Origin of the sequence: Rugamonas rubra, from assembly GCF_900114705.1 — a bacterium.
GTDB lineage: Bacteria > Pseudomonadota > Gammaproteobacteria > Burkholderiales > Burkholderiaceae_D > Rugamonas > Rugamonas rubra.
Map to the genome: position 1 here is coordinate 1 of NZ_FOTW01000032.1, position 57,671 is coordinate 57,671.

43 protein-coding genes, 1 pseudogene and 1 riboswitch (1 of these 45 running past the window's edge) are annotated in these 57,671 nt (G+C 65.8%); of the genes and pseudogenes, 15 read left to right on the forward strand and 29 right to left on the reverse strand.

Annotated features, from left to right (window positions below):
- A partial coding sequence (locus BM252_RS26295) for an IS4 family transposase (protein WP_281249395.1) occupies positions 1 to 335 on the forward strand: 335 nt, incomplete at its 5' end.
- A 162-nt stretch (positions 336 to 497) separates the two neighbouring features.
- On the opposite strand, the gene BM252_RS30540 is transcribed toward BM252_RS26295, so the two are convergent.
- From BM252_RS30540 to BM252_RS26315, 6 genes and pseudogenes are all read right to left on the reverse strand, one after another.
- Entirely contained in the window at positions 498 to 1,265 is a 768-nt protein-coding gene (locus BM252_RS30540) for a hypothetical protein (protein ID WP_139236758.1), read from the reverse strand.
- Positions 1,266 to 1,361: 96 nt separating this feature from the next.
- The gene (locus BM252_RS30545; protein ID WP_139236759.1) at positions 1,362 to 4,376 is read right to left on the reverse strand and encodes an ATP-binding protein; all 3,015 of its coding nucleotides are present in this window, start codon (positions 4,374 to 4,376) and stop codon (positions 1,362 to 1,364) included.
- On the reverse strand, positions 4,376 to 6,190 hold the full coding sequence (locus tag BM252_RS26300; RefSeq protein WP_093390633.1) for a trypsin-like serine peptidase: 1,815 nt from the start codon (positions 6,188 to 6,190) through the stop codon (positions 4,376 to 4,378). Before BM252_RS26300 ends, BM252_RS30545 begins: the two co-directional genes overlap by 1 nt.
- Entirely contained in the window at positions 6,181 to 7,347 is a 1,167-nt protein-coding gene (locus BM252_RS26305; protein ID WP_093390634.1) for a trypsin-like serine peptidase, read from the reverse strand. Before BM252_RS26305 ends, BM252_RS26300 begins: the two co-directional genes overlap by 10 nt.
- Positions 7,348 to 7,718: 371 nt before the next feature.
- A pseudogene (locus BM252_RS26310) lies at positions 7,719 to 9,068 on the reverse strand (IS4 family transposase).
- 31 nt (positions 9,069 to 9,099) lie between these two features.
- Complete coding sequence (locus BM252_RS26315; protein WP_093390635.1) at positions 9,100 to 10,224, reverse strand: DUF6861 domain-containing protein; 1,125 nt, start codon at positions 10,222 to 10,224, stop codon at positions 9,100 to 9,102.
- A gap of 250 nt (positions 10,225 to 10,474) precedes the next feature.
- Here BM252_RS26315 and BM252_RS26320 point away from each other — a divergent pair, with 250 nt between their 5' ends.
- The 4 genes from BM252_RS26320 (at position 10,475) to BM252_RS26335 (ending at position 15,046) form a co-directional block, all read left to right on the forward strand.
- The gene (locus tag BM252_RS26320; protein ID WP_093390636.1) at positions 10,475 to 10,828 is read left to right on the forward strand and encodes a Spx/MgsR family RNA polymerase-binding regulatory protein; all 354 of its coding nucleotides are present in this window, start codon (positions 10,475 to 10,477) and stop codon (positions 10,826 to 10,828) included.
- Positions 10,829 to 10,864: 36 nt separating this feature from the next.
- Positions 10,865 to 11,998, forward strand: a complete 1,134-nt coding sequence (dapE, locus tag BM252_RS26325; RefSeq protein WP_093390637.1) for a succinyl-diaminopimelate desuccinylase — start codon at positions 10,865 to 10,867, stop codon at positions 11,996 to 11,998.
- 75 nt (positions 11,999 to 12,073) lie between these two features.
- Positions 12,074 to 12,961 (forward strand): 50S ribosomal protein L3 N(5)-glutamine methyltransferase, encoded by an 888-nt coding sequence (prmB, locus tag BM252_RS26330; protein ID WP_093390638.1) that lies wholly within the window; start codon positions 12,074 to 12,076, stop codon positions 12,959 to 12,961.
- A gap of 78 nt (positions 12,962 to 13,039) precedes the next feature.
- Complete coding sequence (locus BM252_RS26335; protein WP_093390639.1) at positions 13,040 to 15,046, forward strand: ATP-binding cassette domain-containing protein; 2,007 nt, start codon at positions 13,040 to 13,042, stop codon at positions 15,044 to 15,046.
- 3 nt (positions 15,047 to 15,049) lie between these two features.
- Here BM252_RS26335 and BM252_RS26340 read toward each other — a convergent pair whose 3' ends face one another.
- Entirely contained in the window at positions 15,050 to 15,577 is a 528-nt protein-coding gene (locus BM252_RS26340) for a chemotaxis protein CheW (protein WP_093390640.1), read from the reverse strand.
- A 174-nt stretch (positions 15,578 to 15,751) separates the two neighbouring features.
- On the opposite strand from BM252_RS26340, the gene BM252_RS26345 reads away from it, so the two are divergent.
- Both BM252_RS26345 and arfB read left to right on the forward strand, forming a co-directional pair.
- Positions 15,752 to 16,855, forward strand: a complete 1,104-nt coding sequence (locus BM252_RS26345) for a CaiB/BaiF CoA transferase family protein (RefSeq protein ID WP_093390641.1) — start codon at positions 15,752 to 15,754, stop codon at positions 16,853 to 16,855.
- A gap of 88 nt (positions 16,856 to 16,943) precedes the next feature.
- Positions 16,944 to 17,339 carry an alternative ribosome rescue aminoacyl-tRNA hydrolase ArfB gene (arfB, locus tag BM252_RS26350; protein ID WP_093390642.1) on the forward strand — a complete coding sequence of 132 codons (396 nt, stop codon included), beginning with the start codon at positions 16,944 to 16,946 and terminating at the stop codon, positions 17,337 to 17,339.
- On the opposite strand, the gene BM252_RS26355 is transcribed toward arfB, so the two are convergent.
- The 3 genes from BM252_RS26355 to BM252_RS26365 form a co-directional block, all read right to left on the reverse strand.
- Positions 17,329 to 19,236, reverse strand: a complete 1,908-nt coding sequence (locus tag BM252_RS26355) for a flagellar assembly protein A (protein ID WP_245774462.1) — start codon at positions 19,234 to 19,236, stop codon at positions 17,329 to 17,331. The two genes, arfB and BM252_RS26355, sit on opposite strands and share 11 nt — an antisense overlap.
- Positions 19,237 to 19,461: 225 nt before the next feature.
- Entirely contained in the window at positions 19,462 to 21,372 is a 1,911-nt protein-coding gene (locus tag BM252_RS26360) for a flagellar assembly protein A (RefSeq protein WP_245774463.1), read from the reverse strand.
- A 203-nt stretch (positions 21,373 to 21,575) separates the two neighbouring features.
- Entirely contained in the window at positions 21,576 to 21,890 is a 315-nt protein-coding gene (locus tag BM252_RS26365; protein WP_245774464.1) for a hypothetical protein, read from the reverse strand.
- A 325-nt stretch (positions 21,891 to 22,215) separates the two neighbouring features.
- Here BM252_RS26365 and ompR point away from each other — a divergent pair, with 325 nt between their 5' ends.
- The 3 genes from ompR to BM252_RS31255 are packed head-to-tail and all read left to right on the forward strand — an operon-like array spanning position 22,216 to position 25,251.
- Positions 22,216 to 22,917 (forward strand): osmolarity response regulator transcription factor OmpR, encoded by a 702-nt coding sequence (gene ompR / locus BM252_RS26370; protein WP_279765193.1) that lies wholly within the window; start codon positions 22,216 to 22,218, stop codon positions 22,915 to 22,917.
- Between the two features lie 7 nt (positions 22,918 to 22,924).
- Entirely contained in the window at positions 22,925 to 24,283 is a 1,359-nt protein-coding gene (locus tag BM252_RS26375; RefSeq protein ID WP_093390644.1) for a sensor histidine kinase, read from the forward strand.
- A gap of 41 nt (positions 24,284 to 24,324) precedes the next feature.
- The gene (locus BM252_RS31255; RefSeq protein WP_174900695.1) at positions 24,325 to 25,251 is read left to right on the forward strand and encodes a hypothetical protein; all 927 of its coding nucleotides are present in this window, start codon (positions 24,325 to 24,327) and stop codon (positions 25,249 to 25,251) included.
- On the opposite strand, the gene BM252_RS26385 is transcribed toward BM252_RS31255, so the two are convergent.
- A complete protein-coding gene (locus BM252_RS26385; protein ID WP_139236762.1) occupies positions 25,232 to 25,795 on the reverse strand; it encodes an Imm26 family immunity protein in 564 nt (187 codons plus the stop codon). The genes BM252_RS31255 and BM252_RS26385 overlap by 20 nt on opposite strands.
- 79 nt (positions 25,796 to 25,874) lie before the next feature.
- The gene (locus tag BM252_RS26390) at positions 25,875 to 26,174 is read right to left on the reverse strand and encodes a ferritin family protein (RefSeq protein ID WP_093390680.1); all 300 of its coding nucleotides are present in this window, start codon (positions 26,172 to 26,174) and stop codon (positions 25,875 to 25,877) included.
- Positions 26,175 to 26,361: 187 nt separating this feature from the next.
- A riboswitch (TPP riboswitch) is annotated at positions 26,362 to 26,459 on the forward strand.
- Positions 26,460 to 26,538: 79 nt separating this feature from the next.
- Between BM252_RS26390 and BM252_RS26395 the strand changes: the two genes are divergently transcribed.
- The gene (locus BM252_RS26395; RefSeq protein WP_093390646.1) at positions 26,539 to 28,656 is read left to right on the forward strand and encodes a TonB-dependent siderophore receptor; all 2,118 of its coding nucleotides are present in this window, start codon (positions 26,539 to 26,541) and stop codon (positions 28,654 to 28,656) included.
- A gap of 213 nt (positions 28,657 to 28,869) precedes the next feature.
- Here BM252_RS26395 and BM252_RS26400 read toward each other — a convergent pair whose 3' ends face one another.
- From BM252_RS26400 to BM252_RS26445, 9 genes are all read right to left on the reverse strand, one after another.
- Entirely contained in the window at positions 28,870 to 29,403 is a 534-nt protein-coding gene (locus tag BM252_RS26400; RefSeq protein ID WP_093390647.1) for an AAA family ATPase, read from the reverse strand.
- Positions 29,400 to 30,047: a nicotinamide riboside transporter PnuC gene (pnuC, locus tag BM252_RS26405; protein WP_093390648.1), complete on the reverse strand. Its 648-nt coding sequence runs from the start codon at positions 30,045 to 30,047 to the stop codon at positions 29,400 to 29,402. The genes BM252_RS26400 and pnuC overlap by 4 nt, the downstream gene beginning before the upstream one ends.
- Positions 30,048 to 30,214: 167 nt before the next feature.
- Positions 30,215 to 32,350, reverse strand: a complete 2,136-nt coding sequence (locus BM252_RS26410) for a S46 family peptidase (RefSeq protein WP_093390649.1) — start codon at positions 32,348 to 32,350, stop codon at positions 30,215 to 30,217.
- Between the two features lie 83 nt (positions 32,351 to 32,433).
- Complete coding sequence (locus BM252_RS26415; protein ID WP_093390650.1) at positions 32,434 to 34,179, reverse strand: sensor histidine kinase; 1,746 nt, start codon at positions 34,177 to 34,179, stop codon at positions 32,434 to 32,436.
- Entirely contained in the window at positions 34,176 to 36,842 is a 2,667-nt protein-coding gene (locus BM252_RS26420; protein WP_245774465.1) for a chemotaxis protein CheB, read from the reverse strand. Before BM252_RS26420 ends, BM252_RS26415 begins: the two co-directional genes overlap by 4 nt.
- A 121-nt stretch (positions 36,843 to 36,963) precedes the next feature.
- Positions 36,964 to 38,418 (reverse strand): efflux transporter outer membrane subunit, encoded by a 1,455-nt coding sequence (locus tag BM252_RS26430; RefSeq protein WP_093390653.1) that lies wholly within the window; start codon positions 38,416 to 38,418, stop codon positions 36,964 to 36,966.
- Complete coding sequence (locus BM252_RS26435; protein ID WP_093390654.1) at positions 38,415 to 41,645, reverse strand: efflux RND transporter permease subunit; 3,231 nt, start codon at positions 41,643 to 41,645, stop codon at positions 38,415 to 38,417. Before BM252_RS26435 ends, BM252_RS26430 begins: the two co-directional genes overlap by 4 nt.
- Positions 41,642 to 44,758 (reverse strand): efflux RND transporter permease subunit, encoded by a 3,117-nt coding sequence (locus BM252_RS26440; RefSeq protein ID WP_093390655.1) that lies wholly within the window; start codon positions 44,756 to 44,758, stop codon positions 41,642 to 41,644. The genes BM252_RS26435 and BM252_RS26440 overlap by 4 nt, the downstream gene beginning before the upstream one ends.
- Entirely contained in the window at positions 44,755 to 46,065 is a 1,311-nt protein-coding gene (locus tag BM252_RS26445) for an efflux RND transporter periplasmic adaptor subunit (RefSeq protein WP_093390656.1), read from the reverse strand. The genes BM252_RS26440 and BM252_RS26445 overlap by 4 nt, the downstream gene beginning before the upstream one ends.
- A gap of 523 nt (positions 46,066 to 46,588) precedes the next feature.
- Here BM252_RS26445 and BM252_RS26450 point away from each other — a divergent pair.
- From BM252_RS26450 to BM252_RS26460, 3 genes are all read left to right on the forward strand, one after another.
- On the forward strand, positions 46,589 to 47,053 hold the full coding sequence (locus tag BM252_RS26450) for a Spy/CpxP family protein refolding chaperone (RefSeq protein WP_093390657.1): 465 nt from the start codon (positions 46,589 to 46,591) through the stop codon (positions 47,051 to 47,053).
- Between the two features lie 78 nt (positions 47,054 to 47,131).
- A complete protein-coding gene (locus tag BM252_RS26455; RefSeq protein ID WP_093390658.1) occupies positions 47,132 to 47,848 on the forward strand; it encodes a response regulator in 717 nt (238 codons plus the stop codon).
- The gene (locus BM252_RS26460; protein ID WP_093390659.1) at positions 47,848 to 49,098 is read left to right on the forward strand and encodes an ATP-binding protein; all 1,251 of its coding nucleotides are present in this window, start codon (positions 47,848 to 47,850) and stop codon (positions 49,096 to 49,098) included. The genes BM252_RS26455 and BM252_RS26460 overlap by 1 nt, the downstream gene beginning before the upstream one ends.
- A gap of 133 nt (positions 49,099 to 49,231) precedes the next feature.
- On the opposite strand, the gene sppA is transcribed toward BM252_RS26460, so the two are convergent.
- From sppA to BM252_RS26475, 3 genes are all read right to left on the reverse strand, one after another.
- The gene (gene sppA / locus BM252_RS26465) at positions 49,232 to 51,091 is read right to left on the reverse strand and encodes a signal peptide peptidase SppA (protein WP_093390660.1); all 1,860 of its coding nucleotides are present in this window, start codon (positions 51,089 to 51,091) and stop codon (positions 49,232 to 49,234) included.
- A 93-nt stretch (positions 51,092 to 51,184) separates the two neighbouring features.
- On the reverse strand, positions 51,185 to 52,654 hold the full coding sequence (locus tag BM252_RS26470) for a sodium:solute symporter (RefSeq protein WP_093390661.1): 1,470 nt from the start codon (positions 52,652 to 52,654) through the stop codon (positions 51,185 to 51,187).
- 205 nt (positions 52,655 to 52,859) lie between these two features.
- Complete coding sequence (locus BM252_RS26475) at positions 52,860 to 54,071, reverse strand: MFS transporter (protein ID WP_093390662.1); 1,212 nt, start codon at positions 54,069 to 54,071, stop codon at positions 52,860 to 52,862.
- 137 nt (positions 54,072 to 54,208) lie between these two features.
- Here BM252_RS26475 and BM252_RS26480 point away from each other — a divergent pair, with 137 nt between their 5' ends.
- Positions 54,209 to 54,445, forward strand: a complete 237-nt coding sequence (locus BM252_RS26480; RefSeq protein ID WP_093390663.1) for a DUF3820 family protein — start codon at positions 54,209 to 54,211, stop codon at positions 54,443 to 54,445.
- Between the two features lie 42 nt (positions 54,446 to 54,487).
- Here BM252_RS26480 and BM252_RS26485 read toward each other — a convergent pair whose 3' ends face one another.
- From BM252_RS26485 to BM252_RS26505, 5 genes are all read right to left on the reverse strand, one after another.
- Positions 54,488 to 55,210, reverse strand: coding sequence for a substrate-binding periplasmic protein (locus tag BM252_RS26485; RefSeq protein WP_093390664.1), 723 nt, complete (start codon positions 55,208 to 55,210; stop codon positions 54,488 to 54,490).
- A 125-nt stretch (positions 55,211 to 55,335) separates the two neighbouring features.
- Positions 55,336 to 55,677 (reverse strand): hypothetical protein, encoded by a 342-nt coding sequence (locus BM252_RS26490; protein WP_093390665.1) that lies wholly within the window; start codon positions 55,675 to 55,677, stop codon positions 55,336 to 55,338.
- 81 nt (positions 55,678 to 55,758) lie between these two features.
- A complete protein-coding gene (locus BM252_RS26495; RefSeq protein WP_093390666.1) occupies positions 55,759 to 56,175 on the reverse strand; it encodes a PPC domain-containing DNA-binding protein in 417 nt (138 codons plus the stop codon).
- A gap of 217 nt (positions 56,176 to 56,392) precedes the next feature.
- The gene (locus BM252_RS26500; RefSeq protein WP_093390667.1) at positions 56,393 to 57,436 is read right to left on the reverse strand and encodes a winged helix DNA-binding domain-containing protein; all 1,044 of its coding nucleotides are present in this window, start codon (positions 57,434 to 57,436) and stop codon (positions 56,393 to 56,395) included.
- A gap of 156 nt (positions 57,437 to 57,592) precedes the next feature.
- Positions 57,593 to 57,671, reverse strand: partial view of a putative bifunctional diguanylate cyclase/phosphodiesterase gene (locus BM252_RS26505; protein WP_093390668.1) — the final stretch only. Its footprint extends 2,081 nt past the window's final position; the window shows 79 of its 2,160 coding nt (coding positions 2,082-2,160); its start codon lies beyond the right edge, outside the window; its stop codon occupies positions 57,593 to 57,595.

The following is a 57,671-nucleotide window of genomic DNA, read 5'->3' on the forward strand; positions in this document are numbered from 1 at the left end:
CGGCCATCGACCGCATCGAACGGGCCCTGGCCTTGTTCATGGTGGTGGCTTGGCGTGTCACGTATTTGATGCGCATGGGCAGAACGTGCCCGGATCTCGATGCCGCGCTGTTCTTCGATCCCGACGAAATTCGCGGCGCCCATTTGCTGACTAAAAAGAAAATGCCGGCCACGCCGCCAACGTTGAACGAAATCGTGCGCCTCATTGCCCAAGTCGGTGGGTTCTTGGGCCGTAAAAGTGACGGTGAACCCGGTGCCAAGACACTGTGGCGGGGCTTGGAACAAGTTCATGCGGCAGCCGAAACCTTACGTGCACTGCGCGACGGGCTTGGCTGATTTATGTATAACGATATGAGGCTAGGTTTCTAGAGGTGGCCTGAAGTCAATTTCCACACGAAACGGCATAGAACCATCAAAGTTAGTCAGAATTCTTCTAGGCGCGACCACTCAATTACTTTTAAGCTCAGCGTCTTTGTTCTTTGATTTCATAGGAGGCCTTCAATTCATAATCAATGGCAGAACGTGTTGAATTTGATTCCCCCTAACCCAGCGCTCTCGTGGATGCCAGCTTATCTCGACACCGACCAGCCTCGCATCCTCAGGGCTCCATAATCCATCTTTGTTCGCTGATGCAATCCACACCCCACCACCACTGAGACCCTCTGCTGCGGGTAGAAGCGCGAGCTTTCCATCTGCGGTAAAAATATTGCCATCCTTGGGATACTCAATCGCGATATCGTTGGCCACGAGGAAGTTAACTGGGAGTTTTTCCAATGAGACTGTGAGATACGCCATTGGATGCGCTTTAACTTCATTATTCTCTAATGCCTGATCGTCTAGAAGTTCTCGTGGCGTTCCATATACGATGAACATATCGTTAGCTAATATAGATATGTCATGGCGAAAACGTTCCGCCGGCAAAAATGATTTATGAAGTCTTAGCTCCGTCAAGCCTGCGTTGCTAACATGAAGGAATGCCACATCTAAAGGATCGTCTTCGTCTCCACCGTTAATAAAAGTTGCTGTGATGTATGAATTAAGCCGTGAAGGTATATGGCTATAGATAACTGCAATATCCTTATAGGCGACGCCTTTAACTACGTGAGCTGCGGTCACAATCCCAAAAATTCCATCGCGTTCAATACATGTCCCGGAGCCAATTTCTATTGGAGTACCGTTCGAACATATTACGAGAGTAACGCTGTACCTTGCAATATGATGACGAAGCGCTTCGGAACGTTGAGTAAATTCCACTAAATCATCCATTACGAAAATTCTCCAGTTGAAAATTGCTTGCCCCTTGTCGGATCGAGCGATAAATAGAAGCGTAGACAGCTATCATCGTAAATAAGTCTCTAAACATCAGTAATTGGTGCTAAAACGACGATCAACGATAGAAACCAATCGTTCTATTTGTGTAATTTTTTCATTTTTTGAATTCACTCTACAATAACGGATCAGACTTTCAAGCATCCCATGCTGGTCTACGCATTCGACAAATGTCGCTATCCAACCAACTCGATCTTTCTTAATTGATTTGAGAAGACGATCCGCTTGCAATTCAATTGGCCACAACGCACGTTTTGCTATAGGTAGAGTTTTCACAAACTCAGAAAGTAAAGTAGGATCAACAGTTTCCAGAACTGGGCAAACTGCAGGATAAAGATCCGTCAAGAGGCCTGAGTTAAATATTTTCTTCCTTTCGCTGGTATCCGTTTGAATTGGCATTACGATGATCTGTGAGACAATTTCTCGAATAAAACCTAAGTCGAAATCCCCTTTGTTAAATAAATTTTCCGTTCTCGCCAAAATAGGGAGACGACGCAGAATTCTGGCCCGCTGAATATTTTCAGTGGATTGTAGATATATGATAAATTCTGGCGCCAAAAATCTCATTAACCCGGCGCGTATGTATTTATGCTCGGCAAAGAAATCTTCTCGCGCTGCTAAATTTAGTTGCACGTAACGATAATCGTCGATGTGCTCAATCTCGATAAGACTTCTTTGTCGGGGGGCAGATCTTTCAGTGTTTATGACGCCAGGCATCAATAAACTCAAAATGGTTTCGATACCTTGTCTGAAGGTAAGTGACCCCTTACCATCCAAATTAAACTGCTCAGAAAAATGAGAGTCTTTCTTTGGTGAATCGAGTTGACGCTTGATGTAGTTAGCTAAAGCCGACGGCTTCCCTGCTACAAGCACCGATAGCGCTGCTTGCCATAATGATGATTCGGTTAAATTACGTCCTTCCGTGACACGAACACCTCGCGTCCGCTCTTTGAAAGTTCTTTCAAATACTGCCATTGCAGCGTTGGCTGCCGCTTCGAAATTTGCGTTCGCAAAAAAATCCAGAATAACGTTATATTCAATCTCGTGCTGATAAGTTAGTCCATTCAACACTGTCACAGGTAGAATTTCTGATAATGGAATATCTCTCGATTCTCTAGACAAGCGTCCTTTTGTTTTACGTTCGTAGTTCGAACGAAGGTCTTCATCCAACAGTTGCAGCTCGTGAGATTGCAGTCGATATTGTGCTTGTGCTTTTAAGCGTGCTGCAGCGACAAGAGGAGCGGAGCTAATATCCGTTCCAATGGACTGCAACAGTGCTCTGGCTTGGGTTAAGTCTAGATCTTCAAGCGTACCAAGCATAAGATGGTGATAACGGGCCTCTAGTTCTCGCTGAGCAGATGTAAATTCTTGGCCCTCTTCGTGTTCATAATATTTGATGGCTCTAAGGTGAATCGCGCTAGCAACCGGATAATCGTGTTCAACTAATATCTTTAGCATCAATTGTCGTAGATCTTTACGATGCAATAGTGCTCCTGTTTGGAGATCACGCTTCACGAGCCAAACTTGACTAGACAAGACGTTGAACATTTCCTCTGACTGTTGCAAAGTTATGTCAGATAGGCCGCATGGTTCGGCAAGCACCTTCATGATGAGTTCAGGAGTAACTCGTCGCAATATCAATCCCGGAAAAGCAAGTTTCTTTACTTTATCATTGGTGCGCATGCGCCCAAGTATTCGACGATAAATTAATCCCTGCGCTATTGTTTCGTTGATATTTCGGGAGAAAGAGTCCGAAGTGAGATCAGTTATGGCGAAGTGAGGATCAGTATTAATCCAATTAGCTATCAATTTCAGGACCAGTGGATTACCGCCAAATCGCGTTACTAAGAGATCGTAGGGCACGGGCTCGACGTTAGACTGACGGACGAGTCTTTGCAACAAACGTTTGGCATCGCGATGAGGTAGATTACCTATTGTCATCGAATGGATAGTTTGAGGCCATCTATTAATTTGTCGAACTGGTAGAACACGACCAGCCATGATTACGCGTACATCAGCCAGTTCAAATTCATGCATCAAGCTCCACAGCCACTGTTCTAATCGATTTGCGACCTCCGGGGTTTGTACTGCAACCTCTTCTAAGGTATCGAGAATAAGAATCAATGGGCCCTCTAATGAAGTCCCCCGCGTGTGGCGGTGCCACACTGAGCTAATTCCTTTCGACGCGACTGAAGAGCTGTGAAATTCGAGTTGCCCACCAGGTGTATGGCCGATTAATGTTTCTGCTACTTCCTGCCTAAAATTGTTCATGGCATTCGACCATTTAACATCCGTCAAGCCGATTTGTCTGCTTAACTCCAATGTCAGTGCGCTCGGGCTAGCGGTTGATAACTCTACACGATCAAAGTCTAGCCAAACTAACGGACTACCGTGCCAATCGTCTCCTCGTATTTGTGACACAAATTCTGCCAGCAGTGCCGATTTTCCGCTCCCACCAGGGCCTGTGATTTCTAGGCTGTTAAGTCCTGGGCCTGGCTGACGATGGACATCCGCAAAAATTTTCATCCGTCGTAGTTGCCACCAGCGGCCTAGTACTTTTTCCGAACGAGCCAATTTCAAGGAGGTTGTTGCGTCTTGACGCTCGAGATGTTGGTTTAGCAGACGAGGAGAAAAGGCTATTTTCTCTGAGTTGACGTATAGCGCAGCTTTACGCAGAAGCTGTAATGTCTCTACGGATAGTCGCCGAAATTCGACTTCACGGTTCAAGATAACGATCGCAAGCCACCGACCGAGCTTATCTTTGGAAAGCTCTTCTGCTTCTATAGCTAGTTCATAAAGGCGGTCAGGCTTTAACGATCGTAATGCTCGTACGCGTGCGTCAGGCCTTAGTGACCATTGCAGACCCTCACTGGTTTCTATTTCTACGCAAAATTCGGCTAGCCGTCGGAGTGCAGGAGGCCAATGTACATCATTAGGAGAAACGCTAAGTAGGTCTACTGGATTGAACGTATCTCTGAAGATTGCACTCTCCAGTGCATCATCGACTATGCTCGTGACGACGTCGTCTAAATTGGTCTGGATGACCATTAAGACCCTCCTGTAGTTATGAGGTGTGAAATGCGGCGGCAGTACTCGAGCGCGAGCGTTGACACACATTGGTCGACATTCTTTGGATGCAGAATTTGCGCGGCAGATTTCGTATCTATGTCCCCCTCAAATTTAGCTGCTACTATGTGGCGTTTAATCGTATTCTCCACATCTAGCACAGTTGGTTTTGATAGCCGTTCAAATTCGGTATCTTGGGGCAGGCCAGATAGCAAAACTCTTCCAAGGAATATAAAACGTAAACTTGGGATTGAGTCAAGTTGACTGAGTAATAAATTCAAAAGATGTGCCGAGGCTGTTTCAGGTAAAAACTCATCTAGATCGTCGATGACCACCCACATAATCCTTGCTCCCGCGGCCCTAACAAGTGCATCGATTAAGTGCGGCAATAACGCATCTTTCAACCATGCGGCACTTGCCGTGTGGTAATCAGTAGCGGATGGTAGCCCCCCCATTTCTTCAGGCTTGGTTCCACACCCTTGTATTAGAAATATCGCAGCCGCTGTTGCTTCCTGAGGAAAGTCGCGTGCGGATAGACGCACGACGGTGTGCTCAGATGCCGTCAATTGTGCCTCCAGAATTTCTAAACTAAAGCTACGCCCTGTTTGCAGCTCACCTTGTACCGCAATGACGCGGCAACGGCCAGCCACAGCAGAAAGCACAAGTTCTTGAAATTTCTCTCGTCCGAATACAGGATGCTTAGAGGTTGGCAGCAGAGCTAAAGGCTCGACTCCGTCGATTACAGTAGTATCAAAGCCTGCAACCGCGCCTGCTGTCGCGATAAAAGAGGTCGGTATCGCGCCATTAATTGTCTTTTGACGCAGATCGCTCCATCCCCCGGATTGGTGCAAAGCCACAGCTTCACCTAAATCATCCAAGACTAGGCCTCCTGAGGAGCCGTGGGTTGAATTCGCAGCGTGTAGGAGCCGAGCTTTTACAGCTTTGGGCCAGTACTCTATGGCGATGCCCGTAGTTAATTTGAGCTTGGCCGCACCAGGATACTGATATAGGTTGACCTGGCACGGCAGTTGTGCAGAGCGGTTTCTATCTAATGGGTAGAAGCCGCGTTCAATACCGACTGGATGAGACAAGAATATCATCGCAAAATCCAAGTGTGAGTCGAAGCCTTCAGTGGTCGCCTCCGGATCAAATTCCCAAGCTTGTCTTTGCTCCAACTCATGGGCCGGACTAGCTCCTACAAGCCAGTCGTCGTGTACTCCAACTCTTATCCCATTCTCATTTCCAACGAAGTCAAATAATACTTCCAAGCGCTTGGCAGTACGGGCCTGTGCTTTTGTTGGATCAGTTGGCTCTACCAATTCTTTTATTACATGCCAAGCAGTTAATACGACCTGAGGGCCTATTAGAAATCCGGTGCCAGTTGCATGGCTTGGATTGACACGTATCAGACAGATACGCGGTATTGCGCGCCTAAAACTGGGCAGCAGACCTGCGTCAAGGAAACCCGCCTGGGGGCTAACTAGCGCCTCTAATTGGGCTCCGGCAGGGGTTCTAGGAGAAAAAGTGTTTGCATGTAATGCATTTGTCCGTGCAAGCAATCGTACGAGTTCAGGAAGCCAGCCTGCTTCGTTTGCAGCTTGCAATGCATATAGATATTTTTGACTCGTATCACTAGGCGGAATATTAAGGGCATTGATGACCATAAGTTGGTCGCTGCCGTGGGTCTGGGCTAGTCGATCATAGATTTCTGTAAATTGCACATGACTCATAATAATCATGGCTGCGATGAGCGGATAGTTAGGGGTTCTGTTCTGAACTTCTGCCTTTACATCCATAACACACCCTGCGCTTTAAGAAACTCTACAGACTGCTCTATGCGAGGCATAGCATGTGCAAAGTTGGCTTTTCGCCAAAGTCCAGAGTAGTGAAGTCCTATTGCCCGAACATCGCCTTCTAACGCCAAAACACTTGAGCCCGATGAACCGTTTAAAGAGGTGGCGTCGTGACGGAATGTCCAAAAATCTTCATCACCTTTGGCACCGCTCGCTGCCGCAGTTATGAGGCCTGGCGACACATAACGTCTTCCATATTTTGGAAATAGTTGATTGAGAACTGCAATAATCTCATGGTCGTACTCGTTCCCAAGTTTAGGCAACTGCGGTCTGCCAGGATAGCCGACTAACATCACAGGACGATTCTTCGCGCCTGCGCTGGGGTTGGACAGAAGACCAATAGGGGCTGGAAATGGTTTGGACTTGTCAGTAGCTTCCACTCGCAATAAGGCAGCGTCTAAAAGCAGATGGTGAGATCCGTCAAGGATTGGATCGTCGCCTGCCGCCACTACTTCCGTCACCCTAAATCGCTCTAACCCATCTGACTCGTCAGGACAGTCTGAAAAATCTATTGTGATGTCAGTCTCATGCAGATCCCAATGATCTGGGCGCGTATCCTGGGGTATGGGCGTCGCGATTAATTGCAACACGTGTCGGTTAGTAAGGACTAGATTGGGACCAACGACAAAGCCAGTTCCTTTGTGCTTACCAGCCCTGTCAATGCGGCCCACACCACGAATTCGCTTGGCTAAGGTTCCGTCCAACACGTAGGGCGAAATTCGACCGGCCCATTCGTTCAACAACGGATTGTCCAAGTCAATATTGCCATTCATCGTCGCTATAGCGGGTCTCCCAGTGACGCATATAAGCGCCTCCAGTCCAACGCGCCCCGCTATGGATATTTTTGTGCTCGTGGTCATACTAAACAAAGCTTCTTCAGCACCGCCGAGCAATGTTTTTCGAAGCGATGAGCTTATGGTTAACTGCTCATTAAGCACGCTTTGCAAACGCTCCAGCTGTAAGTTTGTGCCCTCTTGTCGTAAGTAATCTCTGAGTTGGTCAGAGCTTACACTTCCCTCGCTAGCTTCCAATCTCGTCCCGCGTAAACTAATCGCTCGGATAATTTCGTCGTTGTTCACACTTTCATACGAGTCAGTCATGGTTTACGGTTTCTTCACAAAAATACAAAAAATTAAAAAATAGCAACTACGGTAGCATAAAAAAACCGTTTGTATTGTCACGCATTGTCACTTGAAGTGATACCAAGTGAAAAATGCTGGTTTGTCGAGGATTCCTGACGTGGCCAGTCAGAATTCTATTAAATTTCAGATGCAAATAGGAAATTTAAATTCCTTAGATGACAAGTTTCGTGCGATCATGTCCCTCGTCGCAGCATGCCCCTGTTCAGAGCTAGGAGTCTGCGCGGCAGAAGAAAATGAAACTGACGCGAAAAATTTTGACCTCTCAGATCGCCTCAGGATCGACGATCTCGACATTGAGAGGGGGTAAAGCCCATATCGTTATACATAAATCAGCCAAGCCCGTCGCGCAGTGCACGTACGGTTTCGGCTGTCGCATGAACTTGTTCCAAGCCCCGCCACAGAGTCTTGGCTCCGGGCTCGCCATCACTTTTACGGCCCAGGAAACCACCGATTTGGGCAATGAGGCGCACGACATCGTTCAGCGTTGGCGGCGTGGCCGGCATTTTCTTTTTGGTCAGCAAATGGGCACCGCGAATTTCGTCGGGATCGAAGAACAGTGCGGCATCGAGATTCGGGCACGTTCTGCCCATGCGCATCAAATAGGTGACGCGCCAAGCCACCACCATGAACAAGGCAAGGGCCCGCTCGATGCGGTCGATGGCCGCCAACTGCAATCCCTCGACCTTACAACCATTTTTGATCACATGGAAATAGATTTCGATCTCCCAGCGGGCCCGGTACCACTCGATGAGTTCGACGGCTTGCTCGACGCCCGACACCGGGCGGTTGGTCAGCAGGCGCCATTCGACGGCATCGTTGCCGGCCGGTGCGCCCACTTCGCGGGCCACGACGCAGGTCACTTCAAGCAGGCCGCCCTGGCCGTCGGCGATCCGGGCCTGTCTGGACCAGAGTTGCTGGCGCACGGGGCGCGCCTTTTGTTCATCGCGCGCCGGCATGGTAAAGGTGATTTCGCCCAGCATCGTGCCGCTGCAGGTGTGCCCCCACAGCTTCTCACCATTGGCCACGCTGCGGTTGTGCGTGGCGCGCACCAGCCAGTCGGCGGGCGTCTCCAGGTCGCGCGCGCGGCGCATCAACGCCACCACGTCGGCCTCCCGGTCGGCCACGTACACCAGCCGCGTGCCGGGCAGCGTCGCGGCCAACTCGGCGACGCGCTCATAGCCCTCGATCCAGCGCACACTCTCTTTTTGCCCGTGGCGCACGCCGTCCTTATCGCGCCCCTCGCGCGCCCACATCCACGCATCGAGCACACCGAGCGGTTAGCGCCCAGGCGTCACGGCGAAGGTCGGGTGCTAGTACATGCCGCGCCGCGCCTCATAGTTCAGCGGGCCCAACCCCGCCGTTTCCTGGCCGTTGAAATCGAGTTCGGTCGTGTCTTGAATGCACAGCACGACCGGATGAGGTCGCATGCGGGCCTGGGTCCGCTCCCAATGCGGCGCCAGGATGCCCTGCCAGGATACCTCGGCGTTACCGAGAAAGCGGTAGGCCGCGCAGGTTTCACTCCAGCTGTCGCAGGCCTCGGGAATGCTGGCTGTCGGTTTCGCCGTAAATCGTTCCATCAATGTTCTCGCTCGTTTGTCGAGGCGAGCATCGCCCAGGTTCAGTCCCGCAAACTCATGATCCGTCCAGCGACTCGATACCTTGGCCAATGCGTCACCCAAAGTCAGAGAGTAAACGCGATCTCGCCTGAGTTTACAAGCCCCTCAGGTAAGGCATTGAATGATAACGACTTTTTGGTACGAGTGCGGGGCCACTATCGACTTGTGTATAACGATATGGGCTAAGACCGGCACGCATATCACGACCGAATTGGACAAATTCGTCAGCGCTTGCGAAGCCATGTGGCACTGCGCTATTTGCCTCAAGCAAAGCCTTGCGTTCGGCTTCGCCAACGGTTCGGGCACCATCACGTGGGGCGGTTCCTGTTGTCGTTTGATTACCCGTGCGGGGGCCGGATGCGGACGTCCCGACTTCCGCGCCGCCACCGATGGCGCCACCACCATTGCCCCGTGCACGCTCATTCAGCAATGGATGATTGAGCAGTTTACCTTCATACTGCTCCAGCCAACCCGCCATTTTCGGCCCCAGCCGCGCGCTTTGCCGCACCTCCGCCAGCAGCGCCGACAGCTGGCCCTTGCCTCTGCTCAGATAGGCCACCACGCCAGCCAACAGGGCCAGGATAAGAATCTCGTGGCCGCGCGCAAAGGCACGCGCTGCCAGATAGGTGCTGTCGGCCAAGCGATCGACGCCGTAATGGGGCGCGTCCAGTGAATAGGCGCCCAGGTCGGGCATCCCGCCCCACGCTTCGAAGAAACCCTGCCGGTAGGCGCGTGTGGCGCGCGGCAGGCTGTCGAGCATGAACACCACCACCGATTTCAGGCCGAAAAATCCCAGCAGCAGATTGCCCGCCTGCGTCCCCAGCGCGGCACCCGCAGCGGCGCCCGGCAAGGCACCGGCGCCGAACGCAAACACACCCAGGCCGCCACCAATGACGCCGCCAATCACCGCGCCACCGCCGACGTACAAGGCGACATCGTGGCAGATTTCCCGCAAGATCGGCCAGACATCGGCCAGGCCGATGCCGCCCAACTTGGCCTGCAGTTCGCGCAGCGCGATAGATTGGGATTCGGCAACGGCTTCGCGCACGCGACGCACGCGGGCGCCAATGTACAGATACCCGTCTAGACCAAGTCGGTGTTCGAATGGACCGTGTGGACAATCCGCTAGGCGGCGCCGGGCAATGGCCTCGTCCAGCAGCGTATCCTGCTGCCGCAAGCATTCGTAATACTCGAAACGATCAAATCGATTGCCGCTCATGATGGACAGGCCGTGGGTTCATGTCCGCAAAGCATGCGCTCCCATCAATAGCAGGCGTTGACGCAACGCAAATGATTGCATGGGACACATAGTCTTGATCGACCGGCGCCAGAAACGACGCCGAACCGCGCCGCGAGCAGCCGGGGCGGCCGCCATGCTATCCTATAGGGTTGGGCGGCCGGCGCATGGCGCCGCCCCGCCGCGCACTCCCCGGACGTTCCCGAATAACCACGCAAGCCTTTGATTTGACATGACAATTACCCTCTACGGCATTCCCAACTGCGACACCGTCAAAAAAGCCCGCGTCTGGCTGGCGGAGCAGCAGCAGGACTTCACGTTCCACGACTTCAAAAAACAGGGCCTGACGGGCGACATCGTCGCCGGTTGGCTGGGCCACCTGAGCCGCGACGTGCTGGTCAACCGCAAGGGCACCACCTGGCGCGCCCTGCCCGACGAGCGCAAGGCCGCCATCGTCGACGACGCCGCCGCCATCGCGCTGATGCTCGAATTCCCCTCGGTGATCAAGCGCCCGGTGCTCGACAAGGACGGCGCCTTCGCCGTCAGCTTCTCCGACGCCCAGTACCGCCAGCTGTTCGCCCTGTAATCCCCCGCCGATTTCTTTGATCCGACTAAGCCGCATATGACTCCTTCCCGCACCCTCGCGCTGACCGAAAAACTCATCGCCCTGTCCTCCGTGACGCCCGACGACAAGGGCTGCCAGCAGCACCTGATCGACCTGCTGGCGCCGCTCGGCTTCGCCTGCGAGGTGATCGAGTCGAACGGCGTGACCAATCTGTGGGCGCGCAAGGGCACCACCGCGCCGCTGCTGGTGTTCGCCGGCCACACCGACGTGGTGCCGACCGGCCCGGTCGAGCAGTGGCGCTCCGAACCCTTCAACCCAACCCACCGCGACGGCAAGCTGTACGGCCGTGGCGCGGCCGACATGAAGACCTCGATCGCCGCCATGGTGGTGGCCTGCGAGGAGTTCACCGCCGCCCACCCGGACCACGCCGGCTCGATCGGTTTCCTCATCACCAGCGACGAGGAAGGCCCGGCCACCGACGGCACCGTCATCGTCTGCAACCTGCTCAAGGAGCGCGGCGAGCAAATCGACTATTGCATCGTCGGCGAGCCGACCTCGGACGAGACGCTGGGCGACATGATCAAGAACGGCCGCCGTGGTTCGCTGTCGGGCCGCCTGACGGTGCTCGGCGTGCAGGGTCACATCGCCTACCCGCAGCTGGCCAGGAACCCGATCCACCTGGCCGCGCCGGCGCTGGCCGAGCTGGTCGCCGAGCAGTGGGACGCCGGCAACGAGTACTACCTGCCGACCTCGTGGCAAATGTCCAACATCAACGGCGGCACCGGCGCCAACAACGTCATCCCCGGCGAGATGGTCATCGACTTCAACTTCCGCTTCTCCACCGCCAGCACGCACGAGGGCCTGAAGAAGCGCGTCCACGCCATCCTCGACAAGCACGGCCTGCACTACGAGCTGAAATGGGCGCTCAGCGGCCTGCCCTTCCTGACCCCGCGCGGCAACCTGAGCGAGGCGCTGTCGGCGGCGATCCTGACCGAGACGGGCGTGACGACCGAGTTGTCGACCACCGGCGGCACCTCCGACGGCCGCTTTATCGCGCAGATCTGCCCCCAGGTGATAGAATTCGGGCCTCCCAACGCAAGTATCCACAAGATCGACGAGCATATCGAGCTGCGCTTCGTCGATCCGCTGAAGAACATCTACCGGCGCACGCTGGAGAATCTGCTGCGCTGACGCCCGCGCGCGAGCACACCGGGGCGCGCCAGGGCGCGCGCCGAACCTAATATGACCGCATTGACCGAGATAGCCATGACCACCACTCCCTTCACCACGCCGCGCGACCTGCTGCGCTACGCCGTCACCCGCTTCAACACCGCCAAGCTGTTCTTCGGCCACGGCAGCGCCGAGGCGCTCGACGAGGCGGCCTACCTGATCCTGCACACCCTCAAACTCCCGCTCGACAAGCTCGATCCCTTCCTCGACGCCCGCCTGCTGCCCGAGGAAGTGGCCGCCGTGCTGGCGGTGATCGAGCGGCGCAGCGTCGACCGCGTGCCGGCCGCCTACATCACCAACGAGGGTTGGCTGGGCACCTACAACTTCTACGTCGACGAGCGCGTGATCGTGCCGCGCTCCTTCATCGCCGAGCTGATCCCCGACTACTTCTCGCCGTGGGTCAACGAGCCCGACAACGTGCGCAACGTGCTGGAACTGTGCACCGGCTCCGGCTGCCTGGCCATCATGCTGGCCGACGCCTTCCCCGACGCCCAGGTCGACGCCGTCGACATCTCGGCCGAGGCGCTCGAGGTGGCCCGCCGCAACGTCGCCACCTACAAGCTGGAGGACCGGGTCACGCTGATCCAGTCCGACCTGTACCAGAACGTGCCGAACAAGAAGTACGACCTGATCATCAGCAACCCGCCCTACGTCAACTCGAGCTCGATGGGCAAGCTGCCGCAGGAATACCTGGCCGAGCCGCAGATCGCCCTGGCCGGCGGCAGCGACGGCATGGACCTGGTGCGCACCATCGTCGCCGGCGCCGCCGAGCGCCTGACCGACGACGGCATTTTGATCGTCGAGATCGGCAACGAGCGCGCCTTCGCCGAGGCGGCCTTCGGCGCCCTCGGCCTGACCTGGCTGAGCACCAGCGCCGGCGACGACATGGTGTTCCTGTTGACCGCCGACCAGCTCAAGCTGTAAGCACACCGCCATCCCTTTAGACGAGCGCGCCCGGCCCCGTGGCCGGCGCGCGCCCGCCGCCCCACCGCAAAGAAAAAAATGATACGTTTCATACAAGTAAGCCTGATGCGCGGCATCAAACCGCTGCTCGAGCAGGTCGACATCACCCTCAACCCGGGCGACAAGATCGGCCTGATCGGCGCCAACGGCGCCGGCAAATCGAGCCTGTTCGCCATGCTGCGCGGCGAGCTCCATCCTGACCAGGGCGAGATCGACTTCCCGGCCAAGTGGCGCATGGCTTACGTGGCGCAGGAGACGCCGCCGCTGGAGCGCGCCGCGCTCGACTACGCCATCGACGGCGACATCACCCTGCGCAAGCTGGAGGCCGAACTGACCCGCCTGGAGGGCGAGCCGGAGAGCACCGAGAACGGCATCGCCATCGGCGAGATGTACAGCGCGCTGGCCGACGCCGACGCCTACACCGTGCAGTCGCGCGGCGAACAACTGCTGCTCGGCCTGGGCTTCTCGCTCGACCAGATGCAGCAGCCGGTGGCCAGCTTCTCCGGCGGCTGGCGCATGCGCCTGAACCTGGCGCAGGCGCTGATGTGCCCGTCCGACCTGCTGCTGCTCGATGAGCCGACCAACCACTTGGATCTGGACGCGATCATCTGGCTGGAGGACTGGCTCAAGCGCTACCCCGGCACCCTGATCATCATTTCGCACGATCGCGACTTCCTCGACGAGGTGGTCAACGTGGTCGCCCACATCGACGAGCGCAAGCTCAAGCGCTACTCGGGCAACTACTCGTCCTTCGAGCGCCAACGCGCGGCGCAGATGATCCTGGCCGCCGGCGCGCTGGAGAAGCAGACCCGCAAACGCGCCCACCTGGAGTCCTTCGTCAACCGCTTCAAGGCGCAGGCCTCGAAGGCGCGCCAGGCGCAGAGCCGCATGAAGGCGTTGGCCAAGATGGAGGAGCTGGCGCCGCTGCGCGCCGCCGCCGAATTCTCCTTCGAGTTCCGCGAGCCGCTGAGCGCGCCGAACCCGCTGCTGGTGATGGAGGACGTCGACGCCGGCTACAAGATCGAGAACGAAGAGACCGGCGACATCACGCACAAGAGCATCGTCCAGAACATCAACTTCTCGCTGCAGATCGGCCAGCGCATCGGCCTGCTGGGCGTGAACGGCGCCGGCAAGTCGACGCTGATCAAGACCATCGCCGGCGAGCTGATGCCGCTGACCGGCGACGCCACGCTGGGCAAGGGCCTCAACATCGGCTACTTCGCCCAGCACCAGGTGGAGATGCTGCGCCACGACGAATCGCCGCTGTGGCACTTGTCGAAGATCGCGCCGACCGTGCGCGAGCAGGAGCTGCGCAACTTCCTCGGCGGCTTCAACTTCCCCGGCAACATGGTGACCAGCTCGATCCGTCCGTTCTCGGGCGGCGAGAAGGCCCGCCTGGCGCTGGCGCTGATCGTTTGGCAGCGCCCCAACCTGCTGCTGCTCGATGAGCCGACCAACCACTTGGATCTGGAAACGCGCGAGGCGCTGACCGAGGCGCTGGCGCAGTTCGAGGGCACGCTGGTGGTGGTGTCGCACGATAGACACCTGCTGCGCGCCACCACCGACCAGTTCATCATCGTCGCCGACGGCAAGCTGCAACCGTTCGACGGCGATCTGGACGACTACAAGGATTGGCTGTTCCAGACCAAGCTGGGCAAGGGCACCACGGTGCTGCCGGCGGCCGGCAAGGAAAACAAGACCGACTTCCCGGTGGCCTCGCCGGTGGCCCCGGCGGCAACCGCCGCCGCCGTGCCGGTGGCCGACCGCAAGGACCAGAAGCGCCAGGCGGCCGAAGACCGCCAGCGCCTGGCCACGCTGCGCAAGCCGCTGGAACAGAAGGTCAAGCGCCTCGACGAGCAAATCGCCAAGCGCAATGGCCAGAAGGCCGAAGTGGACGCCAAGCTGGGCGAGCCGTCGATCTACGACGCCGCCAACAAGGCCAAGCTGAAGCAGCTGCTGGCCGACCAGTCCTTCTTCAGCAAGGACCTGGGCCAGCTGGAGGCCGAATGGCTCGAGCTGCAGGAGCAGCTCGAGGCGCTGGTGTAACACTCAGCCAGCTGCAAGCGCGCCCTCGGCGTTTTTGCGGATCGACATCAGCGAGTCGATGTCGACCAGGATCAGGCGGCGCCCGCCCACCTCGCCCAGGCCGAGCAGATAGGCGGCGGCCTCGCCGGCGCCGGCGTTCAGGCCGGGAATCGGGCGGATCTGCTGCGCGCTCAGCGTGACGACGTCGGTCACGCCGTCGACCACCATGCCCATCACGCAGCTCGACAGTTTGAGGATGATCACGTCGGTCGCCTCCTCCAACATCGGCGCGCGCTGGCCGAAGGCGATACGCATGTCGACGATGGGCATGATGACGCCGCGCGCCGCCGCCACGCCGTTGATCATCTCGCCCTCCGAAGCGAAGCGCTCCAACGACTTGTAGGGGCGCAGCTCCTGCACGCGCGAGAAGTCGAGCGCGTATTCCATGCCGGCCAGGCGGAAAGTCAGATATTGGCGCCCGGCGGCCGGTGCCGGAGCGGCGTCCGGCTGCTCGATGACGGCGGCGGCGCTGTGCGATACGGTGGAGTACATGATGGTCCTTTCGTCCGAGAAGTCCCGACGGCGCGTTTGCGCTGCGTTGTCCGCGTCAGGCATGTGCCATCCTAACCGCGCCACGATCTTCTCATGTTGACGACAATCAACGCCGACCGGCATGCCGCGCCGGTTTGCTACAATGGCCGGCCACCCACCCTCCCCCTCCGTCCCATGCCCCCTTCCGCCAGCACGCCGCAGTCGCCCGACCAGCCCCTCGCCGGCATCCGCGTGCTCGACCTGACGCGCCTGCTGCCCGGCCCGGTCGCCACCATGCACCTGGCCGAGATGGGCGCCGAGGTGATCAAGATCGAAGACCCGGGCGCCGGCGACTACGCCCGCACCATGGGGCCGGTGCGCGCCGAGGTGTCGCAGTTCTTCGTCGCCGTCAACCGGGGCAAGCAGTTCTTGCGCATGGACCTGAAGGACTCGGCGCAGCGCGAGCGCCTGCTGGAGATGGTCGACACGGCCGACGTGCTGGTCGAGAGCTTCCGCCCCGGCGTGATGGACAAGCTGGGCCTGGGCTGGGAGGCGCTCAAGCGGCGCAACCCCAAGCTGGTGATGTGCGCCATCTCCGGCTACGGCCAGGACGGCCCCCACGCCGCGCTGGCCGGGCACGACATCAACTACATCGGCTACGCCGGCATGCTCGAGCAGAATGCCGGCGACGACGGCCGCCCGGCCCTGCCCAACCTGCAGGTGGGCGACCTGCTGGGCGGCGCGCAAAGCGCGCTGCAGGGCATCCTGGCGGCGCTGCTGGCGGTGAAGATGGGCGGCGTTGGCCGCTTCGTCGACGTGTCGATGACGGACGCCGTGCTGGCACATAACATCATGCCGCTGGTCGGCGTCAACAACGGCGCGCCGGCCCAGCCGGGGCGCGACCTGCTGACCGGCGGCGTGCCCTGCTACACCGTGTACAAAACCAGCGACGCGCGCTACATGGCGGTCGGCGCGCTGGAGCTGAAGTTCTGGCAGACCTGCTGCGATGTTCTGGGCCGCGCCGACTGGAAGGAGCGCCACTGGCAGCTGGGCCAGCGGGTCGGCGGCGCCGACGCGATGGCGCTGCGCGCCGAACTGGACGCCGTGTTCGCCAGCCGTACGCAGGCCGAATGGACGGCATTGTTCGGCGCCGCCGACTGCTGCGTGACGCCGGTGCTGCGCACCGCCGAGGCGCTGGAGCACCCGCTGTTCCAGGCGCGCGGCATGGCCAGGCGCGCCGTCCACCCCAGCGAGGGCGAGCACTGGGCGCTGGCGCAGCCGGTCAAATTCCGCCTGTGACGACGGCGGCCCCGAGGGTCAGACCCTAGGGTCTGACCCTGGATTCCCGCCGCCGGTTTTTTCAACAGTACTGTATTGGGATTTGACGATGATTTCGATCGACTTGAACGACATCGAGTTCACCGCCATCCGCGCCCAGGGGCCGGGCGGGCAGAACGTCAACAAGGTGTCGAACGCGGTGCAGATGCGCTTCAACATCGTGCAGTCCTCGCTGCCCGAGCACATCCGCGAGCGCCTGCTGGCGCTGCGCGACAACCGCATCACCAAGGACGGCGTGCTGGTGCTCAAGGCGCAGCAGTCGCGCAGCCAGGAGGCCAACAAGGAGGAGGCGCTGCGCCGCCTGCAGGAGCTGGTCGACGGCGTCGCCGTGCTGCCGCCGCCGCGCCGCGCCACCAAGCCTACGCGCGGCTCGCAGCGCCGCCGCCTCGACGGCAAGAGCCGCGACAGCGAAACCAAGCAGTTGCGCGGCAAGGTCAGCTTGTAGCGGCGGCGTCGAGCGACCAGTCGAGCATGCCGCTGGCGCCGGCGAAGATCAGGGTCAGGCCCTTGTTGGCGGCGCGCAGCCTGGCGCGGATGTCCTTGGGCGCGCCGTCGTAGGCGGTGCCGGTGTCCGGGTTGAACACCATCGAGCGCACCAGCGTCTCGCCGGCGAACATCTGCACGCGGCAGCGCGAGCCGCCCTGCACGGCGGCGCGCTTGCGGCGCACCAGCTCCATCTGCTCGAACAACTGCTCGCGCTGCGCCTGCGCCGCCTTGGCGCTGAGCGACAGCTTGGCCACCGCCTTGAGCACCGGCCCGACCGCCGCCGCCATCTTGTGGAACAGCGGCTCCTGATCGGCCGTCAGCACCAGCTCGCGGCGGCGCAAACGGGTGGCCAGGGTCAGGTAGCTGCGCACCTCGGCCTGGCTGGTGAGCTGGTCGATCTCGGCCTGGTCGCGCTGCGCGGCGCGCTCGCACTGGGCCGCCTGCGCGCCCAGCTCGGCCAGCCGCTGCTCGTACTTGCTGGTGTCGGGCACCAGCGGGAACAGCAGCATCTCGCTCTGCTTGCGCGGGCCGGCGCGGCCGATCTCGATCTTGCGGGCGGCGATGGCGCAGCCCTCGGCCACCTTGATGAGCACCTCGTCGGCGATGATCTCGCAGTTGTTGGCCTCGCCGATCACCACCCGCGTGGCGGAGATGACGCAGCTCTCGGCGCGCGCCATCACCACCTCGCCCAGGCGGGTCTGCAGCACCGCGCCCGAGGCCACGCCCTTGACGCGGATGTCGCCGGCGGCGTTGACGGCGCTGCCGCCGACCAGGTTGCGGTACAGGACGATGGTGCCGCCGCGCGACTGCAGCTTGCCGAACACGTCGCCGTGGATGCTGATGTCGCCGCCCTCGACCAGGCGGCCGTCCTGCACCTCGCCGAACTCCTCGCACTCGCCCTTCAGGTCCAGGTTGCCGGTGGTGCGCGCGCTGACGCCGTCGCGGCTGATGATCTTCGGCCCGATCGACAATCGCTTGCTGGCCGGGTCGATGTTGAGGAAGCCCTCGACGCCGGAGACCAGGTATTCGCCGTCGGCCAGGTTCTCGATCACCGTGCCGGCGCCGGCCACGGTGTCGAGCTCGACGTCGCGCGGCAGCGGCGGTTCGATCAAAATGCCGGACAGCTCGAAGCCGCGCCGTCCCGGCGCGCGCGGCACCTTGCGCAGCAGCTTGACGTTGGGTTTGACCTGGGGGAAGCGGTTCTGGAAGCTGTGCAGGTCGACCCGGCCGTCGGCCAGCTCGCGCGGCGCGTTGCTGCGGTGGATTTCGGCCGACACTTCGACGATGCTGGCGTCCTGCCCCGCCATGGCGTTGAGGCGGCGCGCCACGATGATGCGCGCCAGCCGGCCGGCGGCGATGACCTCCTTGACGGCCGCCGCGTCGATGCCGAAGCGGATGCCCTTGCCCCACATGTCGGCGACGAACTCGTCGAAGTCCAGCTTGGCCGGCTGGGTTTGCAGCTCTGGCGCGCCCTCCAGGTAGACCGGCTCGAAATAGTACTCGGCCTCGCCGTTGACGATCTTGACCGCCTTGTACAGCGCGCGGCGCAGGCTGACCAGCGGGGCGATGCGGTCGGCGAAGCGGACCGGCGCGGCGGCCGGCGCGCCAGCGGCCGCGGCCACCTCCGCCGGCGGCGCGCCGGGCAGCGCGGCGGCGCAGTTGTACAGCGCCTTGAGGAAAACCGGGTAGTCGATGCCGACGAACATGGCGCCGGCCTGGAACACGGCGTCGACGCCGGCCAGGCAGGCGCCGGTCGGCGCGCCGGCGGCGAAGTAGACGCCGTCCTCGCGCTCGACCACGGCGCAGGCCAGCTCCTCCTCCACAACTTGTTGCACCGCCTGCGCGTCGTTGGACACCGTTCTCCCCAATGCTCTTGTCGTCGGCGCGCGCCGGCGCGGCCGGCGGGTTCACCTGATGTAATATTTTAAAAGGGTAACATGAAGCGGCGGCCGCCCGACGGCGGCGCCGCCCGGCACCGAAAATATGATGCGTAGAGCAATCATTTTTGCATCTTAACAACAAGCGGCGCGCTTGACCAGCGCCGGCGGGGGCCGATCAGCGCCGATCGGCGCCGCACGGCGCTACTCGGCGTCGGCGTCCAGATGCCAGTCGAAGCCGCCGCTGCTGCCCGAGAACAGCGTCTTGCCGGCGCCGCCGGTGCCGCGCAGGCGGTGCTGGATGTCCTTGGCCGGCAGCAGGTACAGCGGGCCGTGGTCGGCGTGGAAGGGCATGGTGCGCACCAACACGTCGCCGCTGACCATGTGCAGGCCGCAGCGGGCCCGCCCGGCCGCCGCGCGGCGCTGCTCGCGCAGGCGCTCGCGCTCGCCGCTGGCCAGGTTGAACGCCGTCTCGTGGATCTGCCGCTCGTGGGTCAAGCGGCTCAGCTCCTGCAGCTCGGCGCCGACGGCGCTGGCGATCTTGCGCAGGAACTGGCCCTGCTCCGGCGTCAAGGTCAGCTCGTGGGTGCGCAGCTTGGCCGCCAGCGCCAGGTAGCGGCGCACGTCGGGCAGCAGCGAGATGCGCTCGATCTCCTGCTGCAGCGGGACCATCGCCTGCTGCTGCGCGGCGCGCCGGGCGTCCAGCTCGGCCAGCTGCTGGTCGAAGTGGCCGACGTCGCGCACCAGCACGTGGATCAGCATCTCGATGCGCTTGCGCGGCCCGGCGCTCTCGATCTCGACGTTGTGGCCGGCGATGGCGCAGCCCTCGGCCAGCGCGATGACCACCTCGTCGGCGACGATCTCGCAGTTGCTGGCCGAGTCGATCACCACCCGGCTGGCGGCGATCACGCAATTCTCCGCCCGCGCCAGGGTGATCACGCCGCTGCGCGTCTGCAGCACGGCGCTGGAGGCGACGCCCTTGACCTCGATGTTGCCGGCGACGTTGTGCACGCTGCCGCCGACCAGGTTGGCGTTGAGCGCGACGTGGCCGCCGCGCGAGTTGATGTTGCCGTAGACGTTGCCGTGCACGGTGATGTCGCCGCCGCTCACCTCGCGCTGCTCCTGCACGTCGCCAAACTCCTCGTAGGCGCCGGCCAGCTCCAGGTTGCCGGTGGTGCGCCCGCTGACGCCGTCCATGCTAACGATCTTGTCGTTGACCGAGATGCTGTGCGACTTCGGATCGACGTTCAAAAAACCGTCCTGGGTGGCGACCAGGTACTCGCCGTCGGGCTTGCGCTCGACCACGGTGCCGGCGCCGGCCAGGTGGGCCAGCTCGAGGTCGCGCGGCGGCTGCGGCGCCAGCGGCCCGCCGCCCAGCTCGTAGCCGGGACTGCCGGCCTGGGCCGGCTGCTTCTTCAGCAGGCGCATGTTCTTCTTGATCTGCGGGAAGCGGTTCTGGAAGCTGAGCAGGTCGACCCGGCCGTCGGCGCGGGCGCGCGGCGCGTCGCTGCGGTGCAGGTCCTGCGACACCTCGACCACCATGGCGTCGATGCCGGGGCTGGCGTCGCGCTGGCGCGCCACGGTGATGCGCTCGGACTTGGCGGCGGCGATGGCGGCCTTGACGGCGGCGAAGTCGACGCCGAAGCGGATGCCCTTGAGCCACAACTCGGCGACGAACTCGTCGGGGTCGAGGCGGGCCGGGCGCTCGGGGATGACGGTGCCGTCGGGCAGCACCATCTCCTCGAAGAACAGCTGCTCGAAGAAGTACTCGGCGCTGTCGCGGTGGTTCTTCGGCGCCTTGTACAGCGCGCGCCGCTGCGCCTCGAAGGGCACGATGGCGGTGGCGAAATGGACGGCCTGGCCGGCGCCGGCAGTTGCAGGCGGCGATGGTGGCGGAGGTGGCGGATACAGCGCGGCCTGCAGCGCGGCGTAGTCGAGGCCGGCAAAATAGGCGCCCGACTGGAACACCTGGTTGACCGCCGCCTGCAGCGCGGCGGCGCCGACGCCGGGGGCGAAATACACGCCGTCCGGACGGGTCAGCAAGGCGGCCGGCACTTCCGCCACGGACGACGCGGCGGCGGCGACGGGCGCCGCCCCGGCGAGATCTGATGCCACGGTGTTCCTCTCCAGATGCGCCCCGGCGCCGGCGGAGGGAGCGGTCGGCGGACAGTGCTTACGTTATCGAAAAGTCAAGCATACACGGGCCGCGCGCGCGCAACCTTTCATTCCCAAAATTAATATTACACTTAGAGGAAGGAAATTTGCGGAAAATTACCAAAACGTCCACGCAAAAAGAAAGCCGCCTTGCGGCGGCTCAATTAACGCCGGGGCGGCGTCGCGTAAAGGTCCTGCCCCACCTCGTTGATCTGGCGTCGCAGGTCGCGCCGCTCGTCCGGCGTCAGGCGGCCGACGCGGCGGTTGATCTCGGCGTTGTGGCTGGCGTCCTGCAAGGCGCGGCGCTGCTCCTCGGCGCGCGCCTCGTAGCTGCGCGGATCGAGCTGGCGCGGGTCGCGCGCCGGCTGGCTGCGCTGGTCGCGCTGGTCGCGCGGCGCGTCGCGGCCCTGCTGGTCGCTGAAACCCTCGGCCAACGCGGCGCCGCTCAACAAGCTGGCGCCGACGGCCAGCGCGACCATGGAATATCGAACGCAAAAAGATGCGCTTGCTGCCGCGTGATTTTTTTTGTGGTCGATGCGCATGGTGTTCCTCTTCGTGAAACCGGTAAAGCCGAAAGCCTGAAATGAATCTATGTCTGGAGTGTATGATGCTTTACCCGCCCTAGTAAGTCGGATTGGGTAAAGTTTGTAACACTTTGTAATGGCTTGTCACAGACGTTTTCGTACGACGAATATGACGTTACCATAGCACCATGAATATGACAAATCTGGCTCGCCAATGACCACCTCGACCACCGAATCCGGCAACACTACCGTTAACCAGAATGGCCACCAGGCCAAGATTATGGTAGTCGACGACGACGTCCGCCTGCGCGACCTGCTGCGCCGCTACCTGACCGAACAGGGCTTCAACGTCTTCACCGCCGAGAACGCGACGGCGATGAACAAGCTGTGGCTGCGCGAGCGCTACGACCTGCTGGTGCTCGACCTGATGCTGCCCGGCGAGGACGGCCTGTCGATCTGCCGCCGCCTGCGCGGCGCCGGCGACCAGACGCCGATCATCATGCTGACCGCCAAAGGCGAGGACGTCGACCGCATCGTCGGCCTGGAGATGGGCGCCGACGACTACCTGCCCAAGCCGTTCAACCCGCGCGAGCTGGTGGCGCGCATCGGCGCCGTGTTGCGCCGCAAGGGCCCGGACGAGATCCCCGGCGCGCCGTCGGAGACGCCGCAATCCTTCGAGTTCGGCCAGTTCGTGCTCGACCTGGGCACGCGCACGCTGAAGAAGGCCGGCGAGACGGTGCCGCTGACCACCGGCGAGTTCTCGGTGCTGAAGGTGTTCGCCCGCCACGCCCGCCAACCGCTGTCGCGCGAGAAGCTGATGGAGCTGGCGCGCGGCCGCGAATACGAGGTGTTCGACCGCAGCCTGGACGTGCAGATCTCGCGCCTGCGCAAGCTGATCGAGCCGGACCCTTCCAGCCCGCTGTACATCCAGACCGTCTGGGGCCTGGGCTATGTGTTCATCCCGGAAGGCCAGCCGCGCTAAGCACTGGATGAGAGTTCCCCACTTTTCGCGTTTCGGCCGCTTCAGCAGCGGCCTGTTCTGGCGCACCTTCTTTCTGCTCGGCGCCCTGACGACGGTGAGCATGGCGGCCTGGGTCGGCATGATCAGCGTGGTGCAGCGCGAGCCGCAGGTGCAGCAGATCTCGGCCCAGGTGATCTCGGTGGTCACCATCACCCACGCCGCGCTGACCCACTCGGCGCCCGAGCTGCGCCGCGAGCTGCTGTTCGACCTGGTCTCCAACGAAGGCATCCGCGTCTTCCCGCTGGAGGACGACGACAAGGTCGAGCCGGCGCCGGACAATGCGCTGATGCCCGACATCGAGGCGCTGGTCAAGGCCAAGCTGGGCGCCGACACGCGCTTCTCGGCCGAGGTCAACGGCGTGGCCGGCTTCTGGGTCAGCTTCAAGATCGACGACGACCAGTATTGGCTGATGCTCGAGCGCGAGCGCATCCGCGGCCTGACCGGCGTACAGTGGCTGGGCTGGGCCAGCCTGGTGTCGCTGCTGTCGCTGCTGGGCGCGGCGCTGATCTCCAGCCTGATCAACCTGCCGCTGGCGCGCCTGACGGTGGCCGCGCGCGCCATCGCCCAGGGCAAACGCCCTGCTCCGCTGCCGGAAAAGGGGCCGATGGAGATCATCGAGGCCAACCGCAGCTTCAACCAGATGGTCGAGGACTTGCAGCAGGTCGAGTCGGACCGCGCGGTGATCCTGGCCGGCATCTCGCACGACCTGCGCACGCCGCTGGCGCGCATGCAACTGGAGGTGGAGATGGCCCACCTGTCCGACGAGGCGCGCGAGGGCATCCAGTCCGACATCGGCCAGATGGACGCCATCATCGGCCAGTTCCTCGACTACGCCAAACCGACCGAGGCGTCCAGCTTCATCGACGTCGACATCGGCACCCTGCTGGCCGACACCGCCCGCGAGGCCGAGCGCCTGCCGGACGTGCGCATCAGCACCGACATCGCCGAGCGCGCCCACGTGATGGGCAACGCCACCGACCTCAAGCGGGTGCTCAACAACCTGATCGAGAACGCCCGCCGCTATGGCAAGACGGCCGACACCGACGTGGCCGAGATCGACATCAAGTGCAGCGTCAAGGGCATGCCCACGGCCAGGCGCGTCGTCATCGAGGTGCAGGACCACGGCAGCGGCGTGCCGCCCGAGCAGATCGAGCAGCTGCTCAAGCCCTTCACCCGGCTCGACACGGCGCGCGGCCAGGCCAACGGCGCCGGCCTCGGCCTGGCCATCGTCGAGCGCGTGCTGCTGCGCCACGGCGCCGAACTGCACGTGCGCAACCGCGACGGCGGCGGTCTGCTGATCCAAATCGTCATGCGCGCGCTGGCTTGAGCCGGCCGCGCCGCCCCGCCCCGTTAGCGATGTTGTCCGCCATGTCCATGAATCCACCGCGCCGACGCGCGCCGCCCGCCCGGCGTGCCGACCGCCACCTTTCGCTGCTGGCGGCCATCGGCCTGCTGGCCGGCTTTGCCGGCGCGGCCGGAGCCGTTGGCGCGGCAGGTGTAGCCGTTCCCGCCGATGCGGCCGGCACCGTCGCTTCCGCTGCCAGGAGCGCGACCGCTGCGGCCGCGAAGACAGGCGGACCAGCCGGCGCGCCGCTCGCCAGCCGCGCGCCCAGCGCCGCCGAGGCGGACTCGTTCGCCGCCTTCCACCACGCGCTGTTTCCGGACGCCGCGCCGCCCAGCCCGCGATGGCGCATCAGCCGCGCCAAGGGGCAGCGCCGCTGGCAAGTGGTGGCCGAGCTGGACTCGACGCCGGAACCGGCCAGGGCCGGCCTGTGCCGCCTGCAAAGAAGCAGCTTCCACTACGATGAACGGGCGCGCAAGGACCAGCGCTGGAGCGCCGGCGACGGCGGCGCGGCATCGGCGTCAAGTTCGGCTGCGAACTCGACATCGACGTCGGCTTCGGCTTCGGCTTCGGCTTCGGCTTCGGCTTCGAGTTTGACTTATGTGTGGCTGGCTCGCGGCGCCGTTTGCACCACGCCGCAGCCCGGCCAGCCCGGCCAGCCGGCGCTGCTGCTGCCGACGCTGTCGGACGCCGCCGCCGTCGCCCTGCTGCGCGGCCAGGCCGAACTGCTGACGCGCGCCCGCCTCCTCTTCGCCGGCAACACCTCCTGCGCCCGCCTGCGCGCGCTCGACTTCACGCTGCAGGCGCTGGGACCGGCGCCGGCCGGCGCGGCTGGCGGCGGCGCCATGTACGAGCTGCGCTACCGCAGCGACCGCGGCAACGAGGCCCGGGTCGCCGTGCGCCAGCACCGCGCCGAGCTGACCGCCTGGAACGTCAGTTGCCCGGCGCCGTGACGGCCGGATAACTACCCTGCCCCGGCCCCTCGTGCGCCTCGAGCGCCCGGCGCGCTCCAGGCAAGGCGTGGGCATTGGGCGGCATGGCGCCCAACAAGCGGCTCAACAGCAGCTCGGTCGAGCCGAAGCCATACAGCGAATCGGAATCCAAGCCCCCGGTGTCGTAGGGCGCCGACTCCTCCCGCTCGGGGCGACTGGGATCGCTATCCAAATAGGTGACGCGCCAGGCCCGGTGCAACTGCTCGGCGCGACGCAGAAAGGGCGGCATCGGCCAGGCGGCCGGCTGCCAGTCGGCCACGCTGCCCAGCACCGGCCAGCGGCCGCTGGCCAGGCCCATGTCGCCGACACGCAGCACCTTGAGCGCGTCGGCCGGGGTCAACTCGGCCAGCTCGGCCAGCGCCGGCGGCGCCGCCCGCTTCGGCCCGAACAAGTACGCCAGCATGATCTTGCCGCTGGGCGCCAAGCGCGCCGCCAGTCCGCTGGCGTAGCCGCCGTCGCACAGCGGCACGGCGAACCAGCTTCCCTCGTGATATGGCTGTTTCATGCATTCCCTCCTCAATACGGCACACTGCCGGGCCGGACCCGATCACCGCCGCGCGCACCGCGACGTGCGCGCCGTGGCGCTACTCGTAGTGGTATTGCGCGGCGATCGGGCCGGCCTTGAACAGCGCCGCCTTCATTTCCTTGTCCAGCGCGGCGTCGCGCCGGCGTGTCCATTCCAGCAGCATGGCGATCTGCTGGCGCGTGGTGTTGCGTAGACTGCCCAGCAGCAGGCGCAGCTCCGGATCGGTGCACAGCTCCCAGCGCTGGTTCAGCTGGTCCAACTCGGCCAGCTTACCGCCCAGCGCGGCCAGCGCGCGGTGCATGTCCAGCGTCGGCGCCGGCAGCTCGCCGTCCAGGTCGTCCAATGATTGATGCGACATGCTGCTCTCCTTCATGACATTCGAAAACGCCATTGTCGGTCGGCCAGCCCCAAAGCTCAAGTCTAACGGCTCGCCGGCCGGAACGTCGCACGCCACCGTGGCGGCGCCGGGCCTGCGCCGCCGCGTCACAGCCGCGCCACAATCGCCGTCGCGGCGCCCGGCCGGCACCGCGCTTCGTGGTACACTACCGCCTCGCTAGGGGTCCTGGAACGCTGTTCCGGGTGAGAGATACCCTTCGTACCTGATCTGGATAATGCCAGCGAAGGAAAGCGCAAAGTGGTTCCTCCTCCTTTGAAATGCTCCTGCGCTGGCTCCGGCCGAACAAGCAGCAAGTCGGCAACGCCGACCTGAACAAGAGCACACCATGTCCACACCTCAATTCGCAGTTTCCGCCGCCGCGCTGGCGGTGTTCCAAGCCTTCGCAATGCCTGCCACCGCCGCCGAGCAGGCTATGACCGAAGTGATCGTCAGCGGCAGCCGGATCGCCTCCGCCCACGCCTCCGTGGCCGGCTTCGGCGACGCGCCCCTGCTGCAAACGCCGGCCTCGGTCAGCGTGCTGAGCTCGCAACAGATGTACGACCGCGACATTCGCTCGACCACCGACGCGGCGCGCTACGACGCCAGCATCAGCGACGCCTACAACGCCGTCGGCTACGCCGAGCAGTTCTCCATCCGTGGCTTCAAGCTCGACAACGCCTCGAGCTACCGCAAGGATGGCCTGGCCATCCCCGGCGATACCCAGATCCCGTTGGAGAACAAGGAGCGCATCGAGGTGCTCAAGGGCCTGGGAGGCCTGCAGGCCGGCCTGGCCGCGCCCGGCGGCATCGTCAACTACGCCACCAAGCGCCCCACCACCGGCGCGCTGCGCTCGGTGCTGTTGGAGGTGCGCGAACGCGGCACCGTCTACGGCGCCGTCGACCTGGGCGGCCGCTTCGAGGACAGCCGCTTCGGCTACCGCGTCAACGCCGCCGCCGAGCGCCTGCGCTCCTACATCAAGGGCGCCGACGGCAACCGCAAGTTCGTCTCCGCCGCCGTCGACTGGCAGATCTCGCCGCAGGCCCTGCTGCAGATCGACGCCGACTACCAGACCAAGTCGCAGGTCTCGGCGCCCGGCTTCCAGCTGATCGGCGGCACCGACCTGCCGCGCGTCGCCGCCGACACCATGCTCAACAACCAACCGTGGAGCAAACCGGTCGAGACCACCAGCAGCAACCTCGGCGTGCGCTTCGAATACCGCTTCTCGCCCGAGTGGAAGGCCACGTTCAGCGCCAACCAGCACCACTTCAAGCGCGACGACTACACCGCCTTCCCGTATGGTTGCTCGGCGCAGAACCTGTTCCCCGGCTTCTGCTCGAACGGCGACTACGACGTCTACGACTACGTCAGCCTGGGCGAGAAGAAGTCGCCGCTGGCGGCGCAGGCCATGCTGCAGGGCCGCTTCGCCACCGGCGCGCTGCGCCACGAGTTCACCGGCGGCGCCTCGTTCTACAAGAACAGCGAGAAGTGGGGCGACGACGTCTACGAGTACATCGAACAGCCGAGCAATATCTACCATCCGGTGGCAGTGCAGCCGTCCGGCCTGAGCAGCGGTCCGGTCACCGAGCGCCGCAGCGACAATGAGCGCGCCCTGTTCGCGCAGGACATCGTCGGCTTGAGCGAGACACTCAAGCTGCACGCCGGCGTCCGCTACGCCCAGGTCAAGCGCGACGAGTTCGTCCGCGCCGGCTTCGCCAACGCCAAGATCGACAGCGGCTTCTGGCTGCCCAACGTAGCACTGGTCTACAGCCCGCAGGACAAGCTGGCGCTGTACGGCTCCTACGCTCAGGGCCTGGAGCATGGCGGCATCGCGCCGAAGAAGACCAGCAACCAGAACCGCGCCCTCGACCCGAGCAAGTCGAAGCAGCTCGAAGTCGGCGTGAAGAGCGAGCTGACGCCGGACCTGAGCGTGAGCGCCGCGCTGTTCCAGATCCGCAAAGGCCTGGAGTACACCGACGACACCAGCAACACCTTCGTGCGCAACGGCGTCGAGCAGCATCGCGGTCTGGAGTTGGCGATCAACGGCAAACTGAGCCGCGCGCTGGCGGTCGGCGCCTCGGCCGCCGCGCTCAACACGCAGCAGAGCGGCACCGGCCGCGCCGAGCTGGACGGCAAACGGGTGACCAACGTGGCCGCCTTCAAGTCCACCGTCTACGCCGACTACGCCGTGCCGCAACTGGCCGGCCTGAAGCTGAACGCCAACTGGCAGTACTCCGGCAAGAAGGCCTTCGACAAAGAAAACACGCTGATGGTGCCGGCCTACCACGTGGTCAACCTGGGCGCCGCCTACGCCACCCGCATCGCCGGCACGGCGACCACCTTGCGCGCCCACGTCGACAACGCCTTCGACAAGTTCTACTGGCGCGACGTGACGCCGGACCTGGGCGGCTACCTGTTCCCCGGCGCCAAACGCACCTTCCGCGTCTCGGCCCAGTTCGACTTGTAATCTGCCAGAGCGGCGCTTTTCCGCCATGTCAAGCAGGAGCCAGCGGCGGAAATCCAGGGTCAGACCCTAGGGTCTGACCCTAAAATTCGCCCCTGGTTCGGCACCTGCAAAATGCACTGCAACCGCATCGCGAAGCTCTTCGCGGTGCGGGCTGAATCAATCCCCACCCGGCGGGCTGCCTCCTACTTGAGCTCCCGCCTTCCTAAGCCTGTGCTAGCTCAGGTTCTGCAACAGCGCCGCCACGCCGGCCACGCGCTGCTCCACGCTGCCGGCCACCATTTGATAGGGAATCGAACGCGCCGCCAGCTCCTCCATCAACAGGACGCTGATGATGCGGCTGACCTGCTCGCACTCGCGCTGCAGGCCCTCGGGCACCCAGGGGATGTCCGGCGCGGTGACCAGCGTGAGGTCGTAATGGTCGCGGTGCTGGTCGGCCAGCACGGCCAACTGCGGGTCGATACCAAGGAAGTAGTGGCGGCTGTAGACCGCCGTCATCAGCGGCGTGGTGTCGCAGAACAGGTAGGTGTTGGCGCGCGCTGCGGCCTGCTCCTCGCGCGCCAACTGGGTGCGGGCGATGGGGAACTGGTCGGCCGCCACCGGCACGCGCGCCTCGGTGTCGACGAACTCGCGCAGGTATTCGGGCACCCAAACGGTGTTGTAGTGCGCGGCCAGGGCCGCCGCCAGCGTCGACTTGCCGGACGAGGCGGTGCCCAGGATGGCCACCCGCAGCGGGCCGGCGCGGCTCATTTCAGCGCCAGCTCGCCGGCTCCCGGCTCGCGCCCCAGACCAGTGCCGCCGCCGGCGTCGCCGGCCGCCTTGTGCCAGGCGCGCAGGCCGACCAGCGCCATCAACACGAACAGCGCGTACAGCACGGCCGTCAGCATCAGGTGCTTGTGCACGTATAGACCGACGTAGAGCACGTCGACGATGATCCAGACGTGCCAGTTCTCGACCTTTTTACGCGACAGCAGCAGCTGGCCGACCAGGCTGCCGGCGGTCAGGAAGCCGTCGGCGCGCGGCACGTCGGTGTCGGTGTAGTGTTTGAGGAACCAGGCCAGCACGCCGAAGCCGATCAGCCAACCGGCGGCGCAGGCCAAGCGGCCGCGCCCGTCCAAACGGGTCACCGGCAGCTGCTCGTGGCTGTCGTCGCCGTGCAGCCACTGGTACCAGCCCCACACGGAGACGGCGATGAAAACCAGTTGCAGGCCCATGTCGCCGTACAGCCTGGCCTCGTAGAACACCACGCCGTAGGTGGCCGAGGAGACGATGGAGAACAGCCAGGCCCAGTGCTTCTGGCGGATGTTGAGCCACACCGTCAGCACCGACAGGATGAAGGACACCAGCTCCAGCGGCGAGATGGCAAGGCCTAGCAGGGAGAAGGATTCGTTCATGGGCGGGGCAAAAGACGGCAGGTGGGCGGAATTATGCTGGCAAACGGCTGAATATGCAAAGCCCGCGTGCCATGCGAAAGGCCGCCAGTCCTTGCGGCTGGCGGCCTTGGTCGGCGTGTGGTCATCGGGTCAAGCCTTGCGGCTCGGCCCGACGCCTACTTCCTCGCCTACTTCTTTGGATACTTGATGCTCATTTCCTTGAGCAGGTTGTCGGCGTGGTCGACTTCCTTCATCACCCACAGCATATAGCGGATATCCAGGTGGATGGCGCGGGTGATGTCGCGGTCGAAGTACCAGTCCTTGGTGATCGACTCGTAGGTCGAGTCGAAGTTCAGGCCGATCAGTTCGCCGTGGCCGTTCATCACCGCCGAGCCGGAGTTGCCGCCGGTGGTGTCGGCGCTGGTCAGGAAGTTGACCGGCACGGTGCCCAGCACCGGGTCCTTGAACAGGCCGTAGCGCTTGGCCTTGACCGCCTCGATCAGCGCGGCCGGCGCGACGAAGGGCTCCTTGCCGGTGTGCTTCTCGACGATGCCTTCGACCGTGGTGAACGGCCCCTTGCTGATGCCGTCGCGCGGCGAGTACGGCGCCACCGTGCCGTAGGTGACGCGCAGGGTCGAATTGGCGTCCGGGTAGACCGGCTTGCCCTGCGATTCCTTCCAGCCGATCACCGCCTGCATGTACTGCGGGATCACGCGTTCCAGTTGGCCGTCGACCTCCTTGCGGCGCTCCTCCAGCGACATGGCGACACCGTGCAGCTTGACGGCCAGTTGCAGGAAGGCGTCCGGCGCGGCGGCGATGGCGGCGGCGTCCTGGCCTACCCAGCCCAGGCGGCGCGCGGTGTCGCCCAGTTGCGAGGACTGGTACAAGGCCGGCACGGCGTCGGCCGCCGGCAGCAGCGCGTCCAGGCCCTGCACGTGCATGGCAGGGGCCAGCTTGGCGTAGCGCTGCAGGCCGGCGCCGAAGCGGGCCCGGTCGACCGCGCCCACGTAGGACTGTTCCAGGCGGTTCAGGCGCGCCTTGATGAAGGTCAGGTCGCGCTGCTGGAAGCCGGATTCGCGCTCGGCGTCCGGTTTGCCGTTCTCCAGCGCCAGGCGGTAGACGGTGCGCGCGCTCTTCAGCAGGTCGCTATTGGTGGCGACCGACCAGCCGAACTCCTCGTTGCTGAGGGCGATGTCGGCGGCGATGACGGCGTCCAGCTCGGCCAGCAGGGCCTGCGGCGCGCGCGGCTGCTTGGCGTACCAGGCGCGGAACTCGGCGTCCTGCACGTCCTTGACGGCGGCGATGTCCTTGCGGGCGAAGCCGTCGAGCAGGCCGCGGGTCTTCTTCATCACGTTGTGCAGACCCTTGGCGACGCTGGCGTAGCGCACCGCGTCGGCGGCGCTGCCCTGGGTACTGGCGGCGATCACGTCCAGGTCGGCCTGCAACTCGGCCACCTTGGCCGGATAGGCGCTGTCGCGGGCGTAGCGGATCTCGCTGGGCAGCTTGTAGCGGCTGGTGCGGCCAGGGTAGCCCGCCAACAGCACCGGGTCGCCGTTCTTCAGGCCGGCGGCCGAGACCACCAGGAAGTCCTTCGACTTGTAGGGCACGTTGTCCGGCGACGGGTCGGCCGGGCGGCCGTCCTTGCCGACGTAGGCGCGCAGGAAGGAATAGTCGCCGGTGTGGCGTGGCCACTCGTAGTTGTCGACGTCGCCGCCGTAGTTGCCGATCTTGTCGGACGGCGCGTAGACCAGGCGCACGTCGCGGATCATCATCTGGCGGATGCGGTAGTACTCCAGGCCGCGATGGAAGCTCGGCACCGAGCAGCGGTACATCTTGTCGGTCTCGCACTCGGCGATCAGCGCCTTGATGCTGCGCTCGACCGCCTCGTGGCGTTCGATGCCGCTCATCTTGTTGTCCAGGCCCTTGAGCACGCGGGCGCTGACGTTCTCCACCTTGTCGGTGACGTAGACCAGGGTGTTCGGGCCGCCCGGCAGCTCTTCGGCGCGGGTCTTGGCGAGAAAGCCGTCGGTGATGTAATTGTGTTCGGCCGTCGAGTTGCGCTGGATGGCACCGTAGCCGCAGTGGTGGTTGGTGACCACCAGGCCGGCGTCGGAGACGAAGGAGGCCGAGCAGCCGCCCAGCGAGACGATGGCGCTCATCGGATGCTTGGCCAGGTCGGCCAGCTTCTCGGCGGGGATGGCGATGCCGACCCGTTTCAGTTCACCCTTCAATTGCAGCAGTTGGTGCGGCTGCCATTGGCCTTCGTCGGCTTGGGCGGCGGTGGCGCCCAGCAGGGCGACCGGTAAAATCAGATGTTTCAACAAGATGTGTCCCCGGTTGTAAAATGCAGCGGCAGTATATGCTGTTCACCCGGCGCTGAAAATATTTTTTAGCTATGCCGCCGGGGTCAACCGCCCGCCTCCTCTTGTGCGCCGGCCACCGCCAGGTCGAAGCCGAGGCGCAGGCAGCAGCCGCTCCCCTCGACGTAGGGCGCCAGCGCGAAGCTGCCGCCGAGCGCGTCGACCCGCTCGGCGATGCCGACCAGGCCGAAGGCGTCGGCCTTGCCGCGCCGGCGCGGCGCGATGCCGATGCCGTTGTCCTCGATGCTCAGCTCGAGCCGGCCACCGGCCAGGCCGAGGCGGATCTGGACGTCGCTGGCGCGGGCATGGCGCAGCACGTTGGTGAGCGACTCCTGCAGGCTGCGGAACAGCACGATCTCGATCTCGCCGGGCAGCGCGGCGAACAGGTCCGCGTTGTCCACCAGCAGGCGACAGCTCAGGCCGGAGCGCTTGCGGAACTCACCGATCTGCCACTCGATGGCCGCCTGCAGGCCCAGGTCCAGCACCGAGGGGCGCAGCTGGTTCATGATGCCGCGCACGCTCTTGATGGTGCTGTCGACGTTGTCGAGCATGGCGTCGACGCGCGGTTGCAGCGGCGAGCTGTCGCCCTCGCCGCGCTGGCCCAGCATCGACAGGTCGAGCCGCAGTGCCAGCAGGTTCTGTCCCAGCTCGTCGTGGATCTCGCGGGCGATGCGCTTGCGCTCGTTCTCCTTGACCGTGGCCAGGTGGTCGCCCAGCTTGCGCAGCTGCTCGCGCGACTGGCGCAGCGCCGCCTCGGCGCGCTTGCGCTCGGCCACCTCCTGGCGCAGCGCCAGGTTGGCGGCGGTCAGCTCGGCGGTGCGGGCGACGACGCGGGCGTCGAGCTCGCGCGACAGCTCGAGCAGCGCCCGTTCGGCCTGTTTGCGCGCGGTGATGTCGGAGAACACGCTGATATAGTTGAGCACCGCGCCGTCCTCGCCGCGCACCAGGGTCAGCGACATGGCCGAGACGAAGGGCGTGCCGTCGCGCTTGAGGTTGTGCACCTCGCCCTGCCAGCTGCCGTGCGCCAGCAGGCGCGACCAGGCCTGCAGTGGAAAGGCCTGGCCGGCGCCGACGTGGCGGCCAAGGAAGCCGGGGTCGCGGCCGATGGCCTCCTCGGCCTGGTAGCCGGTGATGCGGGTGAAGGCAGGGTTGACGGCGACGACGCGGTTGTCCGGGCCGCTCACCAGCACGGCCTCCTCTATGCTGTCGAGCACCTGGTAGGCGCGCCGCCGCGCCGCCTCGCGCGCGTGCAGGTCGCCGATGTCGGTGACCACCATGCGGCACTTGCCGCCGTCGCGCTCGACATTGGCCTCGATGCGCACCCGGCCGGCGCGGCCCGGCCAGGCGAACAAGGCCACCTCGAGCACGCTGTGGGCGCCGCTGGCGTACACGCCGGCGAGGAAGCGGCGCAGCCCGGCCTGCTGCTCGGGCGCGACGAACTGCTCGAAGGTCCTGCCCAGCAGGTCGTCGCGCGGGCAGGCCAGCAGCGCGGCGGCGGCCAGGTTGGCGCGGCAGATGCGCCCGTCCGGCCACAGCGACAGGTAGCCGACCGGCGCCTGCTCGTACAACTCGGTGTAGCGCACCAGGCCCGCCTCGGCGGCGTCCTTCTGCTCGAGCAGCTCGGCCAGCACCTGCTGCTGCAGCTCCAGCTCGATCTGGCTGACCTGCAGCTCGTGCAGCTGCCTCTGCGCGTCGCTGGCGGCGGTGCCGTCCGCGGTCCGGCGCGCCGCCTCCCGGCCGGCGCGCGCGCGCGCGGGCGCGGCGGCGGTCGGCGGGGCGGCGCGCTTGCTCATGGCTTGTCGCTCGCCTCCTGGATGGCGCGCAGTTGCGCCTCCAGATGCTTGGACTCGGTGATGTTGATGAAGGTGACCACCACGCCATCGATGACGTTGTCCACCGTCCGATACGGCATGATGCGCACCGTGTACCAGCGCCCGCTGTGGGTGGGGATCTGCCGCTCGCAGAACACCAGGGTGCGCAGCACCCGCTCGGCGTCGGCCTGCAGCTCGGGGTAGACCAGGTCGTTGGCGATGTCGCCCAGCGGCCGGTTCAAGTCGCCGGGAATCAGCTTGTAGATCCGCGTGGCCGGGTTGGTGAAGCGGCGGATGTGCAGCGAGTTGTCGAGGAAGATGGTGGCGATGTCGGTGCTGTTGAGCAGATTCTTCATGTCGCCGTTGACCAGCGACAGGTCGTCGACCTTCGATTGCAGCTCGACGTTCACGGTGTGCAGCTCCTCGTTGAGCGACTGCATCTCCTCCTTCGAGGTGGTCAGCTCCTCGTTGGTCGACTGCAGCTCCTCGTTGGTCGACTGCAGTTCCTCGTTGGCCGACTTGAGCTCCTCGCGCGAGGCCTGCATCTCGGCGCGCACCGCCTGCACCTCCAGGCGCGCCTGGGCCAGCTGCTGTTCCAGCTCCTGCAGGCGCGGGTTGCTGGCGCGGCTGCGCCGTTGCGGCGGCAGCGGCGCGCTGGCGAAGGTCAGCAGCGTCATGCCGGCCAGCGGCTCGCCGTCGGCCAGGGTCTGCGCGCACAGGTCCAGCGCCAGTCCCGGGCCGTCGCCCTCCTTCAGGATCAGGCCATGCACGCAGACCATCTCCTCGCTGTCGGCGGCGCGCTTGAGCAGGTCGGCCAGCTCGTAGCGCAGGCCGGCGCGCGCCATGGCGTGGATGTTCCAGTTGGCCTTGCCGGCGGCCGGTTCCAAAAAGGCGCCGGTGCGGCCGTGGATGTAGAGGATGTCGCCCTGGGCGTTGACCAGCGCCGCCGCCGGCGTGTGCGACTTGAGCAGCTGCTGCTCGACATGGGATTGGATGTTGCCGTTCATGGGGGGCGTTCGTGATTCGTTAAGGAGCGGCGCCGGCGCGCTGGCGGCACGGGTCGGGAAGTGGTGGGCGATGCGGAGGCGCGAGGCGTCCAGCCGCTGGTAGATGCGGCCGGCGCCGGGCAGCGCGGCGAACAACTCGGTGAAGCGGCCCGGCGTGTCGGCGCTGCCGAACACCAGCAGCCCGCCCGGCTTGAGCGCGTAATGGAACAGGGGAATCAACTGGTCCTGCAACTTGACGTTGAAATAGATCAGCAGGTTGCGGCAGCACAGGATGTCGAGCTTGGTGAACGGCGGGTCGGAGATGATGTTCTGCGGCGCGAAGATGATGGCGTTGCGCAGGTCCTTGCGGATGCGGTAGCCGCCGCCATCGACCGGCAAGAAGTAGCGGCGCAGCCGCTCCGGCCCGACGTCGGCCTCGATGGTGCTGGCGAACACGCCTTGGCGGGCGCGGTCGATGGCGTCCGGGTCGAGGTCGGTGGCGAAGATCTGCAGCGCGTAGCGCCCGCCCGGCTTGAGCGCCTCGAGCACCTCGTGGAACACGATGGCCAGCGAATAGGCCTCCTCGCCGGTCGAGCAGGCCGGCACCCAGGCCTTCAGCACGGCGCCCTCGGGGGTGTCCGCCAGCAGTTGCGGCAGCGCCGTGGTGCGCAGGTAGTCCCAGATCTTGGGGTCGCGGAAGAAGCTGGTCACGCCGATCAACAGCTCCTTGAACAGCAGGTCGAGCTCGGCCGGATTGTCGCCCAGGAAGGCGACATAGGCGTCGAAGGCGTCGATCTGGCACAACTTCATGCGCCGCTCGATGCGGCGCAGCAGGGTATTCATCTTGTAGTCGCTGAAATTGGCGCCGGTCTGCCGCAGCAGCAGTTGGAACAGCTGCTGCAGCGAGGCGCGCCGCCCCGCCGCGCTCTGCGGATCGGGCAGCGGTCCGCCGCTGTGGTGGCCCCACCAGCCCAGCAGGCGCGCCATCATCTCGCCCGGCGCCGCCACCACGTCGACCACGCCGGCCGCTATGGCGCTCTGCGGCATCGGATCGAACCTGGCGCTGGCCGGCGTCTGCGCCAGCGTCAGGCCGCCGTTCTGCTTGATCGCCGCCAATCCAACGGTGCCATCGCACCCCATGCCGGACAAGATGACGCCGGCCGCCAGCGTGCGCAGCTCCTCGGCCAGCGCCTGGAAGAAGAAGTCGATCGGCCGCCGGTGGCCGCGCAGCTCGCGCGGCGCCAGCGCGGTCAGCGCGCCGTCGACGAAGCTCAGATCCTTGTTGGGGGCGATGACGTAGACGTGGTTGGCCGCCACCCGCACCGGCTCGACCACCACGCGCACCGGCATCGCGGTGACCCGCTGCAGCAGTTCGGGCAGCATGCCCTTTTGGGTCGGGTCGAGGTGCTGCACGACGACGAAGGCCAGGCCGCTGTCGGCCGGCACGCTGGCGAGCAGCTCGATGATGGCCTCCAGGCCGCCGGCCGAGGCGCCGATGCCGACCACCGGCACCGCCGCCGGCATCGCGCGCGGCGGTGCCATCGTGCCAGGCACGGCCGCCGCAAGCAGCGCAGGCAGCTCGCGCGCGGCGGCGGGCGGCGCGGCGGCGGTAGCGGTGGCGGGCGGCGGGGTCATCGTCGGGTTGGCGCGTTTGGTCATCGTGGCATGCGGTTGGAACGACGCGGGCTAGGCCGGGATGGAGCGCCGGGGAAGTTGATCTTTTTTACATTTTTCCAATCGATTATACAAAGGGATGAGCCAAACACCAAGCCCCGCCACCTCAGGGCGTGGCGTGCCAGCCGCCGCCGAGCGACTGGATCAGCGCGATGGCGGTGGTCTGGCGGTCGGCCTGGGCCTGGATCAGCGCGCGGCGCGCCGCCAGCGCGGTGTTCTGCGCGGTGACTACCTCGGTGTAAGCGACCTGGCCGGCGCGGTAGCGGTTGAGCATCTGCGTCTCGACCTGGTCGGCCGCCTCCGAGGCCAGGCGGCGCAGGTCCTGCTGCAGCAGCAGCGCGCGGGTGGCGGCCAGCTGGTTCTCGACGTCGGCGAAGGCGGCCAGCACGGTCTGCCGGTAGTGGGCCACGGCGACGTCGCGCCCGGCCTCGGCGCCGCCGACCCGGGCGGCGGTGGCGCCGGCGTTGAACAGGCTCTGGCCGGCGCTCAGGCCGAGCGACCACAGGCTGTTGGATGCATTCAGCAAGCCGCCGACGGCGCTGCCGGCCACGCCGTAGGAGCCGCTCAGGCTCAGGCTGGGGAAGTAGGCGGCGCGGGCCACGCCGATCTGCTCGTTGGCGGCGGCGACGCGGCGCTCGGCGGCGGCGATGTCCGGGCGGCGCTGCAGCAGCGTCGACGGCAGCGCCAGCGGCACCTCGGGCACCGTGGCGCGCCACGGCGCGACGGCCAGGCTGAAATCGGCCGGCGCCTTGCCGAGCAGGACGGCGATGGCGTGCTCGAGCTGGGCGCGCTGGCGCGCCAGGCCGACCAGGTCGATGCGCGCGCTGGCCAGCTGGGTCTGCGCCTGCAGCACGTCGGAGCGGGCGGCGATGCCGGCGCCGAAGCGGTTCTGGGTGATCTCCAGCACCCGCGCGTAGCCGCGCACGGTGGCCTCGAGCAGGGCCAGCTGGGCGTCGGCCTGGCGCAGCGAGAAGTAGTCGAGCGCCAGCTCGCCCTGGGCCGACAGGCGGGCGGCGGCCAGGTCGGCCGCGCTGGCGGCGGCGCCGGCCTGGGCGCCGTTGGCGCCGGCGCGCAGCTTGCCCCAGACGTCGGGCTCCCAGCTGGCGCCAATGTCGAGCTTGTACTGACTGGCGCTGCGCGTGTCGCCACCGCCGCCGGAGCGGTTGGCCGCGCCGCCCAGGTCGACGCTGGGGAACAGCGCGGCGCGCTGCTCGCCGACGGCGGCGCGGGCCTGGGCGTAGGAGGCCACGGCGGCGGCCACGTTCTGGTTCGACACCTCGACGGCGGCGACCAGCTCGTCGAGCTGCGGGTCGCCGAACAGCTGCCACCACGGACCGCGTTCGAGCGTGTCGGCCGGCGCGGCCGGCTGCCAGCCGCGCGCCTCCTTGAACTCGGCCGGCTGCGGCGTGCTCGGCGTTTGATAGGCGGGGCCGACGGCGCAGCCGCCCAGCGCCAGCGCGAGGGCCAAGCCGGCCAATGAGGCCAGCGGGCGCGCAATCGGCAGGCCGCCGGCCTTGTTGGCGTTGCTGGTATGGCGATGTGTGCTAGGTGTGCGGATCATGATGGTGTCGGCGACGCAGTTGCCTGCTCGCCGTGGATACGGCTCAGTTGTTGTTCTGCGGGGCTGCGGCGGCGCAGCTTGTCGAGCAGGATGTAGACCACCGGGGTGGTCAGCAGGGTCAGTAGCTGGCTGGCGACCAGGCCGCCGATGATGGCGACGCCGAGCGGCTGGCGCAGCTCGGAGCCCTCGCCGAAGCCTATCGCCAGCGGCAAGGCGCCCAAGGCGGCGGCCAGCGTGGTCATCAGGATCGGGCGGAAGCGCAGCAGGCAGGCCTCGCGCACCGCGTCGCGCGCGTTCAGGCCGCGCGCGCGCTCGGCCTCCAGCGCGAAGTCGATGATCAGGATGGCGTTCTTCTTGACGATGCCGATCAACAGGAACACGCCGATCAAGGCGATGATGGAGAACTCCATTTTGAACAGCAACAGCGCCAGCACGGCGCCGACGCCGGCCGACGGCAGGGTCGACAGCACGGTGATCGGGTGCACCAGGCTTTCATACAAAATGCCGAGCACGATGTAGATCACCACGATGGCGGCCAGGATCAGCAGCGGCTGCTGTTTGTTGCTCTCGTCGGCGCTGCGCGCGGTGCCCTGGAAGCTGCCGCGCACGTTGTTGGGCATGCCGATCTGCGCCTCGGCCGCGTGCACGGCGGCCTGGCCGTCGCTCAGGCTGTAGCCGTCGACCAGGTTGAACGAGACGGTGGTGGCCAGCTCGCCGTCCTGGTGGTTGATCGAGCTGGGCGTCGAGCTTTCGGCGAAGCTGGCGATGGCCGTCAGCGGCACCATTGTCGTCACGCTGTTGCTCAGGGCCGCGCCGCTGGACGGGTCGCGCGCCGCCGTGCTGTTGCTCGACGGCGCGGCGGTGGTGCTGGCCGCGCCGCTCGTGGTGGCCGTGCCCTTCGACGGCACGTGGACGTCGCGCAGCGCCTCCGGGCTTTGCGCGTAGCGCGGCGCCACCTCCATCACCACGTGGTACTGGTTCAACTCGTCGTAGATGGTGGCCACCTGGCGCTGGCCGAAGCCGTTGTAGAGCGCGTTGTCGACGTCGCGCACCGTCATGCCCAGGCGCGCGGCGCTGTCCTTGTCGATGGTGACGAAGGTTTCGACGCCGTTCTCGGCCTGGTCGGTGTCGACGTCGATCAGCTCCTGCTGGCCCTTCATCGCCTCGGCCAGCTTGGCCGCCCACAGTTTGAGGTCGGCCCGGTTGTCGCTCTTCAGCGTGTACTGGTAGGTGGAATTGCTCTGCCGCCCGCCCATGCGCAGGTCCTGCACCGGGTTGAGGAACAGCGACACGCCGGTGATTTTGGCCAGCTGCGGGCGCAGCCGGGCGATCACCGCCTGGCCCGACTCGCTGCGCTGGTCGGCCGGCTTCAGGTTGATGAACATGAAGCCGCCGCCGGCGCGGCCGCCCCCGGTGAAGCCGACCACGGTGGCCACCGCCGGGTCGCGCTTGATGACGTTGACCAGCTGGCGCAGCTTCTGCTGCATGGCCTGGAAGGAGATGCTCTGGTCGGCGCGGATGCCGCCGTTGATCTGACCCGTGTCCTGCTGCGGGAAGAAGCCCTTGGGCGCGGCCGAGAACAGGTAGACGTTGAGGGCGACGACGAAGGCCAGCGACAGCATCACCAACCAAGCGCTGCCCAGCGCCCAGTCGAGCGCGTGCTCGTACTGGCGGTGCATCCAGTCGTAGCCGCGCTCGGCCCAGCGCGCCAAGCGGCCCGGCGGCTGGTGGCCCTGGCCCGGCTTGAGCAGCCAGGCGCACATCATCGGCGTGGTGGTCAGCGAAATCAGCAGCGAGATCAAGACCGCCGCCGACAGGGTGACGGCGAACTCGCGGAACAGCCGGCCCACCTGGCCGCCCATGAACAGCAGCGGGATGAACACGGCCACCAGCGACAGGCTGATCGACAGCACGGTGAAGCCGACCTCGCGCGCGCCCAGCAGGGCCGCCTTGAACCGGTCCATGCCGGCCTCGATGTGGCGCGAGGTGTTCTCCAACACGACGATGGCGTCGTCGACGACGAAGCCGGTGGCCACCGTCAGCGCCATCAGCGACAGGTTGTTCAGGCTGAAGCCGAGCAGGTACATCACGCCGAAGGTGCCCAGCAGCGAGACGATGGTGGCCACCGCCGGCACGATGGTGGCGCGCACGCTGCGCAGGAAGGCGCTGACCACCAGCACCACCAGCACGATGGAGATCAGCAGCGTCAGCTCGATCTCGTGCAGCGAGGAGCGGATCGAGTTGGTGCTGTCGGAGGCCACCTGCAGCTTGATGTCCTGCGGCAGCTGGGCCTGCAACTGCGGCAGCAGCGCGCGCACGCCGTCCACCGTGGCGATGACGTTGGCGCCGGGCTGGCGGGTGATCAGCACGATCACCGCCGGGTCGCCGTTGAACAGGCCCAGGGTGTTGTTGCTCTCGGTGCCGTCGATGACCTCGGCCACGTCCTGCAGGCGGATCGCCGCGCCGTTGCGCCAGGCGACCACCAGCTTGCGGTAGTCGGCGGCGTTGCGGCCGCCGGCGGCGTCGCTCGGCTGCGAGTAGATCTGCAGGTGGCGCCCCTCCCCTTCGATGGCGCCCTTGGGGCGGTTGGCGTTGGTGGCCTGGATGGCGGCGCGCACGTCCTCCATCGACACGCCGTAGCGGTTCAGCGCGTAGGGCAGCAACTCGACGCGCACCGCCGGCAGCGAGCCGCCGCCCAACTCGACGTCGCCGACGCCGGGCACCTGGGCGATCTTCTGCTGCACGATGTTCGACACCGCCTCGTAGATCTGGCCGGGCGAGCGGCTCGGCGAGGTCAACGCCAGGATGACGACCGGGGCGTCCGACGGGTTGGCCTTGCGGTAGGTGGGGTTGCTGCGCAACGTGGCCGGCAGGTCGGCGCGCGAGGCGTTGATGGCGGCCTGCACCTCGCGCGCGGCGGCGTCGATCTTGCGGTTCAGGTCGAACTGCAGGCTGATGCGGGTCGAGCCGTTGCCCGACGAGGAGGTCATCTCGTTGACACCGGCGATCACGCCGAGGCGCCGCTCGAGCGGCGTGGCGACGCTGGTGGCCATGGTGTCCGGACTGGCGCCGGGCAGGCTGGCGCTGACCGAGATCGAGGGGAAGTCGACCTGCGGCAGCGGCGACACCGGCAGCGCGAAGAAGGCGCCTACGCCGGCCAGCGCAATGCCGATGGTCAGCAGCACGGTGGCGATGGGGCGCCGGACGAAGGGTTCCGACAGGTTCACGAGGCGGCTCCGGATGCGCCGTCAACGCCGGCGCCGGCGGCGCCCTTGCGGCCGGCCCAACGCCGGCCCAGGCGGTCGAAGCCGAGGTAGATCACCGGCGTGGTGAACAAGGTCAGCATTTGGCTGACGATCAGGCCGCCGAAGATGGCCAGGCCGAGCGGCCGGCGCAGCTCGGCGCCGTCGCCCCAGCCAAGCATCAACGGCACGGCGGCGAACAGCGCGGCCAGCGTGGTCATCAGGATCGGGCGGAAGCGCAGCAGCGCCGCCTGGTGGATCGCCTCGCGCGGCGACTTGCCCTGCTCGCGCTCGGCCTCGATGGCGAAGTCGATCATCATGATGGCGTTCTTCTTGACGATGCCGATCAACAGGATGATGCCGATGATGCCGATCACGCCTAAGTCCTGGCCGCTGATCATCAGCGCCAGCAAGGCGCCGACGCCGGCCGACGGCAGCGTCGACAGGATGGTCAGCGGGTGGATGTAGCTCTCGTACAGCACGCCGAGCACGATGTAGACGCAGATCACCGCCGCCAAAATTAGCCACAGCTGGTTGGACAGCGAGTTCTGGTAGGCGCCGGCGGCGCCGAGGAAGGTCAGCGACACCGACGGCGGCAGCTTGATCTCCTCGGCGGCGGCGCGGATCTCCTCGACCGCCTGGCCCAGCGCGACGCCGTCGGCCGTGTCGAAGCCGAGCGTGGTGGCCGGGTACTGCGCCACGTGGGTGATTTGCAGCGGCGCCGGCCGCTCGGTGATGGTGGCCACCGACGACAGCGGCGTGGCCTTGCCCGAGCCGGTGCGCAGTTGCAGGTTGCCCAGCGATTCGGGTGTGGTCAGCGTGCCGGGGCGCGCCTCCAGAATCACGCGGTACTGGTTGGTCTCGGTGAAGATGGTCGAGACGATGCGCTGGCCGAAGGCGCTGTACAGGGCGTCGTCGATGGCGGCGGCGCTGATCGACAGGCGGGCGGCGCTGTCGCGGTCGATGCTGATGTAGGCGGCGGTGCTGGTGGCGCCGGCGTCGGACACCACGTTGCGCAGCCCCGCCTTGGCGCGCATGCGCTCGCTCAGCTTGGCGGCCCAGGTGTTGACGGTGGCGTTGTCGGCCCCCTCCAGCGAGACGCGGTACTGGGTCGGCCCGGTCTCGGCGTCGATGGTCAAGTCCTGCGTCGGTTGCAGGTACAGCGTGACGCCGGCCACGTTGGCGGCGCGCTGGCGCAGCCGCTCCATGGTGTGGGCCTGGTCGCTGCTGCGCTCGCGCTTCAGGTTGATCAGCATGCGGCCGGTATGCAGCATGGTGTTGTTGGCGGCGTCCACGCCGACCAGGGAGCTGAGCGACTCGACGTCCGGGTCTTCCAAAATGGCGGCGGCGGCGGCCTGCTGCAACTCGGCCATGCGGGCGTAGGAGACCGACTGCGAGGTCTCGACGCGGGCCTGCAACTGGCCGGTGTCCTGGGTCGGGAACAGGCCCTTGGGTATCCAGATGTAGAGCAGCACCGTCAACACCAGCGTGGCCAGCGCCACCAGCAGGGTCAGGCCCTGGCGCAGCAACACCCATTGCAGCGCCGTGTCGTAGTGGCGGATCACGCCGTCGAGGAAGGCCTGGGTGCGGCGCGCCAGCGCGCCCGGATGCTCGTCGGCGTGGCTTTTGAGCCAGCGCGCCGACATCATCGGCACCAAGGTCAGCGAGACCAGGGCGGAGATCAGGATGGTGATCGACAGCGTGACGGCGAACTCGCGGAACAGGCGGCCGACCACGTCGCCCATGAACAGCAGCGGGATCAGCACGGCGATCAGCGACACCGTCAGCGATATGATGGTGAAGCCGATCTGCGCGGCGCCCTTGATGGCGGCGGCCATCGGCTGCTCGCCCTCCTCGATGTAGCGGGCGATGTTTTCGATCATGACGATGGCGTCGTCGACGACGAAGCCGGTGGCGATGGTCAGCGCCATCAGCGACAGGTTGTTCAGGCTGTAGCCGAGCAGGTACATCACGCCGCAGCTGCCGATCAGCGAGATCGGCACGGCCAGGCTGGCGATGACGGTGGCGCGCACGCTGTGCAGGAAGGCGAAGATCACCAGCACCACCAGGCCGACGGCCAGCAGCAGCTCGGTCTCCACATGTTCGACCGAGGCGCGGATGCCGGTGGTGCGGTCGCTCAGCACGTCGACGCGCAGCGCGCCCGGCAAGCCGGCCTGCAGCTCGGGCAGGCGGGCCTTGATGGCGTCGACGGTGGCGATGACGTTGGCGCCGGGCTGGCGCTGCACGTTGAGGATGATCGCCGGCTTCAGACCGGACCAGGCGCCCAGCTTGATGTTCTCGGCGCTGTCGACCACCTGGGCCACGTCGGTCAGGCGCACCGGGGCGCCGTTCTTGAAGGCGACGATCAGGCTCTGGTAGTCCTTGGCGGTGACCAGCTGGTCGTTGGCGTTGATGGTGAAGGAGCGCGTCGGGCCGTCGAAGCTGCCCTTGGCGCCGTTGGCGTTGGCCGCCGTGATGGCGCTGCGCAGCGTGTCCAGGCCGAGGCCGTAGGAGGCCAGCGCCAGCGTGTCGGCCTGGATGCGCACGGCCGGCCGCTGGCCGCCGCTCAGCGACACCAGGCCGACGCCGCCCACCTGGCTGATCTTCAGCGCCAGCCGGGTGTTGACGATGTTCTGCACCTCGGTCAGCGGCATGGTGTCCGAGGTGATCGCCAGCGTCAGCACCGGCGCGTCGGCCGGGTTGACCTTGGCGTAGACCGGCGGCGCCGGCAGGTCGGTCGGCAGCAGCGAGCCGCCGGCGTTGATGGCCGCCTGCACCTCCTGCTCGGCCACGTCCAGCGTCTGGCCCAGCGTGAATTGCAGCGTGATGATGGAGACGCCGGAGGCGCTGGTGGAGCTCATGCGCTGCAGGCCGGCCATTTGGCCGAACTGGCGCTCCAGCGGCGCGGTGACGGTCTGGGCCATCACCTCGGGGCTGGCGCCGGGGTATAGCGTTTGCACCTGGATGGTGGGGAAGTCGACCTGCGGCAGCGCCGACAGCGGCAGGAACTTGAAGCCGACTATCCCCGCCAGCACGATCGCCAGCATCAGCAGCGCAGTGGCCACCGGACGCTGGATGAATGGGCCCGACGGACTCATGGCGCGCTACCCTTGGCACCCTTGCCGTCGCGGTTGCGGCGGCCACCTGCGCCGGCACCGGCCGGCTTATCGCCGGGCAGCGTGACCTTGGCGCCGTCCTTCAGGCGGTCGGCGCCCTCGGTGATGACCTGCTCGCCGGCCTTCACGCCGGTCTTCAGCTGCACCTTGTCGACGGTGGCCTGGCCGCGCGTGACCGGGCGCGTCGATACCGTCTTGTCGGCGTTGAGCACGTAGACATAGTCGCCGCTGGCGCCGTGGCGCAGCGCCGTCACCGGCACCATCACCGCATCCTTGATGGTGCGCAGCTCCAGCCGCAGGTTGACGAACTGGCTGGGGAACAGCGCCATCTTGTCGTTGGCGAAGCGGGCCTTGGCCTTGACGGTGCCGGTCTGCGTGTCGACCTGGTTGTCGAGGGCGGCAAAGCGTCCCTGCCCCAGCTCCTTGCTGCGGGTGCGGTCGAAGGCGATGGCCGGCAGCGCCGCGCCCTCGTTGGCGCGCTCCTGCACATCCGGCACCTGGTCCTGCGGCACGGCGAATTCAACGTCGATGGGCGACAGCTGGGTGATGACGGCGATGCCGGCGGCGTCGCTGGAACCGACCAGGTTGCCGACGTCGACCACGCGCAGGCCGACCCGGCCGCCAATCGGCGCGACCACCTTGGTGTAGCCCAGATTCAGCCGCGCCATGCCCTCGGCGGCGCGGTCGGTCATCACCGTGCCCTCCAGTTGTTTGACCAGCGCCGCCTGGGTGTCCACATCCTGCCGCGCGATGGAGTCCTGGGTGATCAGCGTGCGGTAGCGCTCCAGCGTCAGCTTGGCGTTCTCCAGCTGGGCCTCGTCGCGCTGGCGTTGGCCGGAGGCCTGCAACAGCGCCATCTCGAACTGGCGCGGATCGATCTGCGCCAGCACCTGGCCGGCCTTGACCATCTGCCCTTCCTTGAACAGCACCTTTTGCAGGATGCCCGAGACCTGCGGCCGCACCGTGGTGGTGGCGGCCGCCGTCACGGTGCCGAGCGCGTCGAGCAGCACCGGCACGTCGGCATGCTCCGCCGTGGCCACGCCGACGGTGGTGCTGGCGCCGCCGCGCCGTCCGCCCGGGCCGCCGGGACCACCGGGGCCGCCTGGGCCGCCGGCGCCTTGCGTGGCGCCGCCGGCGCCCGTGGCCGGATGGGTCAGATGCCAGGCCAGGCCGCCCAGGCCTGCCATCGCGGCCACCGCGATCACGCCGCCGATGATCTTGGAACGGCGGCTGCGGCGGGTTGGCGCAATGGTCACGGTTGGCTTGCTCGGCATGTCTTGCGAATCCATCGCTTATCCTTGTTGATGCCGCGCGGAGGCGGCGTTGCTGGCGCCGGGCGCGGGCCACGGCTGTATTGATGTCGGGAGCGGACCGACGCAGGTGGCGTGGCCATTTGATGCGAGGACTCTAGCATATCCAATGCGGCCAAATGCTTCCGGCGGAAACAATGCGGCGATGCTGGAAACATGGCCGCGACGAGGTCGGCCACGGCGGCCGCTCCGCCCTCCCCGCCCATCGCGCCGCACGCCCGCAACCATGCGGGCTGAGGCTGCCGCGCACGACTCAGCCGAGTGGCTCAACTGCGGTAACGACTGGTTACAAACTCGCTACAAATATCTTCCCCCTACGCCGTTGGTGTGGACACGGCTGGGTGCTCAGGGTCAGACCCTAGGGTCTGACCCTACATATGCGCCGCTGGGTATTCATCCCGCGCTCCGCTTTACAAATCTTTACGCGAGCGACATCGGCCCTTTACCTCGCCGGCCCACACTGGTCCTCGTTGTCTCCCCAAAACCACTTAGAGGACTTAACATGCGTATCTTCAACCGCAACACCATCGCCGCCTTCCTGCTCGGCGGCGCCCTGGCCGCCGGCGCCGGCGCCCTCGCCGTCGAACGCCACATGGGCGGCAGCCACGCCGCCGTCGACGCTAGCGCCCACGCCGAGCGCATGCTCAAGCACCTGTACGTCGAGGTCGACGCCACCGACGCGCAGAAGGCCAAGATCGAACCGCTGGTCAAGCAGGCCATGCAGGACTTGAAGCCGATCCACGGCCAGCTGCGCGGCGCCCACGCCGAGCTGCTGACCTGGCTGGGCCAGCCGACCCTCGACGCCGGCGCGCTCGAAGCGATGCGCGTGCAGAAGCTGCAACTGGCCGACCAGGCCTCGAAACGCCTGGTGCAGCTGATCGCCGACGTCGGCGAGGTGCTCACGCCCGAGCAGCGCAACAAGCTGGCCGCCCACCTGGGCAAGCTGCACCAGCGCCGCCACGGCTAGGCACGCGTAGCCGCACAGGTGGCGGCGCAAACCCGGCGGCGGCTTGTGAAGGCCGCCGCCTGTCCGTAGAATGAATCCATGGCAGACCATATCCTTGTAGTCGAAGACGACCCGCGCCTGGCCGAGATGCTCACCGAGTATCTGGAGCAGGCCGGCTTCCGCGTCAGCAGCGCCGCGCTGGGCCGCGACGCGCTGGACATGCTGGCGCGGCCGCAGCAGCCAGCGTTCGGCGCCGTGGTGCTCGACCTGATGCTGCCCGACATGGACGGCCTCGAGGTGTGCCGCCAGCTGCGCGCCAACGTCGACACGCCGGTGCTGATGCTGACCGCGCGCGGCGACGCCATCGACCGCATCGTCGGCCTGGAGATAGGCGCCGACGACTACCTGCCCAAACCCTTCGAGCCGCGCGAGCTGCTGGCCCGCCTGCGCGCCATCCTGCGCCGCCGGCGCAGCGACGAGCCGGCCGGCGGCCAAGGCCCCGGCCGCCAGGCGCTGCGCTTCGGCCGGCTGGAGATCGACGCCGACGCCCACGCCGCCCGGCTCGACGGCGCGCCCTGCGAGCTGACCACCTACCAGTTCGACCTGCTGCTGGCGCTGGCGCAGAACGCCGGCCGCGTGCTATCGCGCGACACGCTGATGGAGCTGGTCAAGGGCGAGCAGATCGAGGCCTTCGACCGCTCGATCGACGTGCACATGTCGCGCATCCGCGCCGCCGTCGAGGACGATCCCAAAAAGCCACGCCGCATCATCACCGTGCGCGGCGCCGGCTATCTGTTCGCCAAGGTGCAGGACTGATGCCGCGCCTGTACTTCCGCTTCTACATCGCCCTGCTCGGCAGCCTGCTGCTGTTCGCCTTCGCCGTGACGCTGCTGTGGCACCGCGCCGGCGGCCCGGTGGAACGGGCCGACGCCACGCTGGCCCAACTGGTGCAAAACATGCTGCCGCCGGCCGCCGCGCCGCCGGCCGAACAGCAGGCCGCGCTGCTGCGCCTGGCCCAGGGCGTCGACGGCGACATGACCTTGTACCGCGCCGACTGGACCGAGCTGGCCAGCATCGGCAAGGGCGTGCCGCGCCTGCAATGGGGCGCCGGCACGCGGCCCGGCCGCTTCCCCGCCACCGACCTGTGGCTGGCCGACGGCCGCCGTCTGCTGTCGAGCAAGCCGCTCGGCTTCGCCCGCCCACGCGCGCTGCTGCACACGGCGCTGATCGCGCTGGCGCTGGCCATCGGCGTGGCCGCCTTCCCGCTGGTGCGCCATTTGACCAAGCGGCTGGAACGGCTGCAGCGCGGCGTCGAATCGCTCGGCGCCGGCGACCTGGCGGCGCGCGTCAAGGTCGAGGGCAAGGACGAGGTGGCGCGGCTGGCGCAGAGCTTCAACCGCGCCGCCGACCAGATCGAGCAGCTGGTCGGCGCCCACAAGGCGCTGCTGGCCAACGCCTCGCACGAGCTGCGCACGCCGCTGGCGCGCATCCGCCTGGCGCTGGAGCTGGTCAAGGACACGGTGGACGCCAAGCGCCGCGCCGGCTTGGAGCAGGACATCGCCGAGCTGGACCAGCTGCTCGACGAGATCCTGCTGGCCAGCCGTCTCGGCGCCGTCAACGACGGCATGGTGTTGGAGACGGTGGCGCCGCTGGCCCTGGCCGCCGAGGAGTGCGCCCACTACGACGAGGTGCGGCTGGAGGGCACGCCGGCAGCGGCGGCGGCCCTGCTGCGCGGCGACGCCCGCCTGCTGCGCCGCCTGCTGCGCAACCTGCTGGAGAACGCGCAGCGCCACGGCCGGGCGCCGACCCAGGTGCGGCTGGACGCCGACGCGGCGCAGCTCAGCATCCGCGTGTGGGACGCCGGGCCGGGTGTGCCGGAGGCGGAATGGGAGAGGATCTTCGAACCGTTCTACCGGCGCGGCGGCACGCGCGACAACGGCGGCGCCGGTCTTGGCTTGGCGTTGGTGCGGCAGATCGCGCGGCGCCACGGCGGCGAGGCGCGCTGCGCCGCCATCGACGACGGCCGCAGCGGCTTTGTGGTGACGCTGCCGCTGTTGGCGGCTTGAGGGTGCGGCATGCGGGGGCGGGACTTCGCCTAGGCCCAACGGCAAAGAGCCAGGGTCAGACCCTCAGGGTCTGACCCTAGGTTTGCGCCGTAGGGTCTTGCCGGCCGCACCTGCGCCCGAACCGCAGACTATGTCAAGGCGCCTCGCACAGGCAGTGCGTCAAGGCCATGAACGGTTTGCGGCTGGCGCCCAGTTCGTTCAACCAGCTCAACTCGCGCGCCGCCTCGCCGGCCACGCCGGCCGGCAGGCCGGTGCCGGCCAGGCCCAGCTTGACCTGGGCGCCGACGGCCTGCGCCACCGAGCCGCCGAACAGGTCGATCAAACGGTCGACCTTGCTGGTCTCGCGCTCGATGTAGACCACCCGGTAGTCGCCGCCCAGCTTGGCGCGCGTGGCGGCCGACTTCAAGGCGTCGCCGTAGCTGCCCAGCGTGTCGATCAAACCGCGCTCCTTGGCCTGGGCGCCGGTCCACACACGGCCCTGCGCCACCGCGTCGATCTTCTCCGGCGTGGTCTTGCGCGCCTTGGCGGCGCGGCCGGTGAAGTCGGCGTAGATGTGGTTGATGCTGCTCTGGATCACCTGGCCGAAGCGCGGGTCGAGCGGGCGCAGCGGGTTGCTGGCGTCGCCCATCCAGGTGGTGGTGGTGCCGGCGGTGTGGATGCCCAGCTTGTCGATCACCTTGTCGGCCTTGGGCAGCAGCGCGAACACGCCGATCGAGCCGGTGATGGTGGTCGGATCGGCGATCACCTCGTCGGCCGACATCGAGATCCAATACCCGCCCGAGGCGGCCACGTTGCCCATCGAGACCACCACCGGCTTGCCGGCGGCGCGGGTCAGCTCCAGCTCGCGGCGGATCAGCTCCGAGGCGAAGGCGCTGCCGCCGGGCGAATCGACGCGCAGCACCACGGCCTTGATCTTGTCGTCCTCGCGCGCCATGCGGATCAGCTTGGAGGTGGACTCGCCGCCGATCGAACCAGGGCCGGCCACGCCGTCGCTGATCTCGCCGGCGGCGATGACCACGCCGACGGCGTCGCCGGTCAGCTTGGGATGCAGGCGCGCCAGGTAGTCGTCGAAGTTGACCTGCACGAAGCTCTTGCCGTTGCTCTCCTTGACGCCGCGTTGGATCATCAACTGGCGGATCTCGTCGCGCGTCTTCAGGCCGTCGACCAGCTTGGTCGCCACGGCCAGCTTGGCCAGGTCGCCGTCGACCTTGGCGGCGTTGTCCGGCAGCGCGTTGATGTCCACCATCAGTTGGCCCGGCTGCATCTTGCGTGCCTTCTCCACCTCGCCGGTGTAGCTGGCCCACAGCGCGTTGACCAGGAAGGCGTCCGCCTCGGCGGCGGCCGGCGACGGGCCGTTGGCGATGAAGGGCTCGGCGGCGCTCTTGAAGGTGCCGACCTTGAGCAGGTTGACGGTGACGCCGACCTTGTCGAGCGCGTCGCGGTAGTAGTTGCGGTAGCGGCCGAAGCCGTCCAGCAGCACCGTGCCCATCGGGTGCATATACACCTCGCTGGCGTGCGCCGCCAGCAGATACTGGCGCTGGTCGAAGCTGGAGCCCCAGGCCACCACCTGCTTGCCGCTGGCCTTGAAGCGCTCCAGCGCGGCGGCCACTTCGCGCAGCGCGGCCAGGCCGCTGCCCTGCAGGTCGTCGGTCAGCAGCACGGCGGCGCCGATGTTGGGGTCCTTGGCGGCCGCGTCGAGCACCGACAACACGTCGCGCAGTTGGGTCATCTTGCGCGTCTCGGCGCCGCTGACCGAGCTCATCAGCGCCTCGCGGGCGTTGCCGCTGGTCTGTTCGACCAGCGCGCCCTTCAGGTCGAGCACCAGGGTGGTCTTGGCCGCCAGCGGCTTGAGGCCGCCGCCGAAGATGGTGTACAGCAGCGCCACGATCAGCGCCAGGAACAGCAGGTTGAACAGCGCGCGACGGCTGGCGTCAAGCGCGCGCCAGCAAAAGCCGAGGCCGCTGCGTAGGTAGGCAAAGGGGGATCTGGACATCGGTACTCCTGGTTGTTCTGAGTGTTGCCGGGTTGGGATAACTAATTCGTAACATTTAATTTGTGACACTGTAAGCCAAAACGCGACTCGTTGTCAGCCATCGTTTGCCACCGGCCCGGCGGACGCCGGCAGCGAAATCAGGAACAAGGCCGCCAACACCAGCGAACCATTCATGATAAGCAGCTCCAGGCCGATACGATAGCTGCCGAAAATCAACTCTTGATTGCGGTCAACGACGTAGCACAGCGCCGGCCCGGCCAGCACGGCCAAGGGCACCCAGCGCTGGCGCAGGGCGCGCCGGCTCAGCATGCCGAAGGCGAACAAGCCGAGCAGCGGACCGTAGGTGTAGCCGGCCAGTTTCAGGATCACGCCTATCATGCTAGCACTGTCTATCCATTTGAACAGTAGGACCAGCAACAGGAACAAGGCGCAGAAGCCCAGATGGACGTGGTGGCGCCGGCGCAGCTTGGCGGCCTCGTCCAGGTCGGCGCGCCGCGTCAGGCCCAGCAGGTCGATGCAAAAGCTCGAGGTCAGCGCGGTGATGGCGCCGTCGGCGCTGGGGAACAGGGCCGAGATCAGGCCGAGCAGGAAGATCAGCTGCACCAGCGCCGGCAGATGGCCCATCACCACGGCCGGGAACAGCTTGTCGCCGGTGGCGCCCACGCCGGCCAGCGGCGCGTACAGGTGCAGCAGGCCGCCGAGGAAGAGGAACAGCGCCAGCACGCCGACCAGGATGGCGGTCAGCAGCAGCATGTTCTTCTGCGAGTCGGCCAGGGTGCGCACCGAGATGTTCTTCTGCATCATCTCCTGGTCCATGCCGGTCATGGCGATGGTGATGAACATGCCGGCCAGCACCTGTTTCCAGAAGAAGGCCGGGCTGTCGACGTCCCAGGTGAACACCCGCGCCAGGCCGGCGTCCTGCATGCGCGCCAGGCTGGACGGCAGGTCCAGCTCCATGGCGTGCAACAGGTAGGCGACGCAGATGAGCAGGCCGAGCAGCATGCCGGCGGTTTGCAGCGTGTCGGTCCAGACGATGGTCTTGACGCCGCCCTCGTAGGTGTAGAGCAGTATCATCAGCAGCACCACCGCGCTGGTCAGCCAGAACGGCAGGCCCAGGCGGTCGAGGATGACGGCCTGCAGGATGTTGATGACCAGGTACAGCCGGGCGCTGGCGCCCAAGGTGCGCGACAGGATGAAGCAGGCCGCCCCGCTCTGCCCGGCGCGGCGGCCCAGGCGCACATCGAGGTAGTGGTAGATCGAGCTCAGGCGCAGCCGGTAGTACAGCGGCAGCAACACGAAGGTGACGCACAGATAGCCGAGCACATAGCCCAGCGTGATCTGCAGGTAGCCGAAGCCGTCGCGGCCGACGGCGCCGGGCACGCTGACGAAGGTCACCCCGCTGAGCGTGGTGCCGACCATGCCGAAGGCGACCAGCAGCCAGTTGCTGCTCTTGTTGCCGTTGAAAAAACTCTCGTTGGTGGCGTTGCGCGAGGTGCGCCTGGCCACGACCAGCAGCAGGCCGAAATAGGCGAGGACGACGAGGAAGAGCGAGACGGGGGACATGGGGTGTTGGCCAGAAGCAAAAATTCGATTGGCCAGCAATATACACCCGTGGCGCCGTTCCGGTGGGATGGCAAGGCGCCGGCGGCTAGCAAACCACCCACAGGCAAAGAGCCAGGGTCAGACCCTAGGGTCTGACCCTTGGTTTGCGCCGGTGGTTGAGCCTTGGTTTGCGCCGGTGGCTACTCGGCCGGCCAAGGTCGGCCGCTCAATGGCTGGCGACCCGGCGCGGCCGCTCGGCGCCGGCCGCCACGGCAATCGGATTACGGCGGTCGAGCCGGCCGCTGAGCGCCGTCAGGCCGTAGGCGCCGAGCACCACCAGCGCGCCGATCCAGCCGGTGTGCACCAGCCCCAGGTGTTCGACGATCAAGCCGCCGCCCCAGGCGCCGCCGGCGATGCCCAGGTTGAAGGCGGCGATGTTCAGGCCGGAGGCGACGTCGACGGCGCGCGGCGTGAAGTGCTCGGCCTGCTGCACCACGTACACCTGCAGTCCAGCGACGTTGCCGAAGGCCACGGCGCCCCACAGCAGCACGGCGGCCAGCATCAGCCAGGGGTGCGGCGCGGCGAACGTCACCAGCAGCAGCACGGCGGCCAGGCCGAGGAAGATGATCTTCAGCGCGGCGACCGGGCCACGGCGGTCGGCCAGCTTGCCGCCCCAGATGTTGCCGACGGCGACGGAGACGCCGTACACCAGCATCACCAGGCCGACCACGTTGGCGCTGAAGCCGGTGATGTCCTGCAAAATCGGCGCCAGATAGGTGAAGGCGGTGAAGGAGCCGCCGTAGCCGACCGCCGTCATGGCGTAGACCAGCAGCAGGCGCGGCTCGCCCAGCACCTTGACTTGTTGCAGCAGCGAGGCCGGCGCGCTGTGCTTGATGTTCGCCGGCACGAAGGCCAGGCTGCCGACAAAGGCCAGCACGCCCAGCGCGGAGACGGCGAGGAAGGTCTCGCGCCAGCCGAAGTGCTGGCCGATGAAGGTGCCCAGCGGCACGCCGGTGACCAGGGCCACGGTCAGGCCGGTGAACATGATGGCGATGGCGCTGGCGGCCTTGTCCTTGGGCACCAGCGAGGTGGCGATGGTCGAGCCGATCGAGAAGAACACGCCGTGCGCCAGCCCGGTGAGGATGCGCGCCACGATCAGCGAGTTGTAGCCGGGCGCCTTCCAGGCCAGCAGGTTGCCCAAGGTGAACAGCACCATCAGCGCCAGCAGCAGGGTCTTGCGCGGCAGCTTGCCGCTGAGCGCGGTCAGCACCGGCGCGCCGACGGCCACGCCGAGCGCGTACAGGCTGACCAGCAGGCCGGCCGACGGCAGGTTGACGCCGAGGTCGGCGGCGATGGTCGGCAGCAAGCCGACGATAACGAACTCGGTGGTTCCGATGGCGAAAGCGCTGATCGTCAGCGCCAGCAAGGCAATGGGCATGGCAAAACTCCTGTCAAAGTGGATGCCATGCAGTATCCCGGCTTTCTTTGTTTCGAAAAATACCTCCATCGACAGAACATTTTTGATCTACGAGCAACAATCGGCGCGACAGCCGCCTTTGCTGCTATCATTTCCCCATGAATTCGGAAAAACTCGCCCTGCTGCTGAGCCGTGAGATGCCTTACGGAAAATACAAAGGCCGCCTGCTGGCCGACCTGCCCGGCCACTATCTGGGCTGGTTCGCCCGCGAGGGCTTCCCCTCGGGCGAGCTGGGCGCGCTGATCGCCCTGATGTACGAGCTGGACCACAACGACCTGCGCCACCTGCTGGCGCCGCTGCGACCGCCCGGCCGGCCGCTGCCCCGGCGCGCCTAGGCCGCCGGGCCGCCAGGCCGCGATGCGGCCGGGCCGCGCCGCTCAGCGGTAGCTGGCCAGGATGCGCTCCACCGTGCCGTCCTTGACCAGCCCCTTGATGACGCGGTCGACCTCGGCGAAGGGCACGCTGGAGTGGCGTGAAAACGCGCACTGCGCCTTGAACGAGGCGAACACCAGGCCCGGCCGCAGCGTCAATTGCTTGTCCATGCGCAGCTGGTAGTCCAGCACGATCTGCGACACCAGCGCGTATTGCAACTCGCCGCTGACCACCCGGCGCAGATTGATCTCCATGGTTTCCGAATCAACGCGCATGAAGCGCTGGCCCAGCACCTGCTCGACGCGCGGATAACGGTAGGCCGCCACCGTGCCGATGGCCTTGCCGCGCAGCGCCTTCAGCGAGGGAATCGGCGGCGCGCCGGGCACGCTGGCGACCAGCTCGGCGTCCGGCAGGAAGGGTTGGCTCCAGTCGAAGTCGCCGTCTATCCAGTACGGCAACAAATAGCACATGCCGTCGGCCTTGCCCTTGGACAGCGCCCAGCCGGCCTTGTCGCCGGCGACGACGACGAACCTGGCGCTGCGCCCCAGGCGCTTGGCAATGGCCTCGCCCAAGTCGCGCAGGATGCCGCCGCCCAGCTCGCCGTTCTTGATGGCGGCGACCGGCATCACCTGGTCGGTCGAGGCCAGCATGACCAGCTCGGCCGGCGCGGCGCGCGCGGCCAAGCTCAACAGCGAACATGCCAGTAGTGCCGCCAGGCGCTTGTTCATCGTTGCGGCCGCCTTAGTCGAAGAGGAAGGGATACATCCAGGCTATGCTGCCACAGAAGGAGGGGCGCCGCAATGCCCCGGGCGCAGCGCAGCGGCGAGCCGAACCGGCCTTGCCGCGCGGCGCCTCAGGCGCCGCAGCTCAGGTCGTTCCACTCGTTGGTGTAGACCGGCACGTAGCCCAGCGGCGTCCACAGCGACAGGCGCAGGCGGAAGGCGCAGGCCTTGGCGTCGCCGGTGTCGGGCGCGTCGGTGTCCAGCGTCCAGCTGCCCGGGCCACGGTCGCGCCGCCAGCGGACGAACTTGTCGTGCGCCTCGGCGTCCGTCTGGCCCAGCTGGGCGGCGATGGCCTGGTGGCTCAGGCCGACCAGCGCGGCCGGCCGGGGGAACGGCGACACGCAGACCCAGGCCATGTAGGCGACGGCGGCGAGGAACAGAAGCAGGAAGAATTTGGACTTGATGGTGGTCATGGTATCAGCCGGAATCGGGTCCGGCCCTTTTATTGTGTTGGTCGTGCTGTGTTGAAAAAATGAAACAGGGGGGGCAGCGGACTAGTCGGGCGTTCGGCCGGGATCGGACGCCGCGATGCTCAACTCGGCGAAGCCGGTGGCGGCGTCGAACTCGCGGCCGAACACCTGGCCGGGCAGCAGCGCCAGCAGCACCTCGGCGGTGGTGCGGACGATGCAGCCGGCGCAGACGTGGCCGCCCAGCACCCTGCCCTGCGCGTCGGCCACGGCCATGTGCAGATGCGCGCCCTGCGGCGCCAGCGAGCCGGCCAGGCTGAGGATCTCCAGGTCGCCGCCGACGGTGCTGGCCTCGGGCCGGCCGGCGTAGCGCAGCTGCGCCACGCTGAGGCTGCCGATGCCCTGCAGCACGAAGCCGGCGGCCGCGCCGTGCCGCGCCAGCGCCTCGCCCAAGGCGGCGCGCAGGTCGTCGCCGGGGTGCAGGCGCAGGGGCACGGCGCGCATAGTCGCGCTATCGAAAAGACTGCGGTTCATTGCGGAATTCCAGGTGGGCTGAACAATAGCGCCAGAGTAGCCGGAAGCGTCCCGCCATCCAAGACATTTTGCAAACTTCGTTCACAAAGTGGCAATACTTTCGGCGCAACGCAACAGGCTTATCAAGCCGACCAGCCTATGTGACAAGAGTCACGGCAGTGCGCGGCCGGCGCCGCGGCCGGCGGCCTCACTTGACGGCGATCTTCTTGCCGTGGAACTTGCTGAACTCCTCCAGCGCCAGGGCGAACAGCCGCGTCTCCTTCGGGTTGAGGGCGACGAAGGGCTCGGTCTTGATGGTGATGATGTCCTTGCCGGAGTCGCGCTTCCAGGTGCCGACCACCTTGCCCTGGATCAGCATCAAGGGCTGGAACAGGCCGTTGGCCGGCGGACAGACACGGTTGTTGTAGAGCGGGTCGAGCACCATGCCGCGCTCCTTGTAGCCGAGCAGATACTCGTCGAAGGCGGGCAGCGCGGCGCCGTGGTACTGGAAGGCCGGCGGCTCGCCGGGCAAGGCCCACAGCTGGTGGCCGTGGTGGGCGTGCATCTCCAGCTCGGCCTTGATGACGTCGAGGCCGCGCTCGGCGTCGCTGGCGGTCAGGCCGGACCACCACTGGAAGTCCTTCAGCGTGGCCGGGCCACGGCTTTGGAAGTAGCGCTTGGCCAGCTCGCCGAGCGCCTGGTCGCGCTCCATCGGCGCCTGCGCCGGCACCCAGTCGTCCAACGCGACGAAGCGCTGGCCGGCGAAGCACAGCACGCCGTCCAGGGCGGCGCGCCACAACAGGTGGTAGCCGCGCTGGTCGGTGGTGGAGATGCCCTTGTCCTCCAACAGCGTGTAAAGCTCCTCGCGGGTGCGCTGCTTGCCGCCCTTCAAGGCCACCGACAGGATGGCGTGGCTGCGCAGGATGGTGCGCTCGTCGAAGCCGAGCTGCTGGCGGCGCGGCGTGCTGGCCACCACGTTGCCGGGCGCCGTCAGCGTGTTCATCCAGCGCACGTCCTCGGTGGCCACCATGTGGATGGTGCCGCGCATCAGCCAGGTGCGCACGATCTTGCCGTCGTTGATGGCCTGGGTGACGCTGGCGTCGGTCTCGTTCGGCATGCGCGCGCCGATCGCCCACTTGGCGCTGGCGTAGTCCTGGGCCTGGATCGAGCCCATCCAGGAAAGCAGCTGCTGCGCCGATGTGAAGGTGTTGCCCAGCAGCCCCTGGTTATGCAATCTCGCCGAAATAGTCATGTGTCTCTATCAGAATTGTATGTGTAGTCAGGTTGCCAGGACGGAATTTTAACAATTCCTTGGCGCAATGCGGAACCATAACCGATCTCACCACGGACGGGCCGCTTTTGCCTAGCTATTTCTCGGCCCGAACAACAGCGCGGCGGGCGCGCCGGCTCAACGGCTGTTGAAGGCCAGCCGCTTGCCCTCGCGCAGCATGCGCTCGAAGTCGGCCGCCGGCACCGGCTGGCTGAAC

Coding starts and splice junctions, on each gene's coding strand:
- BM252_RS30540 (WP_139236758.1), bottom strand. CDS start 1,265: ATGGATGATTTAGTGGAATTTACTCAACGTTCCGAAGCGCTTCGTCAT.
- BM252_RS30545 (WP_139236759.1), bottom strand. CDS start 4,376: ATGGTCATCCAGACCAATTTAGACGACGTCGTCACGAGCATAGTCGAT.
- BM252_RS26300 (WP_093390633.1), bottom strand. CDS start 6,190: ATGGATGTAAAGGCAGAAGTTCAGAACAGAACCCCTAACTATCCGCTC.
- BM252_RS26305 (WP_093390634.1), bottom strand. CDS start 7,347: ATGACTGACTCGTATGAAAGTGTGAACAACGACGAAATTATCCGAGCG.
- BM252_RS26315 (WP_093390635.1), bottom strand. CDS start 10,224: ATGAGCGGCAATCGATTTGATCGTTTCGAGTATTACGAATGCTTGCGG.
- BM252_RS26320 (WP_093390636.1), top strand. CDS start 10,475: ATGACAATTACCCTCTACGGCATTCCCAACTGCGACACCGTCAAAAAA.
- dapE (WP_093390637.1), top strand. CDS start 10,865: ATGACTCCTTCCCGCACCCTCGCGCTGACCGAAAAACTCATCGCCCTG.
- prmB (WP_093390638.1), top strand. CDS start 12,074: ATGACCACCACTCCCTTCACCACGCCGCGCGACCTGCTGCGCTACGCC.
- BM252_RS26335 (WP_093390639.1), top strand. CDS start 13,040: ATGATACGTTTCATACAAGTAAGCCTGATGCGCGGCATCAAACCGCTG.
- BM252_RS26340 (WP_093390640.1), bottom strand. CDS start 15,577: ATGTACTCCACCGTATCGCACAGCGCCGCCGCCGTCATCGAGCAGCCG.
- BM252_RS26345 (WP_093390641.1), top strand. CDS start 15,752: ATGCCCCCTTCCGCCAGCACGCCGCAGTCGCCCGACCAGCCCCTCGCC.
- arfB (WP_093390642.1), top strand. CDS start 16,944: ATGATTTCGATCGACTTGAACGACATCGAGTTCACCGCCATCCGCGCC.
- BM252_RS26365 (WP_245774464.1), bottom strand. CDS start 21,890: ATGGTCGCGCTGGCCGTCGGCGCCAGCTTGTTGAGCGGCGCCGCGTTG.
- ompR (WP_279765193.1), top strand. CDS start 22,216: ATGGTAGTCGACGACGACGTCCGCCTGCGCGACCTGCTGCGCCGCTAC.
- BM252_RS26375 (WP_093390644.1), top strand. CDS start 22,925: ATGAGAGTTCCCCACTTTTCGCGTTTCGGCCGCTTCAGCAGCGGCCTG.
- BM252_RS31255 (WP_174900695.1), top strand. CDS start 24,325: ATGTCCATGAATCCACCGCGCCGACGCGCGCCGCCCGCCCGGCGTGCC.
- BM252_RS26385 (WP_139236762.1), bottom strand. CDS start 25,795: ATGAAACAGCCATATCACGAGGGAAGCTGGTTCGCCGTGCCGCTGTGC.
- BM252_RS26390 (WP_093390680.1), bottom strand. CDS start 26,174: ATGTCGCATCAATCATTGGACGACCTGGACGGCGAGCTGCCGGCGCCG.
- BM252_RS26395 (WP_093390646.1), top strand. CDS start 26,539: ATGTCCACACCTCAATTCGCAGTTTCCGCCGCCGCGCTGGCGGTGTTC.
- BM252_RS26400 (WP_093390647.1), bottom strand. CDS start 29,403: ATGAGCCGCGCCGGCCCGCTGCGGGTGGCCATCCTGGGCACCGCCTCG.
- pnuC (WP_093390648.1), bottom strand. CDS start 30,047: ATGAACGAATCCTTCTCCCTGCTAGGCCTTGCCATCTCGCCGCTGGAG.
- BM252_RS26415 (WP_093390650.1), bottom strand. CDS start 34,179: ATGAGCAAGCGCGCCGCCCCGCCGACCGCCGCCGCGCCCGCGCGCGCG.
- BM252_RS26420 (WP_245774465.1), bottom strand. CDS start 36,842: ATGACCAAACGCGCCAACCCGACGATGACCCCGCCGCCCGCCACCGCT.
- BM252_RS26430 (WP_093390653.1), bottom strand. CDS start 38,418: ATGATCCGCACACCTAGCACACATCGCCATACCAGCAACGCCAACAAG.
- BM252_RS26440 (WP_093390655.1), bottom strand. CDS start 44,758: ATGAGTCCGTCGGGCCCATTCATCCAGCGTCCGGTGGCCACTGCGCTG.
- BM252_RS26445 (WP_093390656.1), bottom strand. CDS start 46,065: ATGGATTCGCAAGACATGCCGAGCAAGCCAACCGTGACCATTGCGCCA.
- BM252_RS26450 (WP_093390657.1), top strand. CDS start 46,589: ATGCGTATCTTCAACCGCAACACCATCGCCGCCTTCCTGCTCGGCGGC.
- BM252_RS26455 (WP_093390658.1), top strand. CDS start 47,132: ATGGCAGACCATATCCTTGTAGTCGAAGACGACCCGCGCCTGGCCGAG.
- BM252_RS26460 (WP_093390659.1), top strand. CDS start 47,848: ATGCCGCGCCTGTACTTCCGCTTCTACATCGCCCTGCTCGGCAGCCTG.
- sppA (WP_093390660.1), bottom strand. CDS start 51,091: ATGTCCAGATCCCCCTTTGCCTACCTACGCAGCGGCCTCGGCTTTTGC.
- BM252_RS26470 (WP_093390661.1), bottom strand. CDS start 52,654: ATGTCCCCCGTCTCGCTCTTCCTCGTCGTCCTCGCCTATTTCGGCCTG.
- BM252_RS26475 (WP_093390662.1), bottom strand. CDS start 54,071: ATGCCCATTGCCTTGCTGGCGCTGACGATCAGCGCTTTCGCCATCGGA.
- BM252_RS26480 (WP_093390663.1), top strand. CDS start 54,209: ATGAATTCGGAAAAACTCGCCCTGCTGCTGAGCCGTGAGATGCCTTAC.
- BM252_RS26485 (WP_093390664.1), bottom strand. CDS start 55,210: ATGAACAAGCGCCTGGCGGCACTACTGGCATGTTCGCTGTTGAGCTTG.
- BM252_RS26490 (WP_093390665.1), bottom strand. CDS start 55,677: ATGACCACCATCAAGTCCAAATTCTTCCTGCTTCTGTTCCTCGCCGCC.
- BM252_RS26495 (WP_093390666.1), bottom strand. CDS start 56,175: ATGCGCGCCGTGCCCCTGCGCCTGCACCCCGGCGACGACCTGCGCGCC.
- BM252_RS26500 (WP_093390667.1), bottom strand. CDS start 57,436: ATGACTATTTCGGCGAGATTGCATAACCAGGGGCTGCTGGGCAACACC.